Here is a 57671-nt window from a genome sequence, read left to right as displayed (position 1 = left end):
GGATATATGAATGGAGGACTGATATTATCTATCGGTTATTCCGTCTTTATAATCTCTTTGTTCTTAATGTTTCTTGCATCAACGCTGTATCACGCAATGGCTTATGATACAAAACACAAATATGTATTTAGGATCTTAGACCATATTGGAATCTACCTTGCAATTGCTGGTACGTATACTCCAGTGTGCCTCTATACGATAGGTGGAACCTTGGGTTATACGATTCTATTCCTTCAATGGCTCATGGTCCTTGTAGGAATATTATATAAATCAATAGCACAGAAATCAATTCCTAAAGTTTCTGTAACAATTTACTTAGTAATGGGTTGGACCGCTGTAGTCTTACTACCACAGATGATCCGTACTGGAAATTGGGTATTTATGACCTTAATTGCCTTAGGTGGGATCCTCTATAGCATCGGTACCTACTTCTATATGCAAAAGGATAAGCCTTATTTCCATATGATTTGGCATATATTTATTAATCTTGCTGCCATCTCTCATTTCATCGCAATTATATTCTTTATTCAGTAATCACTCGGTACACCACCGTATGATTTGTGAATACATCATAAATAAAGCGAAATTTTCCGCTATAAAACACACATCCACTGTGTGTTTTTTTCTGCACTATTTTGTGTCCTTTAAGATAGTTTTTTTCAAAATAATCTAACATCATGCGTCCTAAGTTAGGTTCTATATTTTTTAAGTCTTCAAGGACTTCGTCTGAATATTCAAATGTCATTTTTGTAACCCCAACGCTTCTCTAAGTTCAATTGAGTTGTAACTTTTGTGTTCTGTTTGATAGCGTTCTTTTGCTTCTGCATATTCTAGCTCAGTGATTTCATTGAACACTTGTTTCAACGCTGCATCACGTAAGAACTCTGAAACACTAATTCCCTTAAGATCTGCAAAGTTACGAATCAATTCACTGTCTTTCTTACTGAGTCTAAGCGAAACTGATACTCCTGTCTTCATAATTCACCCCTTATGTAACTCAAACTATATCACATATTTGTATGACATTTCAATACAATTGTATTACATTGTAGTTCAGAAGCACTTCTATTTTTTCTTTCGTGGGAAAGTTATTTGTAATATTAGTATCAAAAATGATTATGTTTTATAAGATTCATTCTGTGAAATATTATGTGTTTTTGTATATTTATCGCAGTGTAGTCACCAAATTTATCGTTTCAACATGAATAAGTAGTGAAGCGAGAAAGTCTGTCCTTTTATGTCGTTTTGATAAAAACAATAATATTCCTAAGAAAATGGCCATTTCATTTTTGATCGATACCTAAAGAAAAGTCAGAAGGATTCTCTCATCTTCTGACTTTTTAAATTTAGATATTCCATGAGAGCCCAGTGATGAACCATCTCATGACAATCCTATCAATAAATCATTAAATATGTTTACTAACTTTAGAGTAAGTAAAAGACAGCCGAAGCTGTCTTTGTTAGTCATCTGCAGGTTTTACTGGGCAGTCACAGATATATTCACTGCCATCATGAACTACCATACGGAGGCCTCCGTCTGCAACGTAGTCATGGTCATGCATCCATTCTGCTAAAGCAATATGAATGTCTTCAAAATTGTTTGTTGTGACGCGAAGTATTGCTTCTTGTTTTGGAAGTTCGATAAATTTAACCGATTCGGTATCATCACCTTTATCCTTCACACGCGTGAATATTTCAACATCCACAACTTCAAGTCGTTCATCAGAATCGTATTGAACTAAGAAGCTATATTCTTCTTCTGAAACATCTATACCTTTGCGGTTTAGTTCTTTCTTTAGTGCATATAATGCACGATTCGCTACGTCTTTTGAATAATCCGGAATCGACACTCTAGTCGACGCCGCGACTAAGGGATCGATTTCAAGTTTTTCAATCTTGTAATTCATCTCCTCAACTCCTTTGCTTAATTATAACATATTTTTTGTTTTATGTTTAATTAGGCAACCATTACAAGCGCTTGATGTCCATGAAGACAAAAAACACCATAATTGCAAGCATAATTGCAAACCCTGCAATCATCACTGCATTTTCAACCTTTTTAGGGAGTGGTTTACGCACAATCATTTCCACTGTAATAATTAATGCACGTCCACCATCTAATACTGGTATTGGAATCAAATTCATAATTGCTAATGAGACAGACAGCGAAGCAATCAATTCCCAGAAGAACAGCATTCCATATTGTTGTACTTTTGCGGTTTGCTGGTAGATTGCAATTGGACCCCCTACATTGTTTAATCCAATTCCTTGAACTAACCATCCTAACACCTTAACAAGCGTTCCAATCATGGAACCTATAAATGCAAAAGTGTATTGGATTGTTTCAAAAAAGGATACATGAATGAGTTGACCCGATTCAAAATAAACACCCATCTTGTATGTTTCAGATTCTGCATCAAATTGTGGTGTCATTGTGAGTTGCACTTCTTGTCCATCACGTAATACTGTTATATTAACAGTTTCACCTTGGAATGAAGTAATTCCTAATACGACATCATTTGCAGTTGAAGGTCTTACAACATTTCCATTACGGAATTCAAGGCGAATAATTTCATCATTGGCCATCATTCCAGCTTCACTTGCTGCACTTTCAGCAACAACTTCTTGAATGATTGGACGGGGTGTGTCTACGATCCCATAAATTGAGAAGATTCCTAAATACACAACAAATGCAAGTACAAGGTTCATAAAGATCCCTGCAAGCATTACGATAAGACGTTTCCAACGGGCAATACCATTGATTGTTCGTTCTAAGGGAACATCTTCCATCCCTGATTCACCAGGCTCACCAGCCATTGCAACATATCCGCCAATAGGTAATGCGCGAATACTATACTTTGTTTCTGAGCGTTTGCTTTGCTTCGAGTATATGAGCGGACCCATACCGATTGCAAATTCTCGGCAATATACGCCAAATTTCTTTGCAGCAATCAAATGTCCGAGTTCATGGATTGTTACAATAATGCTGAGTACGGCGGCAAAAACAAGAATGTTAATTAAATTTTCAAATATTACATTCATAAAAACCTCCTATAAGATGATTGATAATACCACTGTAAATACAATGAAGCTAAATGCAATACTATCAATACGATCTAAGATACCACCATGACCTGGTAGTATATTTCCATAATCTTTAATATTGTAGAAACGTTTGACTAAGCTAAATGCTAAATCACCGATTTGTCCTACAAACGGAACGAGTAATGAGATTGTTAGAATTACTTCAAATGGCAAAATACCGCGGTTTACAACATAAACCATTCCAAAGAGTAATGAAACTGTGATTGAACCAATTACACCAATAATTGCACCTTCAACAGTTTTTTTAGGAGATACCCTTTCAATAAGTTTTGTTTTACCAAAGAATGTTCCCCCAAAGTATGCAAATATATCTGTTGAATATGTTGCAAGTACAACATAAAGCAATACAAATAAATCATACGAGAATACGAGTACTAATGACGAGAGCGTCAACGCTAATATTGTACCCATCATAAATACAAATGCCATATCTTGCACACTAAACCATTCATTAAATACTGAGATAGCAAGCAAGAGGATAAGAGCAATTGATAAAACAGCAATGAAATAGTCTGTTGGTAAAAATGCACCCGAAAGTATATACGCCCATAAAATCAGTAAGATTGACGGTTTCCATTCTGTTTTTTTAATTTTATAGATCTCATATCCGGCAATCACACCGACGATTGCGACAAAGACCATAAATCCGGTCTGTCCAGATATCAATACAAGTGCTAAAACTCCCACTAGAATTATCGATGTAATTATTCTTTCTTTCATTGATTCAATCCTCCAAAACGCCTTTCTCTACTTCCAAAATTGCTCAGGCATTCTAAAAAGCGATCTGCCGTAAATTGCGGCCAAGCGTCGTCAACGAACATTAATTCTGCATAAGCAAGTTGCCATAATAAATAGTTCGATAAACGGGTGTCTCCACCAGTTCGAATGAGCAAGTCTACCTCAGGTAAACCAAATGTGTCTAAAGCATCATTCAGTGATTCTTCAGTGACCGGTTCATCATTATTCACTAACTTGTTTACAGCACGTACAATCTCATCACGAGAACCATAATTCAATGCAAAGTTAAGAATAAGTTTATTGTTATTTTTTGTTTTTTCTACTGCGTCAAGCATGACGTTTCGTGTTTTCTCAGGAATTTTTGATAAATCCCCGATTACGTGAATCGAAATGCCCTTTTCCATCAGTTCATCTAAAAACTTGTTGAAGAATATTGCTGGCAATTTCATGAGATATTCAATTTCTTTTTGTGGCCGCTTCCAGTTCTCTGTACTAAAAGCATAAAGTGTTAGAGCCTCTACCCCAACACTTAAAGCAGCCAATGCAATTTCACGCACATTCTCACTCCCATAATAGTGTCCAAATGTACGATCTTTATTTTGCTTTGTCGCCCATCGTCCATTTCCATCCATGATGATAGCGACATGCTTAGGACCATTCATGATCAATTAAACCGTCATGATTTCCTTGGTTTTAGCTTTACTGATTTCTTCAATCTTATTTACGAATTCATCAGTTAATTTTTGAACATCTTCCAGCATTTTCTTTTCTTGATCTTCAGTTAAAGTATCATCGTCTTTTGCAAGATCGTTCAAATCACGACGGATATTACGTACAGCAATTTTTGATTCTTCAGCAAATTTGCTTACGTCTTTTGCTACTTCACGACGTGTTTCTTCAGTTAACTTTGGAACATTGATACGAAGGAGTGTTCCATCATTTTGTACTGGTAAATTTGGATGTGCTTCACTGATTGCGCGTTCAGCATCCTTAAGTGATGAAGGATCGAATAATTTCACAACAAGTTGTGTCCCTTCACTTACTGATATTTGCCCGATTTGGTCAAGTGGTGTTGGGCTACCATAGTAGTTTACCATTACACCATGCAATAGGCTTGCATTTGCACGTCCTGAACGTAAGGTACCTAAACGTTGTTCAAAGTTCGCAATGGCACCTTCCATTGATTTACGGCCTTCATTTAATAGTGCATTACTCATATTATTATCCTCCTAAAGAGACGATGGTTCCAATCGTTTCGCCTCGTGTTACTTTTATTATATTATCTTTTTCGTTCATATTAAAGACAATTAAATCAATATCGTTCTCCATACACATTGATGTTGCGGTAGAATCCATCACTTTCAATTGTTCTTGTAATACTTGCATATAGGATAAACTATCATACTTTACTGCAGAAAAGTCTATATTTGGGTCAGCGTTATACACACCATCAACCCCATTTTTAGCCATCAAGATAACATCTGCTTTAATTTCTGATGCACGAAGCGCAGCAGTAGTATCGGTTGAGAAGAATGCAGAACCAATTCCAGCACCAAATACAACAACACGACCTTTTTCTAAATGACGAATTGCGCGACGTGGAATATAGGGTTCGGCCACCTTTACCATGTCAATCGCAGTTTGAACTCGTGTTTCAACACCTACTTTTTCAAGTGCTCCTTGAATCGCCAATGAATTGATGACTGTTCCTAACATCCCCATGTTATCAACTTGCATCCGATCAATCCCAAGTTCTTCAGCCATTTTCCCACGTATAAAATTGCCTCCACCGACAACAATTGCTACCTCGACGCCGTCATCGACAATCGTTTTTACCTGTCTTGCTAAATCATCAAGAACTTCATGGTCAAAGATCCCATCAGTGCTTGCTAGGGCTTCCCCGCTTAGTTTTAGTAATACGCGTTTATACATAACGATCTTCCTTTCAAAAAAAGGACACAAAAATGTGTCCTATAAGTGTTTTAGATTTGTGCAGCTTTTGCTACTTCTTCCGCGAAGTTTTCTTCACGTTTTTCAATACCTTCACCAACAGCGAAACGTACGAAAGTTACGACACTAGCATTTGCAGCCTTAAGGATTTGTGACACTTTTGAGCTTCCATCCTTAAAGAAGATTTGATCAAGAAGTGATATATCTTGAAGTGATTTACTAATACGTCCTTCGATGATTCCTGCAATAACCTTTTCAGGTTTTGAAGCCAATGAAGGATCATTATTTACGATTTCGATTTGAATTCCACGTTCATGGTCAATTACATCTTGAGGAACATCTTCACGAGATGTATATTGAGGATTCATTGAAGCAACTTGCATTGCCATATCCTTCGCTAATTCAGCATCGCCGCCTTTAACAACAACTAATGCAGAAATCTTACCACCCATGTGAACGTATGAACCAAATTGTTCATCGTCTTGTTTTTCAACTACTGTGAAACGACGTAATGTAATCTTTTCACCGATTGTTGCAGTAGCATCAACAACTGAGTCACCCAATGTTTTTCCATTAACTTCAAGTGCTAAAGCAGCATCTAAGTCCGCAGGATTTTGTTCAACGATTGAATTACCCACTGTTTTAACGAGTTCAAGGAACATTTCGTTTTTTGCAACGAAGTCTGTTTCTGAATTCAATTCAACAACAACTGCACGGTTTCCATCAACAACAACACTTGATAAACCTTCAGCAGCAATACGACCTTGTTTCTTTTGTGCAGAAGCGATTCCTTTTTCACGTAACCAATCTTGAGCAGCTTTTACATCGCCATCTGTTGCTTCTAAAGCTTTCTTGCAATCAAGCATTCCAGCTCCAGTAAGTTCACGTAGTTCTTTTACTAAGCTTGCAGTTACAGCCATGAATTATTCTCCACCTTTCGTTTCTGTTGTACTTTTAGTTTCTTTTACTTCTTTGTTTTCTGATGCTTCACGTGCTGGACGTCTGTTATCATCACGGTCATCACGACGTGGTCCACGTTGTTGACGACGACGATCATCACGACGACGACGTTCTTCTTGACGTTGACGACGACGACGTTCGCTTTCAGCAGCTTGTTGTTCAACGTTGATGATTACATCTTCCATTGAGATATCTTCACCATCTTGATCTTGATAAGCAACAGCTAATACGCCACCCTTAGGTTCAACCATAGCATCCGCCATTAATTGAATGATCACGCGAATTGAACGTACTGCATCATCATTTGCAGGGATTGCATAGTCAACTACATCTGGATCACAGTTTGTATCTACGATACCAAATACAGGGATACCAAGTTTTTGAGCTTCTAATACTGCGTTACGGTCTTCAATTGGATCCACAACAAATACAGCATCTGGAAGTTTCTTCATTTCTTTGATACCACCAAGGAAGTTTTCCAAGCGGTTCTTTTCTTTTAGTAATAGTGCAATTTCTTTCTTTGTATAAACATTGATTGCGCCACTGTTTTCCATCTCTTCGATTTCAATCAAACGACGGATACTCTTTTGGATTGTACGGAAGTTTGTTAATGTACCACCTAACCAACGTTGGTTAACGAAGAATGAACCACTGCGTAGTGCTTCTTCAACAACGATTGTTTGAGCTTGTTTCTTTGTACCAACAATTAACAATTTACCATTGTTTTCCGCAATCTTGCGTAGTGCTGTGTAAGCAACCTCTAAAGCATCAACTGTTTTGTTTAAGTCGATGATGTAAACACGATTTTTAGCCGCATAAATATATGGCTTCATCTTAGGGTTCCAACGGCGTGTTTGGTGTCCGTAATGTACCCCGCTTTCAAGTAACTTCTTCATTGTTACTAATGACATAAAAATTCCTACCTTTCCGTTTCGCCTCCACTACTTCTAACATCGATAACTCTTGTGAGCACGGATCGATGAATCCATAGTGTGTGAACTAGCATTTTAGTGCCGTAGGTATAATATCATACTTAGCACTAATAAACAACCCTAAAACACAATGGACAATAAACTTTGAACCCCTTAGAAGTATCTCTAAATATTACTGCAATCCATTTATTTGATCATGAATAAATGAACTGGTTGTACGAAATAAACGATCCATAAATCAAATCTTTGAGCATATGAGTTGATAGCCCTTTCAAGATTGTTTATGATTAGAGTACAGAAAGGTCGATAAGTGGACACGAAGTTAAGTAATTGCTTTGAGGAGATCTTATGGTAGTGAAGGATACGTGATTTATCGCCTTTCTAAAACTCATGTAACACATAAAGGTGTTGCATCTGAGTCAATCTGCTTTACATTAACAATAAAGCAGATTATAGCAATGGACTCCGTGTGCAATTGTGAAGAAGCATGCGGAGTCTTTTTATATCCATGCATACCTTCTATAGTCGTATCGTTGAACCCCCTTTCAGAGTGTGCTATCATATTTATACAGAGGATAATGACATCGCACAGTATCAATACGTTTGCAAGCGATGTTCCTTCATCAAATGAATTCTAATTCATTTTAGGACTCGATATGCTGATGTAAGTATCGTTATCATCCAGGATAGCGTTGTGCACGTTCATATTCTCAACCTCACATCGGTCTGATAAAAAGGACACGATGAGGGAATCAACCGATATCACTTTTTGATTAAAGTGATAGGATGTTGAACTCCGTATACAATAACCAAGTATACGGAGTTTTTTATGAGAGCTCTTGAGTGCAAAGAATCATATTTTCTAGGGTTCTTTGGTATAATGATAAAAATAAAGGAGAAGCATCCATATGAAGAATATTAAATGGGGCATTATCGGACTTGGCCACATCGCAACAAAATTTGCACATGCAATCAAATGTGTTGATAATGGAGAATTAGTCGCAGTAGCATCGCGCAGTAAAGAAAAATCAGAATTATTTGGATCACAATTTGGGTTGCAACCCGATGCGTGTTATGGAAACTATGAAGACATACTCAATCACCCTGACCTCGATGCACTTTATATCGCATTACCCAACCATCTTCATAAAGAATGGTCAATTAAAGCTTTGAATGCGAAAAAAGCAGTGTTGTGTGAAAAACCAAGCACCTTGAATACCCATGAATTAAAAGAAGTGTTAAATGCCGCTAAGAATAATCGGGCTTTCTACATGGAAGCAATGAAAACACGGTTCTTACCTGCAACAAGGCATGTTAAGCAATTGCTTGCAGATCACGCCATCGGTGACCCTCGTTTAGTTTATGGTGACTTTGGGTTTAAACCACCCTTTGATCCCACAAATCGACTCTTCGATCAATCATTGGGAGGTGGGGCACTATTGGATGTGGGCGTCTATCCCCTTGCCTATACCTTCGATCTCTTTGGAAAAGAGTCTAAAGTGTTTGAAAGCATTCAAACCTTTGGTGAAACAGGCGTCGATCTTGATACTTCTGTCTTAATCAAATCGGTTGATGATGTTCACATTCATCTATTTGCATCGATTGATTGTGATTCTCCAAGAGATTACATTATCGTAGGTCCAAAAGGAACAATTCGTGTTCCACGATTTTCAAATGCAACATCCATCACCTTAACTCAAGGTGATATTGTAACTGAATACCATTATGATCATCTTGTAAATGGTCTTGAATATCAAATCTATGAAGTCAATGAATGCCTCAATAACAACCTCTTGGAATCACCCATTATGTCTTGGGATGATTCGTATCATCTGATGAGTGTTGTCGATGACATTGTGAATACAAAAGAATAACCATTCATTCTTACACCCTATGCTCAATTGAATGTAAGCGTCTAATAGGACACATCTAGAAACACCTCGTTATATCTGGAATAACTAAACCAGAAAATGAGGTGTTTATTAATGATACAATTTGAGAAGATACCAATGGTGTATCTCGTCCATGGTGCTACAGATCTAAGAAAAGGGATCGACGGATATGCATCAATAGCTCAAGACTCTGGTAAATTGAATCCATTCGTGTCCATCATTCAACAGCTCTAATACTCTTGGTATTGCCTTTTCACAACTTCTGTTTGGACGAAACCTATAACTGTACTTTTGAATAGTGCTCTTCGCATATTGTGTCAATATTTGGGCGATTGCTTGTTGGATAACTTTTGTCTACCAATGTTGGTATTCCCAGTTTCCTTACGCTTCCGTTGCCTTTTGGAATTTCAACTCTCAATACTGGTTGTGGTTTGTATTTGCGGTCTCTGATGTTTTTGTTTGATGGACTCACCGTTTTCCTTGAGATACTCAAGGAGTGTGTCCATATCCATACCATCAACACCTCCCACCCCCTTGTTTGCTTTTACCTTTAGGTACGCTTGGTTGAGATTGTTGTTATCCAAGACTCTTTCGAGTAATTCTGACATGCATTGTTCCTTCCTTTTCTATTTTGCTCTCCATTGGTTCATTTTATATTTTATTTTAGTTTTCGTGGAAATACGTTCCCACTATTTCCGATATCAAATATCCACTAGAGACAGCATCTTTATTGTTGCACGATTTACTGTTTAGTCCTTTTTTTATCAAGGCGATACCTACTTTGACTTCGGCTGACTTCTCAGATAAACCGTTTTAAAACCAACCTTAACGATTGCTGATTATAAAGTGCTCGTACTTATTCGTTCGTGAGACCTCATGGGATAAGTCATATATCTTTGTCTTGTTTACTAGCTAGGTTTGCACCTTGAACTTACGTCTATCTTTTGGGCTTTGTTACCTTTGGCTAACTTACCCGTTCAAAAAGCCTTGTACCTAGTTTCTGTCCGTCAAGCCACGATTTCGCGATTGCTTCCTCTCTCCCACACCTCACGATGTAAAACTTGCAAGTCGCTATCGGATTCGCGATAGATACGTTCCTTGGGACTATCACCCAAGATATATGACATGCCCGTCATACTAAAAAAAACAAGAGTACTCAACAGAGAATTCTTGTTTTTGGGGATATAAAACTTTACCTGTGGTTTTGACCCGCAACACAACTACTCGGTGTATATGTAACGAAATCCCTAATTGAATCTTCAAAGAAAAATGGGGTTAGTTCTACACTTGCGATATTATCAAAAAATGTAAAATTTACCACCTAAAATCATAAGGAATAAAGATTATCTGTATTAAAATTAGAATCACAAACAAAACAAATGGTATAGAACTTTTATCCAGAATCCATCTAATTTCATGCCCCTCCTTTTTCTCTTTTAGTTTACCAGATATTAAATTATATAATAGCCAAGCAAAAATAAAAAGATTAAAGAGAATTGGCTTTTGCTGTAGAATTATTGTGTTTATATATCCTAAAAGGAGAATAAAATACGACCATATTGTTCTCATCATGATGACTAATCCAAAATCGTGTATGATCTATTGAAAGTAAACCGATATAGATGAATTGTTCTACTTGAATTTCTATTGATATCAAAAACCATTTGAACTTTTGTAACCCCATTAACTCTTGATTGTGTTCTTTTAACGTTATACCAAAGATTATCCCCGGAAGTATGTTGTTGAAATATTACATTTGCAATAGATGTCGCTCCAGCAAGTGGCACAAACCCTATAGTGGCTACTTCTACAGCTAATGATGATTCAGTATCTGAATTAAAAGAGCCATAACTAACGGAAGTAAAAGGTGAATAATCCCACTTGTCTCCGTATGCTCTTGCAACTGAATATAAGTTAGATGCTGAAGATTCAGAGTTTTTTGAAAATCCGTCTTTAAGAATCAAATTAATTTGATCCATTTCTTCTTGAGTCACAAATAAATTTTCAGTGAAAACAGTTTCAACTACTGTTGAATCATTCTGTTTTTCTTCTTCATAATCTGCTAATGCGTTTGTAATGCTTGTAGTTCCTATCATCAGTGATAAGATTGAAAATGTCACAAGCTTACTTATTTTTTTCATTTTTCCCCCTTCACTCATTAATTGAGATTATGAGAATTATATCAAAAATTTTTATGAAAATGTGACGATCGATGTTTTTTCGATGTTTTTTACCCTTTCTAAGCTTTTTATTTTTATAATCTGCATTTGCACAGTGCGCTTACAAACACTTAAAATATGGACTGTTTATTGGACTTACATATGGTTTGCGCACGATTTTCATCCGAAATTGGTTTAGTTAGGGTGGAAAGAAAGACTAAACAGTCATATTAACCCTCAACTATCGGCATATTGGAATTGTCGGCATAACGAGCAGAACGTGCAATTAAACCATTTGTAATCGGACGGAAGAACTTTTTATTCTCAAAGACGAAAAATGGAGCACAAATGAGTTCAATCTACTATAGCATCGTAGAAACTGCAAAGCTGAACAATCTTGATATTCAATCATACTTTGAATATATTCTTGACGAAATGATACTTATGCCTAAATCAACACGGCATGAATCACTCCAGCGCTTGTTGCCTTACTCAAAGGAACTGCCAAAACAAGTTTATGCAAAGAACAAGTAAATCATAGAAACAACAAACACCTCATACTAATTGGGTTAATTATCCCATACAGCACGAGGTGTTTTCCATATGTATTGTATTAGACGCTTACAATTGAATCAAATTGGACACCCGTTTACTGTAGTAAGCGTGTGTCCCATTTTTTATAAGTGTCATTTGATAAGAAAACACTATGGGGGTTTGATTCACCCATGGCATACCTTTTTTATACAACTTAGTCTTCAATCTCAATATGTAATTCTTTGAGTTGTTTTTCTGTTGCAGGGGCAGGTGCATTGGTTAATGGACACCGAGCCGATGCATTTTTTGGAAAGGCAATAACATCGCGAATTGAATCAGACTCTGTTAATGCCATCGCATAGCGATCTAGCCCAAAGGCAATACCACCATGTGGTGGTGTACCATATTTAAAGGCATCCACAAAGAATCCAAAGCGACTTTCAATATCTTCATTACTAAATCCGATAATATTGAACATTTTCGCTTGAAGGGTTTGATCATAAATACGCATCGAACCGCCTGCAACTTCAAATCCATTGAGTGATAAGTCATAGGCTTGTGCTGTAACTTTAAGTGGATCTGAATCCAAGAGCTCAATGTCTTCACGTTTTGGTGAGGTAAATGGATGGTGACGGGCAATGATTTCCCCTTCTTCACCCAGTTCAAACATTGGGAAGTCTACAATCCATGCATACTTAAATGTATTTTCTGGAATTAAGTCAAAATCTTTTGCCAATTGAAGTCGAAGTGCACCCATTGCAGTACAGGTTTGCTCCCATTCACCGCTTCCAATAAAGAGCACGTCGTTTTCTTGTAAGTTAAGGGTTTGGTAAAGTGCTTTTATTTCAGTTTCTGATAAGAACTTCGCTGCACTTCCAGATAGTGTGTCTTGTTGGGCTTTTAAGACAACCAATCCTTTCATGCCATTTTTCTTGACAAGATCGGTATACTTATCACTCACTTTACGGGTAATTGTATCTGCATGGTTTCCAGAAAGCACAAGTGCACGCAATGCACCGCCCTGTGTTAATGTGTCTTGGAAGACTTTAAATTCACTGTCTTTGAATACACCATTAACATCACTGAGGTGTAATTCAAAACGAAGATCCGGTTTATCACTGCCATAAACATTTAAAGCATCATAGAATGAAATGCGTGGAAACTCTGGTTTTTCATGACCAAGGACATGAACCATAACATCGGATGCAACCTGTTCAATAATTGCCATAAACTCATCTTGACTTAAAAATGATGCTTCGATATCCACTTGGGTAAAGTCGAGTTGACGGTCTGCTCTTAAGTCCTCATCACGGAAGCATCGTGCAATTTGATAATACCGTTCTAAGCCACCAATCATCAGTAATTGTTTGAAGATTTGTGGAGATTGTGCTAAAGCATAGAATTCACCTTTATGAACGCGTGATGGCACTAAGTATTCGCGTGCTCCTTCAGGTGTTGATTTCGTAAGCATGGGTGTTTCGATTTCTAAGAATCCTAAATCCTCTAAGGTACGACGCATTTGTCCGGTAATCTTTGACCGTTTGATCAAACGATCTTGCATAATTGGACGACGAAGGTCAAGATAGCGATATTTAAGTCGTGTATCTTCAAGTGCATCCGTTTCGTCCGCAATAATCATCGGAGTTTGTTGTGCTTCGTTGATGATTTCAAGTCCATCAACTACAATCTCAACATCACCTGTAGGAAGTTTTGGATTCTTATCTTTACGTTCATTCACGATTCCAGAAATACTTAATACATATTCACTGCGAATCTTGTCGACACGTGGAAATTCTTCTTGATTGATAACCAATTGGACTAAACCACTGCGATCGCGCAAATCAATAAAGACAATTGATCCAAAGTTTCTGCGTTTTGATACCCACCCTACAAGTTCGACACGTTGTCCAACATGTTCCATTCTAAGGGTTCCATTATGATGTGTTCGTTTCATGTTAAGCTCCTTTTAACCATTCTTTAATTGTTTCAATGCCTTCTTCTAAAGACAGTTGAAGTTGTTGTTGTGTTTCAATATTCTTAAGTGTGAGTTGATTGTTTGCACGTTCATTTTCTCCGCAAATAATCACAACTTTTGCATGTGTACGGTCGACTGTTTTGAATTGAGCCTTCATCGATCTCACATCATGATCAAAGTCACAGATAAAGCCTTCGTGTCTTAATGCTTGGATGGCTTTAAAGATTGACAGCACTGATTCTTTATCGCGTGGCATCCCATAAACATCAATGTGATCTTCCGTATCAAAGTGTGTTCCAGACATTTCTGCGTATATCAATGCACGTTCAAGCCCAATCGCAAATCCTATTGCATCTGTTTTAGGGCCACCAAAGTATTCAACCATTTCGCTATAGCGACCACCTGCGAAAATTGTAGATTGGGCACCTGCATTTGGATCTGTTGATACAACTTCAAACACAGTGTGATTATAGTAATCAAGCCCACGCACCATGGAATCATCCACGCGGTAATTGATATGCATTGAATCCAATAAGGAACATACTGTTTCAAAGTATACGCGAGATGTTTCATTCAATGAATCTCTACTCTTAGGTGCATTCACAACTTCTGGTTTATCCCCATCTACTTTACAATCCAATATTCTCAGTGGATTTTGTGTATACCGACGCTTACAGTCTGCACATAAGGTGTCAACATAGGGCTTGAAGTATTCAGTAAGTCGATCACGATATGCTTTTTGACTCTCTTTATCCCCTAATGTATTGATAACAACTTGGAAATCTTTAATCCCAAGTTTCTGAATGTAATCAAGTCCAATCATAATCGTCTCAACATCAACAACCGGATTGGCTTCACTGAAAACTTCAATATTAAATTGGTTAAAGATACGCATCCGTCCTTTTTGTGGCCGTTCATATCTAAAGTTAGGTCCGATACTGAAATAACGTTGAACGCCTTTACCATTTGCATAAAGCTTGTGTTCAACAAATGCACGAGATATCCCTGCTGTGGCTTCAGGACGCAGTGTTAATGAACGATCCCCTTTGTCAATAAAGGTATACATTTCCTTATTTACCATGTCACTTGCATCGTTTTCACGTTTAAATACTTCAGTATGTTCAAAGATTGGTGTTCTGATTTCCTCAATGTGATATTTCGCTGCGATGGCGCGTGCATCGCGTTCTAAGCTCTGCCATTTCTTGGACTGTTCCCCATAAATATCTTGAGTACCACGGGGTGCTACAAATTTGTTTGACATTGTTGTTATCTCCTTTCAAGAAATATAAAAGGTGCTACCAAGGACGTAATGAAACGTGGTACCACCTTATTTTTTTACTCAAATCGTTAACGCCGATATACGAAATTTCCTACTTGATTTCAGAAATTCATCTCCTGTGTGTCACATCAATTTCCAAAGCATGTCTTTCACCATTTCAACATGTCTCTAAGCAATCTCCATTGATTCATTCACGATCTTCGATTTTCATGGATTAAGCATACCATAGAATCAATACAAAATACAAGATAATCTGTAACTCTAACTGCACTAATCTTTAAGATTCTTATATGCTTGTATTTTCCGATGAATCATTTCCCATGCTTTTGGGTTTTCTAGGTTAAACGCATTTGATTTCCAGTTCAAAGGCTTGTCCCCTAAGTAGGGTTCAAATCCAAAATGCTCATAGATATTAATTGCCTTATAACTCCAGGTTTGCGATGTAAGGTAGATGGGCGTGGTGAGTGCGAGTTCTTGGTTTAAATCGAGAAGTCGCGTCATCAACGCTTTAACAAGACCTTTTTGTTGGTGGTCTTTGGCGGTTGATACCCAATGAATGCGGGTCATGACACAACCAAAATGATTGCCTTCCCATAAGGAAGCGGTTGATACAATGTGTTGGTGGTCATCGAGAATAAATAAGCAACGGTTTTTGAGTAAGTCTGGTCTTGTTAAAAACTCTTTTTGGAAGATGTTTTCTGCTTCATTGAGTGAATTGGTATTCTCCAATGCATAAATCAGTAACGCCCAATCTTTCTCAAACCCTGGTTTATAAAACGAGTATGAATATCCATTTGGTAATGAATAGCGTGGATAATCTTGAGTTTTGTTTTTTATCATGATGACACCAATGTAAGGCAATGTTTTATCTAGCATCGATGATCTCCTTAATTGATTAGAATAAAGGGTCCAATAAGGGACCCCATCATCTTTAGAGTGTTTTTCGATCAACACGAATTACAGACTCGACTTTTCGCAAGTTCGCAATCAGCGTTCTGAGTTGTTGCGCATCTTTAACGACAACGCGCATTGTGGTGATGGCATGAATCCGGTCATCATCAACTTCAGAATTCACAGCGTTTAGTTTTACGCGTAATTGTGATGCAGTTGTTACTAAGTCAGTGAGCAAGAAGTTGCGATCGGTAGACAGAATGGACAATACTGTTTCGTATTCTGCACTATCAACACCATCTTCCCAACTTACATTAATTAAACGTTGTGTCTCATTCACGATATTTGGACAATCTTTTCGGTGAACTTTTACACCTTGTCCTTTTGAAACATATCCAATAATGTCATCACCTGGAACTGGTGTACAACATTTTGCAAGTGAGATCATCATTGAATCGATGCCATCCACGCGAATTCCTAAATCACCTTCGACACGTTTACTTGCTTGTTTATGAATCAGGCGTTCAAACTTCTCTTGTTCGCTCACAGGTTCTTTGTGAATGGATAGTTTCTCAAAGAGTGCTTGTGTGGAGAGTGATTTTGTAGCCAATGCAAAGTACATATCGTCCAGTGAATTCAATGAAAATCCATTGAGGATTGCATCCAAGCGTTTTGCAGTCTTGACTTCTTTTTCGTCGACGTTTCGTCGTTTACACTCATCTTTAAAGATATGTTCACCTTTAACGATAAGCTCTTCGCGTTCTTCTTGTTGTTTCTTTTGAACAAACGCTTTAATTTTATTGCGTGCATGCGATGTTTTAACAACCTTCAACCAATCTTCCGATGGTTTGGCTTGTTTTGCTGTCTTAATCGCCACGACGTCTCCGGTTTTTAATTCCTTATTTAAAGGAACCAACATGCCATTTACCGTTGCACCCACTGTTGTGTTTCCGACTTCTGTATGAATTCGATAGGCAAAATCGATAGGTGTTGCGCCATTAGGCAGTCCAATAACACGTCCCTTTGGTGTCATGACATAGATGTTCGCATCAAAAATATCTCTTTGAAGGAGTTCCATGTATTCAAGCGCATTTTGATCGTCATCGGTCATTTGGTTGAAATCACTAAACCAAGCCAACCGTTCTTCAATTTCACGTTGTTCTTTTTCTTGAGGAATCTTACTGCCTTCTTTATAGCGCCAGTGTGCTGCAACCCCACGTTCTGCGACTTCATCCATTGTGTAGGTACGAATTTGAATTTCGAAAATATTACCATCATCACCAACGATTGTTGTATGGAGGGATTGGTACATATTCATTTTTGGCATTGCGATATAATCTTTTAAACGCCCTGGTATTGGACGATATTCTGCATGAATATAGCCTAAGATTTCATAACAGTTTAATTCACTTTCGGTAATGATACGAATTGCTAATAAATCGAGAATCTCATCAAAACGTTTATGCTTGGTTGTCATCTTTTTATAGATACTATAAAGATGTTTTGAACGGCCAAATATATTGAACTTGATGCCATTTTCAGTTAATAATTCTGATATGCGTGTAATCATCCGGGTAACTTGTGCATCCCGTTCTGCTTTACGCATTTCCACAAGGCGTGCGATTTCATAATATTTGTCACGGTGTAAATATTGGAAACTTAAGTCTTCCAATTCATTTTTTATGGTAGAAATCCCGAGTCTATGCGCAATTGGAGCATATACATCCAGGGTTTCTTGTGCTATTTTTTTCTGCTTTTCTTCTGATTGAAATTGAAGTGTCCGCATATTATGAAGACGGTCTACAAGTTTAATAAAGATAACGCGAATATCATTGGCCATTGCGATAAAAATCTTACGATGATTAGCGGCTAGATATTCTTTTTCATCTTTAAATTCAAGATTCCCAATCTTAGTAACACTTTCTACAAGTGTTGCGATTTCTGGAGTAAATTCTTTCGCAAGTTCTTCTTTTGTAATGCCACAATCTTCAATGACATCGTGAAGTAATCCTGCTGCAATGGTTTCTGGAGACATTGTTAAAGACGCAAGAATATATCCAACTTGAATCACATGGATTACATACGGTTCACCGCTTTTGCGATATTGTCCATCATGTTTTTCTTTTGCATAATCATAAGCATGTTGAATGAGTTGAATATTTTCGTCTTTTTGAATATAGCGTTTCGCCTCTTTTAAGATACTATCGATTGAAATGTTTGTGCTTCCTGGCATATTCTCACCTCCTTATATTTTAAAGAAAACGAAGTACGATGACTTCGTTAATATTGCATAATTGTGAATACATCGATCCCTTTGAGTTTTTCGCGGCCGTTTAGATCTGCGAGCTCAATTAAGAATGCGCACCCTACAACTTCACCACCCAATTGTCTTACAAGATTAACTGATGCTTCTATTGTACCACCAGTTGCAAGTAAATCATCAATAATTAGCACCTTTTGACCGGGTTTAATGCCATCTTTATGAACATGTAATTCATTTGAACCGTATTCAAGATCATATTCAAAGGATACTGTTTCTCGAGGTAGTTTCCCGGGTTTACGTACTGGGATAAATCCAATTCCTAATTCAGTAGCGACTGGACATCCAAAGATGAATCCACGTGACTCAGGGCCAACAATCACTTCTGCGTCGACTTCTTTAGCAAAAGCGACAAAGCGTTCTGTTGCTTCTCTAAATGCTTTTCCATCTGCCATCAAAGGTGTAATATCTCTGAATAAAATCCCTTCTTGCGGGAAATCAGGAATTGTTGCGATATACTGTTTTAAATCCATTTTATTATGCCTCCAAAGTTACTGTTGTATTATATCACAGTTTCCAACCGTTATGTTTAAATCGTTGGTAAAATTGATAACCAACAACGCTGAACACAGCGAATAATATCAATGCTAAGAGTATAATTATGGATTTTGCCGTATTCACACCGATCTTCGTAAATGTAATAACATAAAGATTATCTGAAACCATGAAATGGACGACATTCAGTTCGCTATCAAGTTTTGATTCTTGTTGCGTATCCACTAATTCATTGTTCTCCACAAGATAGAGCAAGTGGATTTTATTGCTTGAATTTCCTAAAAGCGTTGGGCTGATGCTAAAGCGCGTACCTGCTGGATACCCTTCTGAATTATAGAAACGTAATGTATAACCTGGTGACGTTAATTGACTGTAGAATTGGCTGGATTCTGCGATAGAGGTCAAGGTGAAATTGAGGTTGATGTCTTTATCATAAGATTGCGAGAAACGAAACGCAACTTGTTCAACATTATTTGTTGTGATAAATTGAAACTCGATATCTTCATCAACTAATCCCATAATCGACTTATCAACAATCATCCCATTAAAGAACTTCCAATTATCACGAATCAAATAATCATCGCAGATTATTTTAATGTAAGTAGTGCCTTCGCTTGTCATATATTGTTTAACAGCTTCAGATGGCAAGATGAATTGGAATCGATTGCCTTGATAGATTGAAAGATCACTGACTGTTAACACAAGCGCTCCTGTTTCAGATCTTAGGATGGAAAGAGGAATTTGTTGTGACTCTGCAGTCTCTGTTTGCGGTGTGACATGGACTTCTAATACTGCTTCGATATTATTTACACGCGCATATACAAATGTTTTTCCCACTGTTAAGGCACGTAAAACACCATTTTCAATTACAATAATTTCTTGATCTTCTACTTCATAAGTCGCTTTACGAGAATCTGTTGTATCGTAAGGCACAAAAATAAGATTTGGAATATTTGAAGTTTGTCCAACTTCAAGAGTCAGTGTGGGTGGATTGAATTCAATTTGAGATAAAGGCACAACCACACTTACGCGCATGGATGCAGAAATGGATCCAATGGTTGCGGTAATGGTAGTGGTACCAACTTCAACCCCCGTTACACGACCATTAACTACCGTTGCGACACTTGGATTTGATGAACTCCACGTAATATTGCGTTTTGACAATGCGTCTGAAGACAAGGTATAACTGATGTCAAAAGAGCTTCCTCGACTTACAGTACGGGCTTCATTTTCAAAAATAATGGTTCCTGTAATGGAATAGACTGTGACCGGTATTGTTCGGGTATAGGATGTCTTAGAGTCATTCACAATGACTAACACTGAAATCGTTGTTTCACCAGGTGTTAATGCATTGATATCCCCACTGGTACTCACAGTCGCAACCGCTGGGTTACTGCTTGTAATCGTCAGTGAGTAGGTATTTGGTTCAAGGTTAATTGTCGCCTCAAGTTTATCGCTGGAAAACTCTTCAATTCGAAAAGACTCTTTATTGAGACTGATGATACGTTTTGCTTCTTCACTATTTTCGGTCTGATTCGTTGTTTCATTTTCACCTGTTAGTTCATTTTGTTGTTGTGTTTGTGTCTCTGCATTAATGTGAGTTGGAAATCCCATGATGAAAACAAAACATGTTATCCCCAAGATACTTAATAATTTACGAAATCGCATATCACACCTCCATACTTATTATAAAACACTTTCGACTGTAAATGACAGTCCATACTGTGAATGAATGGAAAATCTTCCGATGAGCATTTTTGGCATGTTATCACCATCAAATTTTGCGGATGGATTAAAGTACACAGCACTTTTTAACCAAAAGTTTTTAAAACTAAATCTGAATCCACTGGTTCCTATTGGATATACGGAGACTGCATCGGGACACTCAATTGCGAAAAGTGGCAATTGAAACCCTGGACCATACGGTTCAAATTTACTGATGCTTTCAAGCATCGATTTTGTTAAGGGTTCGTCCATCAAGACAATCGCATCGTCTTGTTTTACAGATTCAAGTGTTTTCGCAACTGATTGAACCTCGTGTGAAAACGCCTCAAATTGATGGTCATGGATGGTCATTCCATAAGCAAAGTCATGCCCTCCCATTGCGATAAAGTAGGCATCATTAACCTTACTGAACAATTCCGACAAAGAAATGGTTTTTGAGCGTGCACTGCCCTTATACCCTTCACTTACTTTTTGAAAGACCATGGTTGGTTTTCCAGTAAGTGTTGTTAATTGATTCGCAACAATTCCTAATAACCCTTCATGAAACCGTTCATCTGAAATGATGTTTACAGGCATGGATTCATCAATCATATCCAACGCAATCGTTTTTAAATCTTGGCCTAAGTTCTTTCGAACTGTATTCACACTGTTAACCTGAGCACAGAAGTTTAAGATGAGGTTTTCATCATCTGCCATCAAATACGGTATCATTGTATTCACATTAACCATATCTGCCATTCTTCCCACTGCATTTATTTTCGGAACAATTTGAAAGGATACCATCATGGCATCAATGGGTGCATTTTTTGTATTCAATAATGAAACAAGCGGTAAGAACTGATGTTTGTTGAGTGCTTTTAGACCTTCCATCACAATCTCACGATTTTTATGCCACAAAGGCATGACATCACCTAAGGTTCCAATACATCCAAGTGCTAATAGATAATCATCTGCATACCCATTTGTTTCGCAAATGGTATACATTAGTCCTGCTGCACACATGGTATCGCAATAGGGTGATAAGACATCTGGATGCACAAATACATCCACAGGTGGGGCTTCATCATAGGTATGGTGATCAACAATGCATACTTTCATACCAACTTCATGGGCATAGTGAATGGCTTCAAGGGCTTTAACACCATTATCGATCATCATCACGGCATCATACCCTTTTTCAAAAGCAAGTTTAAGTGTGTTTTTATTCGCTCCATATCCTTCATCAATTCGATTAGGGATATAATATCCAGCTTCAACACCCAATTTCTTGGCAAGAATCATCGCAATGGTCGTACTTGTGATACCATCACAATCATAATCCCCACAAATCATGAGTTTCTTGGATTGTTTCATAAATGAAACAACATCAAAGAGCACTGCGTCATGAACCACGTGTTGGGATGGTTTCAGCAGTTCTTCAACCTTATCATCCGATAAGTTGAGCAAAGAGAATATCTTTTGACAAAAGATACTTTCACTTGAAAATCGAGGATCACAATCAAGGTTTTGATAATATTTCATGTTTACTTCCTTTCATTATTAATGGATAAAAGATAAATGAACAGACTGTTGATAATGACCAGATAATCAGTGAACTAATCATCACTAGAATGTTATCGCTTGGGCTTGGAATAATTAACAGGACCGGAATCCCAATTATCATCATAATGGTTCCTAATCGTACCGTAGCATATACGATGCATTTCGACCATGAGTAATCTTTTAATTCTTTGGGTGTTGTGATGATAAAAAATGCATTGAGGATTGGAATACTTAAAAACAACAGTACTGTAATACGAGAGTGTCCAAGTGAAAACAGCGAAAACCAACCTGAACATATGGCTAGTGATAGAATGTTTAACACAATCGAAACAATCCCATAGCGATATTTTGGATGGGTATTCGCAATCATAAACCCCAAGATCACAAAAATCAATTCTGTAAAATAGAATAAGGGGGATCCCATTGGATTTTCTGTACTCGAAAATTCAAAAATATTACCAGTAACATTAATCTTTTGTTCGATTGAATCCCGTGCAATTTCTAGATTTTCAATATTGACATTTTCATTGTAGAAAAACCACATTGAGCGCTCGTCACTGATAAAAAAGGTGATTTGGTCATTAAGAACATCGTGTGTCGCAAATGACGCATGCATTTCAATAAAACTTTGTGCATCTTCTGCTTCGATTAAAAACAGAGTTTTGGATTCATATTCATTATACAACTCCCGTGAACGAACGTTGAAGTTATTAAATAGGATTCCCCCAACTAAAACTGCAATCAATCCCATGACTACAACACTTCCCCATACCCGTAGTGATTTATCCGAAGAATAACCACGGAAATTATTTAAGGACAGAAAATATTGGTTGTGTTTCTCATGGATCATAAAATCACGAACGGATTTTAAGCTAAATGGTAAAACAAAGGATAGCACGATCATAAATACCGCAATGAGTGCAAAATAACGTGCGGAAGACGTTAATCCAAAATTTGTAGCATAGAGCACCAATGAAAAAAATGCAAGGACGATTGCATGCGTGCGAACATTTCGTGAAATCGTTTGGTCCATCTCGTTTGAATTTGTGAATGTGTCACTGGAAATATAACTAATAAGCATTTTTTGTTGGAACAACAAGAAGCAAAATGATAAAAGCATCGAGAACCAGATCACATGCGTAAATGGATTGGAAAGATGTTTAAGAATTGTCAGTGACCCTAAAATGATAACAAAGATTGTGAGTACTGAAAACAACCCCAGTGTTTTATAACGAATGAGCCAATAAACCGCAAATGTTAATACAAAAACAGTAACATAAAACTCAAGTGTAAACATAAATTGGCCCAAATTTGACAATGAACCAAAGGTTCCTAATTCCATGATGGTAGTCCGCCACAATTGGCTTGATACTTGACTTAAAAAGGTTTGAAGATCGCTGACACCCGAGATAGAAATCATCTTAATGGTATCACTGATAGAGTCTACTTGAATTTCGCGTCCCATTGATCTTTGAGACATCAGAAAATCGATGAGTTGATTTGGGGATTCTTTTACATCAATAATTAAGCGTAGGTCGCGTCCAAATCCTAACCCAGGATTTAGGTTGCTGATGGTACCCAGTAGCAACAATACGACAAAGGATAACCCGACTAATGCAAAAAGGAGTGATACTCGACGTTTGGACATCATAGATCTCCTTCGGTCAATACATCACCCAATGATTGCTGTTTACTCCTGATTGTTGCATCAAGTGCCAAGTAACGAATGATCGTATCTGTTGAGATATTCAAAATTCGATCTGTTATTTGATTTAAGGTTGCACCCATCTGATTTTTTAAGATATATTTCGTAAATATCCGTTGAAAATCATCATAGGTTACTCCGTCAAATCCTTCGCGATGCATCTTCATCAAGCGCATTGTTAATAATAATTGAACGTGCTGTTCATTGTAAATCGGCATAACGTCACCCCTACCAACGTATTATATCAAAACGAGACCTATCTTTAAACAAAAATGGATTGATTCATCACGTAAAAAATGTGAATCAGCTCCCAATCCAAACAAAAAGTTCTCGTCGTGTTTTCTCACAAAAAGAAACCAACCCACTATAATCGGCTGTTTATGCGCAATGTTGGGTTGGTATCGACTTTATGATCTTTGAATTATATGTTTTAGTACTATTTGAACTTTTTTATAATTCATGAACCATCTTTTTAAATTGACGGCCCCGATCTTCATAATCTTTAAACTGATCAAAGGATGCACAAGCTGGAGATAATAAGACAACATCACCTTCTGTTGCAATCTTATGGGCTTGTTGTAATGCTTCAAACATTGTTTCAACAACAATTGCCTCTTCAAATACTGATTTTATTGACAGCGCACTGTCGCCAAAGACATAAATTGCTTTGAGTTTTGATGTGTAGTTTGCAAGAATATCAAAAGGAATTTTCTTGTCATATCCACCCGCTAATAAAATAACTTGGTGATCATCAAATGCACTTAATGCTTTTTCAGTTGATTCTGGATTAGTTGCTTTTGAATCATTAAAGTACCGAACACCATGAAGCGTTTGCACAAGTTCTAAGCGATGTTCAACACCTTTGAATGTAGATAGTGCCTGCGTGATTTGATCCGATGTTACGCCGCCTAAATACGCCATTACGGCTGCAAACATGGCATTCATCAGATTATGTTTCCCTGCGAGTTGAAGTGCATCGCATGGAAACAAGCGATCCTCACCATAGAAGCACCACCCTTTTTCAAGATACACGTGTTGTTTAGATTCTAAAGAGACATTAATAAAAGGGACTTCTAGTGATTGGGTGTATTTCATGACTTCTGCATCATCTGCATTTCGCACAACAACCTTTGCCTGTGATCCAAAGCGTGATTTAACACTGAAATAAGCTTCTACCGATTCATAACGATCCAAATGATCAGGTGTAAGATTCATTAGAGCATACGCTTCCAGTTTTAATCCTGGTAAATTTTCCATCTGAAATGAGCTCAGTTCAAGGGCAACATTTCGCGAAACATCCCCTTCTTGATACACAATTTCACTGTAAGGAATCCCAATATTTCCCACAACGATGGCATGGGAATCATGGATTTTAAACATGTCATAAAGGAGTGACACGGTTGTTGTTTTACCATTTGTTCCTGAAATTCCATATAACTTCCCAGAAGGATTATACATCGATGCCAATTCAATTTCATTAATAACATGTGAAAAACGTGATACAAGTGGATGTGAATTTGGTATACCTGGATTTTTTATCACAAGATCAACCTGATCAAATTGATCGGTTTCTGAGTCATCTAAAATAACTTGAACACCCATGGTTTCAAGGTCATCACGCTCATTGAAATCTTGATTTGACACCAACGTAACATGATATCCTTGTTGAGTGAGTAAATGTGCCGCTCCAACACCTGATCGTGCAGCACCGATTACAAGGGCTCTCATGCGAAAAATACTCCAATTAGAATACTTAATATTGCAAATACAGCACCTATACCCCAAAATAGATGGACTACATCAACTTCTTTCCAACCCGACAAGGTAAAGCTGTAGTGGATTGGTGTATATTTAAACAGACGTTTCCCTGTCTTTTTATAGTAGGTTTGTTGGATAATAACACTAAGCATTTCTAAAACAAACACGCCGCCAATTAACGCAAGTAAAAGTTCTTGGTGTAATACAATGGCAGTGGTTGCGAATAAGGCTCCTAATGGTAAAGATCCGACATCTCCCATAAAGATATTTGCAGGGTGTGCATTATATAGAAGAAATCCTAAAACACTTCCAAATACACAAAATAGCAGAAACATAATATCATAGTTGGCGTGTTTAAAAGCAATGATCATGAATGGAAGCATCGCAATCAGGGAAGTACCTGCTGCCAATCCATCCATACCATCAGTAAAGTTCACTGCATTAGCAGTTCCAACAATGAGGAACACGACAAGTATTGGATATACAAAACCAATATTAAGTTGAATGTTTACAAATGGAATGCCGACAACATTTGCACCACCTAAAGCCACATATCCTGCATAAAAAGCAAGGGCTACTGCAACTTGAAAAATGAGCTTTTGTTTCTCGGAAAGACCATCATTTTTTCCTTCTTTAACGATTTTATAATCGTCAACAAATCCTAAGATTCCATTGAGTAAATAGGTTCCGGACATCAAGAGAATCCATACATTTTTGAAAACAATTGCATAAATCAGTGATAAAATCGTTGGAATAAGCACAAATAGCGCTCCTCCAAACGTTACAGTTTTCTTTTTTTCTTTAAATGCATCCACAGCAAACTCACTGACGGTTTGTTGGATTGTTCGACTTTCTAAGTATTTTATATACTTTGGATATGCATATACACTGATGATTAATGCACTAATACCCCCAAGTATTGCTGGTATCATATCTAAACCCCTATTCTAACGTTATTTCAAGGACACCACCGGTCTCAACAACAGTGCCTTGAGGTATTGATTGCGACTTCACATAACCACTTCCTGATGCTTTAAGCGTTAAGGAAACTGTATCACTAAAGGCACGGACTTCTTTCATTGTCCACCCTGTCATATCAGGCATAATAATATTGCTGGTCGATGTGAACAGTAATACTTTATCACTTCCCATGTAACTTTGTCCATCCTTAGGATATTGATTAATGACTGTTGATCCATCGCCAAAAATAATCGGTGTAATCTTGTTTTCTGCAAGTCTATCTTTAGCAAGCGTTACAGGAAGGTTAATGAGATTTGTCATTGTAAAGGACTCACCTTCAGGAACATAATCCGTTTCTCCTGAAGAAATTGGATAGGTTGAAACTACTTTACGCACCACATTTTTCATGATGTTTGCAGAGTTACGTGTTGCATGATTTCCGGTTTGATATGCAAAATACATCATATATTCAGGGTCTTCATAAGGGAATCCTAATGCAGCTGAGAATATATATTGTGAACGACTATAAGCACCATCAATTACAAGTTGTGCTGTCCCTGATTTTGCCATAACACTCACTTCATCCATTTTAAAACGGGTTAAATCTACTGATTCAACATTTTCATACATCAAGTCACGAACTGTTTGTACCGTTGACTCTTTATAAACTTTATTCAGTGTTTGCTTTTGAGCTTCATATTCGATTGTATTATTTGCGGTATCAATTATTTGCTTCACAAAATATGGTTTAACTACAGTTCCATCGCCAAAAATTGCCGAATAACCTTGAAGAATTTGGAGCATGGTAACAGTTGATCCTTGGCCAAATCCATTGTTGATTTTTTCACGTGGTCCATCCCATACCAAATACCCTGTTTCATCCGGAATTCGATCTGATGTGACATTGTCAAAGAATCCCAGTTCAAGTAAATCGTTTTTCAATTCTTCTGGATTTAAATGATTGACAAGAATATCAGCAATCCCAACATTGGATGATTTTTGATACCCGAGGTAATGTGTAATTGTCCCATATTGTTCATAATCCGCATTATTAACAACACCAATGTTTTTTTGTCCACTCGTGACACGGATTGCTTTTCCATTGGCATCAAGCCCGATATAGAATGGACTTGAATCGAAGGTTGATGTTGGTGTAACTGCACCATTATCTATCGCAGAAGCGATTGTAAAGGTCTTCATCGTTGATCCAGGCTCATATTGATATTGAGTCCCACGATTAAGATAAGTTGTTTCTGGATCGGTTGCATCAAAAGCTGGACGATCTGCAAATGCAAGAATTTCACCCGTCTTGATATTCATAACCGCTCCCCATGCTTCTGAAGCATGGACAAGATCCGAAGTAAGCAGGGTTTGAAGCGCAATCTCAAGTTCTTCTTGAATCCCACGATCGATTGTTAAGACGACATCCATTCCATTGATGGCATCTCTCGATAAATTCTCAAACGTTTCAAATCGATAATTATCACTGTCTTGACGAAATACAACAGAGCCATTAACACCTGTTAGGATGTCATTGTAATAGCTTTCGATACCCATAATACCATTTTGTTCGCCACTTTCCTCATCGAAAATTGAGCGTCCAATTAGGGTTGTAGCAAGCGTATCGGAAAGATAGCTTCTTTGAACAATCTCATAGAACCCTAGACCAGAAATGTCTGAAGCCTCGAGTTTTTGCTTTTGTGATAATGATAAGTATTTACCTTTTGTTCCAAATTGAACTTCTTTTGATCCTTCGGAATTTAAAATTGCCAGCACATCATTGTATTCAGAATCAATGACTGAAGCAATGATTGTTGCAGCTGCTTCTTTATCAACGACATGGGCAGCATCACCATTTGCACTGAATCGATCCGGATCAATGTTTGCATACAACGTATAGGCTGTCACATCTTGAGCGAGGATATTCCCATTACGATCAATAATGTTCCCCCGTTTCGCAATGATGTCCTCCTCAACAACATACATGCCTTCTACTTTATCACGAATGCTTGTGGAAGAGTTAATATGCCATCCAAGGATTGAGACAACAAAAACGTTTGCACTAACGAGTGCAAACACAATTGTTACAACTAAAAATGATAATAAAATTCGAATATTAGCACGTCTTTTCATCACTAATTACCCTTAACATAGAGTCGATTGTTGTGATTGAATTCAAGCCCTCCTTCTTGAGCCATTTGAACTACCCTAGCATAACTTGACAATTCATTTACTTGTCGTGCAACGTCTTGATTTTGTGCTGTTACTTCAGCGATTTTATTATTGATACTGTCGATTTCTCTTAGCATTCTTTGATTTTCAGACCGAACAAAAATGACGGTAATAAATGAAAATGCTAACGCAAGAAATAAAGTAAGTGCCGCAACACTTCCTAATCTTAAGGTTCTCTTTTTTCTTACTTTTACTATTTTAGCCATCGTATTCAGTCCTTTCTATGACTCTCAGTATTGCACTGTGTGAGCGATTATTTTCATCAAGCTCTTTCAAACTTGGCTTTATTTGTTTACTAATCCACTTAAACTTAGGTTGACTCACCTCAATTTGTGGAATTCTTGGATTTACTTTTGGTGGTGTTGCCACTTCATTGAATCTTTGTTTTACGAGTCGATCTTCAATGCTATGGAATGTGATTACCGCAATTCTTCCACCCACCTTGGTGTACTTAATTGCATCCTGGAGTGCATTTTCGATATCTTTCAACTCATTATTGACTTCCATACGGATTGCTTGAAATGTTTTCTTCGCTGGATGTCCTTTTTTTAGTTGGGATGAAGGGTAGGCTTCCTTAACACAACTGACTAATTCAAAGGTAGTTTCTATCGGTCTATGTTTTAGAATTGCTTTCACAATCCCTTTCGCATAACGTTCATCTGCATATGTTTTTAAAATATCTACAAGTTTATCTTCGTTATATTCATTGACTACTTCATATGCACTCAATGTTTGTGTTTGATCCATTCGCATATCAAGCTTTGCATCAAAACGATAACTAAAGCCTCGATCGGCATCATCAAACTGTGGGGATGATACACCTAAATCAAAGAGAAATCCATCGACTTTATCAATGCCTAATTCATCAAGGTGTTCACCAATTGTAGCGAAACTGTCATGAATGAGGATGGGCTTTACACCCAGTAATTTTTTTGATTCTTCAAGTGCATCTGTATCTTTATCAAAAGCAATAAGTGTTCCGGTTGTAAGTTTCTCTAGAATTTTTGTACTGTGTCCTGCTCTGCCTAATGTACCATCGACATAAATGCCCTCTGGTTTAATATCCAAAGCTTCGATTGATTCATTAAGGAGCACTGAGTAATGCTTCATTAGAAGAAATCCGTGAGCGTTTCCGCTATCTCTTCAAAATCTTCACTTGCGTTAGCATAATATTCATCCCAACGCGTTTGATCCCATATTTCAACATGGTCACTTACACCAACGACAACACAGGCTTTTTCTAGACTTGCTTCTTTCACGAGTGGTGCTGGTATACAAATACGTCCTTGTGCATCAACTTCACATTCTGCAGCTTTTGCCATAATCATGTGAACGAATCGTCGTGCTTCACGTTTTGTGGATGGTAGTTGTGATATCTTTTCATATACTGATTTCCATTGGTCTTGGGTATAGATTGCAAGGCACCCATCGAGCCAACGTGTAACGATCATAATATCTCCAAGTTGTTCACGGAATTTCGCAGGAACAATAATTCGATTTTTCTTATCCAAATTATGTTGGTATTCACCCATGAACATCTGAATTCACCACTTTCTTCCACTTTATACCACTTCGTACCACCATTATAGCATAAAAATAGACAATGTTCATAAAAAAGCACCAGAACCTGGTGCTTAATTCAATAAATTATTTTCTGCTTTTAATAAAAAAAATAGAGCAAATAAAAAGACTCCTCAGATGAGGAGCCTTTAATTAACGCATGTAGTAAGGAACTACGTGACGTGGTAATCCACGTTCGTCATAAAGCACAACTGGTTCGCCCACTAATAATGGTGCAATGTAGTCGATTGCTTCTTGAGAAATCCCTGCAAAATCAGGAAGTGCCCATTCAGTTGGGAAGTTTTTAACATGGTTTGCGACATTTGATGCATCAGTTGCAAAGAACTCAACATCATACTTGTCACCTTCAACACGTTTAACACCAACCATTTTACCTGAGAATGATTTATCAGCAGAACGCATATGTGCTGACATACCAAGTTTGAATGATTCTTCAACATCAACAAGTGATTGTCCAACAGCGTGTGAACGTTGAGCATTTGCTAAGTCTTGTACTTTTGCACGCTCAGAAATTCCAGCTTCTAAAATCATTTCACGAAGTGCAGAACCTGCGCCACCTAAAACAGCGTGACCAAAGAGGTCATTTTTGCTTTCGCCAGCAGCTAAGTAAGTACCATCAGCATAACGAACACCTTCTGATACTACAATGTAGCACTTGTTCTTTTCATCGATGTGTTTTTTAACAGTTGCTAAGAATGCTTCTTTATCAAATGCGATTTCAGGCAATACAAGAACATCAACATTTCCAGAAACACAAGCACTAGCAGCAAGCCATCCAGCATCGCGACCCATTGTTTCAAGAATAAATACATCTTGACGTGTGTACACTGTGCTATCTAACCATGTTTGTGCAGCAGTTGTTGCGATGAATTTCGCAGCACTTGCGAAACCTGGACAGTGATCAGTAACCATTAAGTCATTGTCGACAGTCTTAGGACAACCAACAAAACGACGGTTTGTGATTCCATTCTTTTGAGCATATTCGCTTAAAGCGTATACTGTATCCATTGAGTCATTTCCACCTGTGTAGAATAATGTTTCAATGTCGTATTTTTCCATAACTTCAAAGAGTCTTTCGAAGTCTTTCACGTTTTCACGTTTTAATTTATAACGGCATGATCCTAATGCACTTGATGGTGTTTGACGAAGTACTTTATTTTCGTCCTCACTCATGTGTGTTAGATCTACAAACATTTCTTGTAGAATACCTTCAATACCGTGTAAACCACCGTAAACTGTATCATAAATAGGGTTCAATTGGTTTGCCTTAACAACACCTGCAACCGTTGCATTGATTACAGAAGTAGGTCCACCAGATTGAGCAACTAAACAATTTGCCATATGTAAATTCTCTCCTTCGTTTTCCACTTAATATTATACACGAAAATGTAAAATAACCAAGCCTTATCAGCGATATAACACTATTTATCACATTTCATTCATATTCCCACCTAATGACAAAAAGCCTTTGGATTTTAACCCAAAGACTTGTGATTGTATGTAATAATCGTCACCCTAAAAGTAAAGTGAGAATGTTACTCTGTTGGAGTTGTAAATTCGCTTCCATTAAATGTAACATCATTGTAGGTTACACTTGTAATTTCGCCATTGGTAACAGTAACCGATGCTGTTACGTCAGCAGGAACTGTAATATAAGCCTTAGCCTTTCCATACACATTAGCACCAGCATCTGTTGCATTAAGGTCAACGTTTTCTGTTTCAGCAACTAAAATTGCAGCAGTATAGAGGTTACGAGCATTTGCTTCATCACGTGCATGTTCTGCACGTGCGATGTATCCTGAGATGGTTGGGATTAAGATGAGTGCTAAGATTGCAATAATCGCGATAACTACGATTAATTCTATTAATGTAAATCCTTTTTTGTTTTTGTTGTTTTTAACTAATTTCATAATATTTCTCCTCTTTCTTAGTTAATATAAATTACGGCTATCCCTTAATCGATACTGAACAAGATTCGCCGTGCTTCTTGTACAGTCGTTTTGCCTTCTCTTACTAAACGAAGAATATCATCTTGTAAGAATTGGCTGTCTTGCGTTTTAGCGTACTCTCTTATTTCCTGAGCTTTTGCGCCAGATGCTATCATGTCTTGAATTACTTCATCGACAAATACAATCTCAAACACAGCAGACCGTCCAAGGTATCCTGTGTGGTCGCATCGCTCGCAACCACCTCCTTTCATAGTATGTGTTAGATTTGGATCTCCGAGTAATCGTCGGTCTTCAGGGGATGTTTCTTCTTTAGTAGCACAATGTGGACATACTTTACGTACCAAACGTTGTGCGAGAACTGCTTTTACTGAAGATGCAACCATAAACGGCTCAACGCCCATATCAACAAGTCTTGCGATTGATGCAATTGCGTCATTTGTGTGCAATGTCGACAATACAAAGTGCCCTGTGATTGCGGCACGAATGGCAATTGTTGCGGTTTCTGTATCTCTAATTTCTCCGACCATGATGACATCCGGGTCTTGCCTCATAATAGAGCGTAGTCCTGTAGCAAAGGTTAGCCCAGCACGTGGGTTAACTTGTACTTGAGTGATGCCATCAAATTGTTTTTCAACAGGATCTTCGATTGTCACTACACTGCGTTCTCGTGTTGCGATTTCATGAAGGAGCGAGTACAAGGTTGTTGTTTTACCACTTCCTGTAGGTCCTGTTAGTAATAAGATTCCATTTGGAACTTGAGATATTTTTCGTAGTTTATCCTTAATTGTGTCGGATATGTCAATTTTGGATAATTCATATTGAACGTTACGATCGGAACCAAGAAGTCGAAGCACAATCTTTTCACCTTTGGGGGTAGGAATTGAACTTGCACGAATATCGATTCTAAGAAAATCGGTTTGAATCCTGAACGCACCATCTTGTGGTGATCGTTTTTCTGCAATATTCATGCCTGATATGATCTTGATACGCGTAGTAATTAAGTCATGCAATTCTTTTTTCAATGTCATTTGGTCACTGAGAATGCCATCGATGCGGTATCGAATTTTCGTTACATCTTCTTCCGGTTCAATGTGTATATCTGATGCATTGAGTGATTGAGCATTCGAGATGATTTGGTTCACCAGTTTAACAACCGGTGCTGAATCAACGCGCTGCATCAGTTGTTCTTCTTGAATGCTTAGTTTATCTGCTTCAGAAATATTCTCATCGGTAAACGAATAGACAACCCCAATGCCTTGTTCAATCTTGCTAAGGGGTGAAACAATTGGACGGGTGTCAAGTCCAGTTATCATGCTTAAGTCTTCAAATGTTGCGAAATCAAGGGGATCATTGGTCGCAGCGTAGAGCGTTCCATTTTTGATATATAATGGCAAAATTTTATTGGCTCTAACAAATTCACTGGAAACGACATCTTGTATACCATTCTCTACAAGTGAGAGTGGTTGCTCTGAATAATGAAATCCGAGTTTGTCAGCAAGTACTGTTAGCAACTCATTTTCACTTATCAATTGCATTTCTATAAATATTTGACCTAATTTCTTATGGACTTCACGTTGAATTTCCAAGGCATCATCAAGTTGTTCTTGTGTGATGAGATGGTCATTTACTAATAATTCTCCAAGTTTTAAATTTTTCATCCGAACCCACCTTTCTTTTGGTATAATGTCTCTGGTGATACTATGAATGAAATTTATATGGTTTTTATTGGAATTCTTGGTCTCGTGCTTGGTTCCTTTTATGGCGTTGTGATTGATCGACTTCCAGCAAAGCGAAATATAGCGACTGGAAGGTCAGAATGTGACAACTGTCATCATGAACTGGGAGCACTTGACTTAGTTCCAATTTTTAGTTTTTTGATTCAGAAAGGGCGCTGTCGATACTGCAAGACAAAGTTATCTTGGCGCTATCCGTTGCTTGAGGTTCTTACCTCACTCACCTTTCTATTAAGCTTTATGCGATTTGGATTAACTCTACAGACTGCACTTGCATGTGCCCTTGCGTCAATCCTCATCATCATCACATTCATAGATATCGATACAATGATTATCAATGATCGTTTTCATGTGCTGATTTTCCTTTTGGGACTTATTCAATTGTTCTTTTTAGAAGGTAACTTGATATCCTCACTGGTTGGAACCGTGATCGTCAGTGTTCCACTTCTTATCATTGCCCTAATAACAAAGGGAATGGGTGGTGGTGACATCAAGCTTATGGCCTCCAGTGGTTTTTTGCTTGGTGCAACAAACATTGTGGTTGCCTTCTTCATTGGTGTGATAATCGGTGGATTATATGGTATTTTTGCTTTAGCTTTAAAGTCTAAAGGGTTGAAATCTGAAATACCCTTTGGTCCTTATTTATGCTTTGGAATCTTTTGCGCATATTTGATTGGTACTGAACTTGTGAGCATGTACCTGTCGCTTTTTATTCGTTAGCAATTAATCAATAAAATAAATATCTAAATTTAAGGTGATTGTGCTTGTTGCATCACCTTTTGTATAGGCAATTGAAGAAATAAAATAGGTGTTTCCCATTTCATTGACCGTGTCAATGAGTTGTGGAAGGTTGGCTTCACTTCCATTCATTGTAATCGTGATGGTTTGTTTTAAAAGTTCATCAGCAATCGTTTCAGATGTTCCCCCTTCTGATTTCACATTCTTATATTGATCAAAGAGGGTTTTCAACGAATACTCAACGGTTGATTCATCGGCTGAAATGACTTGAGGAACCGTTGGTGCAATCTCACCATAACTGATGGATTGAATGGTGAAGCCTGCAGTGGATAAGGTGTCATTGAGAAACTGATCAAATTCACTCGGTTTTACACGAACTGATATCTTTGAGAGAAGGTCATCGGTTTCTTTGATTGACTCAAGTTTTCGTTCACTCAACGCGTCTTCTTGATTGATTAAGGATTCAATGCGCATCTTTTCTTGATCCAGTGTCGATTTTTCAAGGGAAAGTGTATTAATTTCCTCTTGAAGTGGAACGATCCATAGTGGAACACCCACACCAATAATCAATACGAACCCCAACATAAACAACAATAATACTTCGCGTTTTGATAATTTACTCATCTTAATAATCCCCCTTTAGTACCACTAAGAAGTTACTTGAGAAGACATTTCCTGATGATGTGTAGCCTTTGTAATCAACTGTCTCAACAAAATCAAGTTTCAAAATCTTATCAACAAATTCGGATGGACCATTGTTGGTTGTTGAAGCAATGGTCAATGAAATTGCAGCACCATGAAAGCCGATGGATTTTAGTGTGACACCATTTGGTAAAGCTTGTGTGATTTGCTTGATCATAGCGCCACTGATGGATTGTTTCTCATCAAATACGGAAACAATATTATCCAAAGCATCACTGAGCTGTGTCATGGTACTGATATCGGTTTGGATTGCTTCAGCCTTTTTCACAACGTCTTGATTTGAAGTGTTTGTGACATAGGATGAGAGTTTCTGAATTTCGTTTTGAAGGGATGTTCTATCCAATGTAAGCTTTGTACCATAACCACCAATAATTAGTCCTAGAGCCAACAATACCACCACATATTTTAAGTTTTTAGAACGTGACCGCCGGCCTTTTTGACCTTCTAAATAGGCATCATATAAGTTAATGTGCTTTTTCATAGAAGCCCTCCTAACCCATTTCCATAACCCATGAAGTTTTTAGTGGATGTTTTAACATAGTCTGTGATATTTGTGCATTTTACGTTCATATTCGGATCATCATTATAACGTGCTGTGACGATAGGATATCGGTTTCGATTTCCAAGCAAGACAATTTCAGAGATTGCTTGTTTCGCTTCACCTTCATGCTGTTGTTTAATGTTATCGATGATTTGGTAGATGCGATTTGTAACAAGTTCGATATTTGCATCTTCTTGGATAAAGAAAGTTCTAAAGAGTAATAACTCTCCATTCATAAAGAGATAATTACGCACATAAGAATCGTTAATGTCGATGACCAGTGACGATAGATTCTTGTTTACAAGTTCGAAGGTTTGGATAAAGTGAATCATTGTTGAGACGGAGGCATCGATTGAGTCGATTTTAATTTTTAACATTTTAAAGAATTGTTCAATTGAATCGATTGTTTCACCACTCAATGCACAGGCAAGGACACGTTGTTTTCCATCCTTTGTTCTGACATCTGACAAATCACGATAGTCCACAACATAATCACTGTTAAGATTAAGCAGTGTAATCATTTCATTTTTTATCAGTGTTGATTTTTGTTTCGCTTCAACTTTTGGAATCGTTAGGTCACGCGTAAGGATTGATTTGTTATTCATTATCACGCGTACTTTTGTGATCACAAGATGATGTGCTTTAATTGCTTCTTTAATTTGTTTAATGATGTCATAATGATTTAATAGTTTCCCATCTTCTATGATCGGTGTATCAAAATCAATTCGAAAGTCGGTTGCAAGGTTTATTTTTTTCTTAGCATGTTTTCCTGCTAAAACCAGAATAGACTGATCTCTTATTTCAATTACATATTTCATAATTTTCTCCACTTACTGAACATATTGATACATGGTAAAGATTGGTTGCATGATTGCGATTACGATAATTGCGACCATAATGCCTAAAATGATAATCATCATTGGTTCTACCAGTCCTACAAGACGTGTCATTGCGGCTTCAGACTCTTCATCAAAGTAGTTCGCTATCTTAGACAAAATGCCTTCAAGGTCTCCGGTTTCTTCACCGACACGAATCATCGTAGGTAACATTGAATCAAACTCTTGAATTGCTTCGATTGAATTTGAAATCAGCTCACCACGACTAACTTCTACATAAACTTGTTCAAATTGCTTTTCTAAATAGGTATTTCCAATGACACGACTTGTTAAATCAATCATTTTGAGTGCAGGAATACCATGCTTATATAAAGATGCAAATGAGCGTGCAACCCGTGCTGAGTAAATCGTTTTCATAAGCTCACCTGCAATTGGGATTCTCAAGATTGATTGATCTATTTTTAAGCGTGTTTCTTTATTTCGAATCATTAGATAAGTCCCACCACCCAGTGCTAAAACAATCATCAATACAACATACCAACGGTTAATCATGAAGTGTGATATCCCTAATAATACGCGTGTTAATGCTGGCATCGCAGATTCTGGGAAAGATGATGTGATGCCTGGCAAGACAAATACTACAAGTATTACCACAACTGCTATTGACACAACTAAGAGAACCACCGGATAAATACTCGCACTTCTTAGTTTGCTTTTTACTCGTTTATCGCGATCATATTGACGCGACATGGTTTCTAAGATTTCGCCTAGGGAGCCACTTTGTTCGCCTGATTGAATCATACTAATGAGTAAGGGATCAAAGACCCCTTCTTGTCTTAGCATCGCAACAGACAGCGCGTTTCCTTTTTGAACTTCTTCATAGAGATTACTGTAGATATTACGTTCTTTAGGCTTTCTAGTTTTTGATTGAATCATTTTTAAAGCTTCAATTAGCGGAACACCTGCATTTAGCATGGCACTCATTTGATAACAGAATACAACTAAAGCGCTGAGTTTTAGTCTGAAATGATTTTTCGAGAAAGATTCTACCAGTTCATAGTCTGCACAATAATTCCCGCGTTGCTTTACAAGACTTAATAATTGATTGACGTTGTCTACTGGTAAAACATCCGTTATCGTTTCACCATTTGGTGTAATCATCGTGACTTTATAACTTGGCATCTTTAGTCACCTCCTAATTCTTTTGAAGAACCCCATGTTAGAATTTTTTGATTTGTTCCTGGATTGGTTGTTCCCGATCCATTCCCACCGCTACCATTTGTTGAACCTGCAATAACTGGCCCTAAAATGTCTTCAAGTGTATTTTTGTCGAACTGTTGATTGAAGGATAAGTCACCCCAATCGCCAAACTTGAAGTTTTTCACAACAATAAATCCAGTGGTAAGTCCACGATTTTCGAAGATGGCTTTTGGTGCAAAGATTAAGGGACTGTTTATATCATTCCCTGAGCCACTCTTGTTTATACTTGTACCATCAATTGATACAAATGCTCCTTTGAATGGTGAGTCAAAGGTGACATTTAAGTTTTGTGAATAAACAGAAGCATACAAATCAAACCTTTGATTATTACCTAAAGACAAGTTATAAAGCGAACCATCTGTGTTATAAACACTTTTGACGAAAACTTTGAACTTAGTGGGGTCATTTTGATTTTCGCCACCTTCGGTGTTATATAAGCCGAGTTGAAATATTGATAGTGTTAAATCTGTTGGTTTAGTCACACCATTGTTACCTGTCACATATACCGATAGTGAACCGGTTCCAACAACTTTGAGTGATGCATTTACAATATTGAACGATTTGACGACTAAAGATACATCTTTATCACCTACGTTAATCGTTAATGTTTTGTCATTGACTCCCTCTGTAGGAACTTCCACTTTAAATGATTCAAATGAGTAGACCTTTTGAGAACCTTGTGATAAATCGAGTGTTCGATAATTTGTTTGATACGCGATTTCGCTATAATAGCGAAACTCGTTATTTGCACTGACTATTTCAAACCGTGTTCCCTCATTCCCTGGAGGTGAAACTGTAATCGCCTTTCCAGTTTGATTGTATGCATTAGCGCTTGTTGTTTCTGGAAACTGTGGCATCACAACAGTAGGAACGTAATCATCCACGATATCTGGTTTATCCATATTGTCTAAAACAAAATCAGACTGGAAATAGATACCATAGTCTAAAGCATTATTACTTGATGTTGGTTTTTCTCCAAAAATACTGACTGGATTAATGTTTGATTTGGGATAAATACTGCTGTCCGAATAGAAACTCATATCCCAAGGGTTAAAGTTGAGTTGTTTATAAAAAATGACCTTGCTTTTAATCTTTTCATATGCTGCAGCATTAAATGCGTTGTTAGTATCTGAGTCCGTTTTGTAAGTGATTACCGATGAAAGTGAATTTTTATATTCTTCTGGCACTAATACATAATCGATGGTATTAAGCGCATTTACGTAACCTAAATTAACATAAATGGATCCACCTTTTTTTAATACAACTGTGTGTAATGAAGCATTTCCACTTTTAGTATTTATCTCAATTTTCCCCGATGTAATAAGTACACCACGTAAAGTAATCCCATTTGGTATGGTGATATTGTTGTTGGTGACAACAGCTGAATTAATAATGATTTCACTCGTGAAATCGATGGGCTTATTTGTAATTACAGGACCAGTAAGGGTTGTTCCATTTGCCGGAACTCCCATAGCTGTATTTGAAGTAGCTGTCAAATCGATTGTGATGAGTCCATTTGAATTAAAGCCATCGTATTCATATTCTCCAGATGAAGATTGAGTGAAAACAAATGATTTTGAAACAGTTCGTTCACTATTGTTTAAAGTACCCTGAGACGTCAGTGTAAACGTTGCACTTGTATCTGCCACTTGATCCAAAACTAAATGAATCTTAGCAATAGCAGGTTTGTCCATCACTTGACCATAATCACTTGTAATCACGCCATCAGGACTTGCACTGTTTGACACAAGGAAATCTGTAACGAGTTGGGCGAAATTTCCACTATAATCTTTGGTTGACGTGTTGATGAAGTCTGTGATTTTATCGGTGTATTCGCTCAATCCTGTTTCCGCAACATAGTAAGCAGATTCATACTGATTCGTTGTCACAGCACGTTTTATATTGCTTTGAGCTGCAATTGCACTTGTACTCACGATTATCATGAAGAATAAGAACAATATCACAACTGTAATCAAGGTTGATCCTTTCTTACTATGAAGCAGTTCTGAGATAGATTTTCTGGTCATATTCAATAGCTCTCCCTTCATATACTCCTTTAATATAAATATCAATTGCATCTGATAATCTTTGCGTAATAGTAAATGTTTCAATATTGTTCGTAACAAAATCACCGTTTCTTGTTAGTGTGTTTTGTGATAAACAGTAGATTATAGGCACATCAAAATCATTTTCACTAATCGTTGTGCAATTTGATTCTGTACTTACCTTGATTGATTGTGACGATGTGCGAATGTCTTTTTCTATTTTTAGTCCAGCAACTCGAACTGCATCTTGTGCAATTAGAAAGTTCTCTTGATTCCTTTGAATGTTCAGAACATAAATTACAAAGGTTGTCAGAATCGTGAGGACAATTCCAGAAATAAGCATTGCAATGATTAATTCAATTAAAGTAAATCCTTTACGATCCTGCATATTCTAACCACTCCATTGTCTCGAATGATTCCCCATTCGAAAGCGTTACGGATAACTTAACGAGTTTATTACCGCGTGAGAAATTTAAAACAATTGAATAATCAACCAGGTTAAATTCATAGATGTCACTGGATAAAACGGATATTAAACTTTACTTGGGGTTTTCACTCGCAACACTATTTCTTGGGGTGAGGTAATCTTGCTCTAGCCTCTGTCTTTAAAGAAGTTTGGGGATTTCTGTTGTAAACTGATTATCTTAGACCAGCAGAATAAAAAATCACTTTACTTTATGCACAATTAAGTGCTGTATTAAAGTGATTTTTTTTGTATTATTAGTTTAACGAGGTTAATAAAATGGTAGAAACCCCAAGTTTCCAGACCTAAGTTTCTACCAATCCAATACCTCCTATAAAGGAGTAAGAATATGATAACAGTTTTCTCAAACACATTCAATAATAAACAGTTTTCTCAAAAGGAATATTACAAATTTCTCAATTCAATTAATCCAAAAACAATACCTTGTCCGTGCTGTTCAAAAACAGATACACTGATTCGTTATGGATACTATCCGAAAACCATAATTACTGGGCGATTAACCATTGTCGTAGAAATCGCACGTTTCTTTTGTAATCAATGTAAGAGAACTCATGCAATAATACCAAGTAACTTACTTCCCTATTTTCAACTGTCTGTACCCACAATTGAAATAATATTAACCCATGAACTTGATAGCACGCTTTTAACTGATATTGATGAATCAACATATATTCGGATAAAAATACGTTTTAACGATTATGAATCGGTGAGACATTTAAGTTATTTGGAACGATTGAATTACTTCATATTATCCACAAAACGGAATATCTATCATTCCGCCATTACTTCACCAACATGAGAAAAATAGTTTTAACTCCTCAGATTGAATATAATGAAGATGGTTATTTAAATAACAGACAATCATTTTTATATTTAGGAGCAAGATACATAATGAAACCTTATCAAAATAGTCAAAGAGAGGCAGGGTTTCTATGAACGCTAATGCCACTCTTTTAAGTAACGAAAAAATTCTTGAATTATTTAACTTAGAACACCATCAAGTCCAGAAGATTGATATCAAAGGTCAAAGTGACGCATTGAATGTGTACATTACGCTTCAGGTAGAGGAACAAACATGCCCAATTTGTGAAAGCAAAACATCCACAATCAAAGATTATTCTGAAAAGAAGCTTCTCCACTCACTGGTAACACATATACCCTGTTACATTCGTTACCGTGCACGACGTTATAAATGCACAACGTGTAATAAATGCTTTTTTGAACACAATCCATTTGCGTATCGAAATATGAAGATTACTCAGCTGACCGTATATAATGTCCTGAATGATCTTAAATCGCCACATGAAACGTTTACCACAGTTGCCAATAGATATCGGTTATCTCCCACTACAGTATCATCTATTTTCGATTCCCACGTTTCTGTCTCCAGACAAAAACTACCCGCTTATCTGCTTATTGATGAATGTTATGCGTACCACAGTGATCGCAGTGATTATGTATGCGTTCTTATTGATGCAATGACAAAGAATATCGTAGATATATTACCGTCCCGTAAGAAACAAGACTTAGTCGCGTATTTTAGCCAAATCCCCCTTGAAGAACGCAAAGGAGTCTTAGGTATTGGAATCGACATGTGGTATAGCTATAGAGTCGTCGCAAAACAATTCCTTCCAAACGCGTTTATCAGTGTTGATCGTTTTCATGTTTATAGTGATTTAATGAAACGTATCGACTCTATTAGGGTAGACACTATGAAGAAACTAAAACCTCCTAAGAACTGGAAGCAAACAGAAGATAAAGTCAAAAGACAAGAATATTATAAGCGTGACCAGCAATACTATCTGCTTAAAAAGTTCAACTGGTTACTCTATAAAAACCCCAAAGCAACAACCACAGTTAAAGATAAGAAATACAATATATTTGATCCAAATGTACCGAAACAACGCAATAAGAAATTGGGAAAGTTTCTAAACCTTTACGACATAATAGACCTAATTCTTCAAACGAGCAATGGCCTTGAAGATGCATATAACATGAAGTTCTTACTCGATCAATTCTTCAATGAATCAAAAGCTGAGAATGCACACGAGAATCTGAACACACTCATCAGAGTGATGGCTCAGAGTAGAGTTGCATCAATCGTTGATTTTAGCCGAACTTTAGGAAAGTGGAAAAATGAAATTGTCGCAACTTTCAATAAAGTAGAAAAATGCACAAAGGTCACAAATAAGAAAACAGGAGAAACCCATTATGAAGTTTCCATAACACACATAAACAGTGCGTTGATTGAGAATCGAAATCGCATAATCAAGCAAATAAAAAACAATGCAAGTGGCTATCGTAATTGGGAGCGGTTTAGGAATCGTGTGTTGTATGTGCTTAATGAAGACGCAACATATCGAATTAACCCAATAATTAAAACAACCTATGACAAAGGACTCTCTTAAGAAATGACTCATTATTGATATACTATAACAAAAAGAGGGAAGCTATAGTCATGTGCGACTACGCTTCCCTTTGGTCTTTAACAAACTTGTTTGGGGTAACTTACTCCCCAAGTTATTTTATATCATTTTCTGAATTATCCCCAAGTTATTTCAGACCGCCGATAAAACATTGTAAGTTCCAAACAAATCAGTTTCTGATAAACTTACTAACAAACTGTCTTTATCAGTGCTTTCATTGATTGCTAAATATCTCAGCTCTTCTGTTGCGTTCACCGCAACCTGTTGGGCTGTTATTTTTTGATTAGCTGCAGCGTTAACTCTACCAGTTAAAGCAAATGCTGTACTCACGACCGCAACTACAATAATCAATAGAGCTAAAGCAACTACAACTTCGATTAAAGTGAACCCTTTTTTCATCAGTTTTTCTCGCTTTCGTTCATTTCTATGAAGATTGTAACCAAATTATAGGGAGTTTTCACGTTTCTTTCAATTAATATAACCGGATTATGTACATATTTTATTATTTTTAACAAAGTTCGTTCTTTAGATGGCTTATTTTGTGAAAAATCACCGTTTATTATCATATTTGATGATATTTTTTTCTTCTACAAGAAAGAAATTTTACTTGTGTTACTTAGCTAGAAATTATTCTAACAGATTTAGGGTTTGGTTCATATTAAGATACATTTTATTTATATTCTTAAAAAGTAATTGATATTTATACCAAGAGCGTAAAAAAAACCGGTGTATAAAAACTAGAAGAACTTAAAGGACGTATTAGTCAAACTCAGGCATTTTATTACAACCCTTCAGCAGAAGTGAAAGAAGGCGTCAAAGATTCACAGAACTGCAGAAAACTATGAAGTTCCCAGTTATGTAAACGACCTTAACGCTCTTTACTAAGATTTACAGATTTAAATAAATACCATCAATAAGTAATTTGACCAAAAATTTAATTTTTTGTTTACCCAAAACACAGAGAATTATAAACTTCTAGCTTATCGATAAAAAGGTACTACCACTTATTCGTGATAGTACCTCTTTAAGCATAGAAAATATTTTCGTTTTTGGCTAATTTATGTTCTTTGGTTTAGAGCCAGTTTGGAAAGCATCTCATTTTGATGTTTTATATTGGGATAATGCATAAGATAATTTAGGAACAATTTGATTTTTACGTGACACAACATCAGAGAAGAACGAATATCGTTCACCCTCACGATTTGGAAATGCATCATGAACTGCTTTTTTCATTTCACCTGCAGCCAGGATAATTGATCCATTATCAACAATACTTGTGAATACAATGGTAAGCAGGTCAATTTTGTTTACCTTTACATATTGATCCATTGCATCGGTGAATTCATCCAAGATATTGTTGACTTCATCAAACTCATAAACTACGACTTGTCCTATCACGACATTGTGTCCTGATAGGTTGAAACTTTTAATATCTTGATTAATGATTTCTTCGTATGATTTATTACCAATAGAGGATGTTATTTCAAACATCTCACGGGCAAAATCATCGCGATTGATTTCAGATATTTGACAAAGTTTCTCCGCGATTTTGAGATCCTGCGGTGTTGTTGTTGGCGATTTGAGATTCAATGTATCAGAAATCATTGCTGCAAGGAGTAAACCAGCGATATCTTTTGGAATTTGCTCCCCTGCTTCTTCATACATTTTCGCAACGATTGAAGCTGTTGAGCCTATAATTTCATTTCTGAAATAGATTGGTTTTGCGGTGCTGACATCACCAATTCGATGGTGATCAATCACTTCAAGTACTTCAGCTTCTTCGATTCCTACTACACTTTGAGAATACTCATTGTGGTCAACTAGAATCACGCGCTTATTCTTACTGTTGAGTACGTGAAACCGAGATACAAAACCATAAATTCGATTTTGATCATCTACAACTGGATAGGAACGGTATCGTGTTTTCAACATACGATCGGCTGCATCATCGATAAATTCGCTTTTGTTAAAGTAAATTGGGTCACTTGACATAACCTTATCGACACTTGGTGCAAAGAAGATGTATCGTGATGTGTTCAAAGAACCATGCTCTGACATGATAATGGCACAATTATGTTCTTTTGCCATTTCAATTACTTCCGGTGCAATTTCTTTTGTCCATACCGTTACGATACAAGCTGCCCCTCGATTGATTGCTTCTATTTGTGAATCCGTGTCATTTCCGATGACAACGAGTCTACCACTTAATTCATAATTTTGGAGCTTAGTTGATGCGATCGCAACAATACTTACTTTACCATTAAATTTAAAATCTAAAGGCGCGTAAACAATTTTTCCTTCAATAGACTTCGCGATATTTTCAACTGGAGTTTGTTGTAGCATTTTGATTGTATGTGCAGTATCTCCAATCGCTACATAAGCAAGATTGGAGTTTGTTACAACGCCCAACAGTTGATTTTTTTCATTTACAACCGCAAGTGTTCGTGTTCCAGTTTCAGACATCAATTCCATGGCTTCTTTAATTGTAGTATGAATGCGTACTGAAACGACGTCATCCATTTCTATTTCCTCTAAGGTTGCACGTGCATCTTTCAATAAGATTGGCTTGCGTATTCCAAAACGTTCAAGAACAAATGCTGTCTCTGCATTAATTGGCCCTAGTCGGCATGCAACTGCATTAATCCCTTTTCTTTGCTTTAAGTGAGCATAAGCAATTGCTGATACAACTGAATCTGTATCCGGAAATTGATGCCCGCATATATATATGAGTCGTTTATCATCCATAAAAAAATACCCCTTACCCTCCAAGTTTAACATATTTGGCTCAATTTAGGTAGCCACCATGTATGTGTTTTCAGTGAATTATTTCGAAGATTTCTGATGGTTTCTCAACGACATAGGTAGCACCTGCGTCAATGAGTTCTGTTTTTGTGCGAAATCCCCATAATACACCACATGATTCTACACCTGCATTCTGTGCTGTCTCAATGTCAACATTTGAATCCCCCACAAAGAGTACTTCAGATGGTCTTACACCCATCGTTTCCATCACAGCAAGTGTGTGATATGGATCCGGTTTGCGTTTGCCATCATTTAAATCTCCCATCACTGCTTCAAAAGTGAAATCACTTAACAGATCCTCTATGATTTTATCTGTAAGCTCATGTTTCTTATTTGTTATGATTGCCATTTGAATCGATGCATCCTTTAGTTGTTGTAACAATGCTTCGATTCCAGTGTATGTCTGTGTCTTCATTAAACAGTTATCAGCATAAATTGTCAAGAGTTCGTCTAAATAGAATTCTATATCATGTTCAAAAGTGTTGGGTAATGCGCGTTCCACGAGTTTACGCATTCCGTTGCCAACAAAGTGTCGATACCGATCCATTGCATGGATTGGATAGTTATGACGTAAAAGAACCTTATTCATGCTTGACCCCAAATCAAACAAAGAATCTACAAGGGTCCCATCTAAGTCGAATATAATTGCTTTAAATTTCAAAGTTGAAGTACTTATTGTCATGTCGTGGAATTTCAAAATGCACAGAAGGCACTGTTTGTGTCCATTCTATAAATGGCGTGAGCCGTTCAATTTGCCCCCTATAATGCATCGGAATGAAGATTTTAGGTTCAAGTTTTTCAATGATATAACGCGCGCCTTGATCAAAATCTCTTCCAAGTCTTGGATCGACTGGAAACATCATCAAATCCATGCCTTTATATTGAACTAGACGATCTACAATTTCTCTGAAACTGCGTGTTGCTTCTTTTGCTTCGTTTACACCTGAATCTGTTTTCCAATGCCAATCATTTAAATCACCACTGTGCATAAATGTTAGGTTATCTTCTTGAATCACATAACTGACACCATCATCTGTGCTTGGGTAAACAAAGATTTTCGCAAATCCTAAGTTGATATTATCCCCTGGTCTTACCTTAAAGACATCACGATAGGGTACTACATCGATATCAAATGAGAGAATTGTCGTCATTTGATACGCAAAAACCGATGTTGAATAGTGGTCTTCGTGATGATGCGACACTAAAAATAACACCGGTTTTGATTCATTCTTTAAATAATGTGATGGAAGGTTCCCGTAAACGAAGTCAAAAACATAGACTGCTTTGTCCGTTTCAACAACAAATCCACTGTGGCCTAAAAATTCCACTCTAAGCATGAAATAATCACTCCCTTTTTGCATATTATAGCATTAATTTACGCTATCATGAAGAAAGGTACTAAATTATTCATAACATTTATTCGAGCTCACTTTGCCCTGTATAGAGGGATGCATAGCGACCACCCAATTTAAGCAGAGAATCATGATCACCACGCTCAAGGATTTCCCCTTGTTCCAATACGAGAATTGCGTCTGAATTCCTAACTGTTGAAAGTCTGTGGGCAATAATGAATGTTGTTCTTCCAGCCATCAAACGGTCCATTCCTTTCTCAATAAGGCGTTCGGTTCGTGTATCGATACTTGAAGTTGCTTCATCAAGTATTAAGATTTTTGGATTAGCAACCGCAGCCCGAGCAATATTTAAAAGTTGTCGTTGGCCTTGGGAAAGTTCATCCCCTGATCCACTGATTACAGTTTGATATCCGTATTCAAGTCGTTTAATGAAGTGATGGGCATTTGCTAGCTTAGCAGCTTCAATACACGCTTCATCACTTGCATCTAAATTACCATATCGAATATTGTCCATAATCGTTCCTGTGAAAAGATGGGTGTCTTGAAGCACCATCGCAATCTGATTACGAAGACTGTATCGGTTTATATCCTTCAACTCGATGCCATCTAATGTAGCACTCCCACTGTCAATATCATAAAATCGTGTAATCAGGTTAATCATGGTTGTTTTACCCGAACCTGTAGATCCGACAAAGGCAATTTTTTGTCCTTTTTTCGCCCAAAATGAAACTCCTTTAAGAACGTCAACGCCTTTCTTGTATCCAAATCGAACATCACTGAACACAACATCCCCTTCAACTTGGTCGAGCATAATGTCTTTTGAGTCAACAGGTTCAAGTGGCCAATCAATCAGTTCAAAGATACGTTCTGCTGCTGCAACTGATGATTGTAGGATTGTATATTGGTTTGCGATTTCATTAATTGGGAATCCCAAACGACGGGTCATGTTAACATATGCCCCTAAGTTACCGACTGACAAACCATGATTGATTGTAAGGTAACCACCCAATACCCCGATGATTGCATAATTAATCGTATTTAGATTTTGCATTAAAGGAATCATCATCAAGGATGTAATTTGTGCATACTTATTATTTTTACGATATATTTCACTCAAGCGACGCATCTCTTGATTGGATTGTTCTTGGTGGTTAAACAGCTGGGTTACAATTTGACCTTCCATGGCTTCTTCCACAAATCCATTCAATTTCCCAAGAGATTGTTGTTGCAGTTTTGCATACTTACGGCTAAATTTCACAACCGTACGCGACATTAAGGAAAGTAAAGGCAAGATAATCACAGTGGCAATGGTTAGAATTGGGCTTAAAATAAACATTGCAATGAGTGTTCCCACAAGGGATAATGCATTGGACACAAGTGACGCTGCTGCTGAGTTTAACCCTTCGGTCACTAAATCAATATCATTAATAAATCGACTCATAAGCTCACCATGTGTATTTATATCATGATAACGAATATCAATGCGAAGAATGCGCGAGAACATATCTTTTCGAATATCTTTTACTGCTTGTTGTGATATCTTAACCATGAATCTAGATGATAGATAACTCGCTACAATTTCAAAAGCATAAATGATAAATAGGATAGACAGCTGTCGAATTAATTGTGTGGTTACATCCACACGTGAGATGGTTCCATTCAGACCATTTTCAATAATTGTAATTAAGGGCGAAATTGCATATGAACCATAGACAGCACCAAGTGTAGAAATCGCAGATAGGATAAATACGGTAAATAATAGAAATTTATTTCTTCCAAGATATCCTAAGAGGCGTCTTAGTGTTCCACCTTTTTGTTTGGGTTTTCCCCCTACTTTTAGTGTCTTCTCACTCATATGATGCTTCCTTTCTCATTTGTGACTCATAGATTTCTTGGTATACGGTACAGTGTTCCAATAAATCATCATGTGTTCCAAGGCCTACTATTTGCCCTTCATTTAATACAACAATGCGGTCCATCATACGTACTGAGCTTATTTTTTGCGCAATATTAATTAAGGTGAGGGTCGGGTAGTTATCGTCAATTGCTTTCATAACAGCACTTTCAGTTGCAGCATCTAAAGCAGAGGTACTATCATCAAGCACCAATATATTTGGATTGATTGCTAAAGCTCGGGCAATACATAACCGTTGGCGTTGCCCACCTGAAAAGTTTGTACCGCCTTGTACAACTGTCGACTCGAATTGATCTTTTGAATTGTTAATAAAGTCATAGATTGATGCAGTTTGTGTTGCTTTAATCATTGCATCTTCATCAACTAATTGTGATCCAAATTTCAAATTATCCGCAATAGTTCCCGAAAACAGGACATTCTTTTGAGGTACAAATCCAAAATGAGATCTAAGCTCAAAAACATCCATATGTCGAATATCTGTTCCATTCAACAATATTTCTCCCTGAGATACATCAACCAACCGCACTAATAAATTGACTAAGGTTGACTTTCCTGCTCCTGTACTTCCAATAATTCCAATGTGTTCACCTTTTTGAATGTGAAGGTTGATATCGCTGAGAACATCATCTGCTTCATGACCAAAGTAATTGAAACTTACATTTTTGAATTCAATGGTGCCACTTTCCTTGGATACACGTGTTGGTTCGATGGGATTTGTGATATCAATGGGTTCCACAATTACTTCTTTAATCCGAATAAGTGATGCTTTAGAACGGGTAACCATCGTAAATACGAAACTCAACATCATCATAGAAAACATGGTAAATCTTAAATAATTGACAAAGACCAGTAAGTCACCGATTTGTAAGATTTGGCTATCAATAATTAAGAAAGAACTCATATAAACAATGATAATTGTTGCGAAGTTAATTGCTGCCATAAGTGCAGGGTTACTGATTAACATCAATAAATTCGCACGCATTGCTGCATTATAAAAAGCTTCGTTTTCTTTTTCAAACCCTTCGTCTTCAAAATCTTCACGTACGAAGGATTTAATCACACGAATATTTACCAATGATTCTTGTATTTTTCGATTCAACTGGTCTACTTTTTCTTGCAAGAAGACAAAACGCGAGAAACCAAGTTGAATCACTGTTACTAAAATAGTCGATAATATTACAATTGCAACAAGCATTACATAGGATAACTCTTTATTCGTGATATAGGTCATATACACAGCACTGACCATAAGGATTGGTGCTCTTACAAGAAGTCTTAAAATGGTCATAAGGGTTCTCGAAACAACATCAATATCATTAGTTAATCGCGTAACTAAGGACGCACTTGAAAATTTGTTAACATTTTTAACTGAGAAGTTTTGAATCTTATCAAATAAATATAATCTGAGATTAAACCCAAAAAGCGTTGACACATGTGCAGGAATGATAAGTCCCAACACCGCAATCACCGCGCCAATTAAGGCCAGACCTACCATTAATGAGCCGACCCGTACAATAACACTCATATCTTGATTTGCAATTCCTACATCAATAATTTGTGCCATTAATTGAATTTGATAGAGTTCAATCAATGCCACACTTCCAACCATTACAACGCCAACAAGGGCAAGTGGAATACTGGGTTTAAAAATACTAAATAACTTCTTCATCAATCTCTCTTCTTTCTAACCCCCGTATCATTTTATTGAAGTATGATTCGAGCTGAATCATTTCTTCATGTGATAGTTCCCCAAACATCGATTCGTTCACTGACTTAAACCCCTTCTTACACACCTGAGCCTTTTCTAATCCAAGATTGGTTAAAGACCACAGTGTCTTTCTTTTATCATGATCATCTTTCTCACAATACACAAGATCAGCATTGTGAAGCCGTTTAAGACTTAAGGATAACGATTCTTTAGTTACATTCAAGTTATCACAGATTTCAACTTGAGACAGTCCTGGTTGATCTTTGAGTAAGAAAAGAATCCGATGTTGTCCCAAATAGAGACCGTGCTTTGCTAATTCGGTACGTAAAGCATTTCGTTGCTTATGTGCCATCGCACGAAAAGTTTCTGTTAATAAGTCAAACATATGATCACTCCTTCATAATAGTTAATCGGTTAACTAATTATATCACACTATATGGAAGTTCGATGAAAAATATGTCAATTTTACAATTTAATTTGTTATGTCTAGATGAAAATTTTATTCATATCAACACACCTTTTTAAAGTACTATAAAAAAAAGAACCCTCAAAGTGAAGGTCCTTGATTAACTGGCAATGAGCTATCTTAACTATGGCAGGCATAGCTATTGTCGCCGCTAAAGTGCTTAACTACTGTGTTCGGGATGGGAACAGGTGTGACCACTTCGCTAGAATCACCAGATCAAATTGAGAGAATCTCTCAAAACTAAATAATAGAAAGTCGATTGATAAGTTGACGTTGTATCCTTTCGGATGTGTTGTTGTTTATAAGACGTTTGTGATTAAAACCTCGATCTATTAGTATCAGTCAGCTCCATGTATCGCTACACTTCCACCTCTGACCTATCAACCTGATAGTCTTTCAGGGATCTTACTTCTTACGAATGGGAAATCTCATCTTGGAGTTGGTTTCATGCTTAGATGCTTTCAGCGCTTATCCATTCCATACTTAGCTACCCAGCGGTGCTCTTGGCAGAACAACTGGTACACCAGCGGTATGTCCATCCCGGTCCTCTCGTACTAGGGACAGCGCTCCTCAAATTTCCTACGCCCACAACAGATAGGGACCGAACTGTCTCACGACGTTCTGAACCCAGCTCGCGTACCGCTTTAATGGGCGGACAGCCCAACCCTTGGAACCGGCTTCAGTTCCAGGATGCGATGAGCCGACATCGAGGTGCCAAACCTCGCCGTCGATATGAACTCTTGGGCGAGATTAGCCTGTTATCCCCAGGGTAGCTTTTATCCGTTAAGCGACGGCCCTTCCACGCGGAACCGCCGGATCACTAAGCCCGACTTTCGTCCCTGCTCGACTTGTAAGTCTCGCAGTCAAGCACACTTCTGCCTTTGCGCTCGTCGATTGATTTCTGACCAATCTGAGTGTACCTTTGGGCGCCTCCGTTACTCTTTAGGAGGCGACCGCCCCAGTCAAACTGCCTACCTGACACGTTCCCGGATCCGGATTACGGACCGCGGTTAGAACTTCAAACATACAAGAGTGGTATCCCAGTTGTGACTCCACGTATACTAGCGTACACGCTTCACAGTCTCCCACCTATCCTGTACATGTAGGCTCAAAGTTCAATATCAAGCTACAGTAAAGCTCCATGGGGTCTTTCCTTCTAGTTGCGGGTAACCGGCATTATCACCGGTACTAAGATTTCACCGAGTCTGCTGCCGAGACAGCGCCCAAATCGTTACGCCTTTCGTGCGGGTCGGAACTTACCCGACAAGGAATTTCGCTACCTTAGGACCGTTATAGTTACGGCCGCCGTTCACTGGGGCTTCAGTTCAATGCTTCGGATTTCTCCTAACACATCCCCTTAACCTTCCAGCACCGGGCAGGCGTCACCCCCTATACTTCGCCTTGCGGCTTTGCAGAGAGCTATGTTTTAGTTAAACAGTCGCTTGGGCCTCTTCACTGCGGCTCTACTCTTCATAGAGCACCCCTTCTCCCTAAGTTACGGGGTCATTTTGCCGAGTTCCTTGGCAACAGTTCTCTCGCTCACCTCAGGATTCTCTCCTTGCCCACCTGTGTCGGTTTTGGTACGGGCCACCATACAATTATCGCTAGAAACTTTTCTTGAAAGCTGGCATCAACACCTTCGCTACTTCCTCACGGGTTCACTCCCCATCACGCCTTTGCATTGATGTGCGGATTTGCCTACACATCTGCTCCTTCGCTTGGACGCACTCTTCCAGTCGTGCGCTGTATCTAGCCTTCTCTGTCATTCCTTCACTTGTATTGTGGGTACGGGAATATCAACCCGTTGTCCATCGACTACGCTTTTCAGCCTCATCTTAGGTCCCGACTTACCCAGGGAGGACGAGCCTTCCCCTGGAAACCTTAGGCAATCGGTGTGTCAGATTCTCACTGACATTTCGCTACTCACACCGGCATTCTCACTTCTATACGCTCCAGCGCTCCTTACGGTACACCTTCAACGCTGTATAGAACGCTCCCCTACCATTCATATTACTATAAATTCGCAGCTTCGGTAACATGCTTAGCCCCGGTACATTTTCGGCGCAGGGTCACTCGACTAGTGAGCTGTTACGCACTCTTTCAAGGGTGGCTGCTTCTAAGCCAACCTCCTAGTTGTCTGTGCATCCCCACATCCTTTTCCACTTAGCATGTATTTTGGGACCTTAGCTGGCGATCTGGGCTGTTTCCCTCTCGTCTATGGACATTATCACCCACAGACTGACTGCCAAGCATTAACCATTGGCATTCGGAGTTTGATAATGATCAGTACCCCTAGATGGGGCCATCACACTTTCAGTGCTCTACCTCCAATGGCATTCACTTGACGCTAGCCCTAAAGCTATTTCGGGGAGAACCAGCTATCTCGAAGTTCGATTGGCTTTTCACCCCTAGCCACAACTCATCCGCCAGCTTTTCAACGATGGTCGGTTCGGTCCTCCATTTGGTTTCACCCAAACTTCAACCTGGTCATGGCTAGATCACTTCGTTTCGGGTCTACGACATTGTACTATTTCGCCCTATTCAGACTCGCTTTCGCTTCGGCTCCGCCTCTTCAGCTTAACCTCGCACACTATCGTAACTCGCCGGTTCATTATGCAATAGGCACGCCATCACCCTTTAACGGGCTCTGACTTCTTGTAAGCATACGGTTTCAGGTTCTATTTCACTCCGCGCCAGCGGTTCTTTTCACCTTTCCCTCACGGTACTGGTTCACTATCGGTCACTAAGGAGTATTTAGCCTTACCGGGTGGTCCCGGCAGATTCCGACAAGGTTTCACGTGCCTCGCCGTACTCAGGATCCCACTAGAGTGATTCTCAATTTCAAATACAGGGCTTGCACCTTCTTCGGCTGGCCTTTCAATGCCATTCTTCTATCTCAAATCAATCCCATATCGTGGTCCTACAACCCCGACCCTAAAGTCGGTTTGGGCTCTTCCCGTTTCGCTCGCCACTACTCAGGGAATCATTCTTTATTTTCTTTTCCTCTTGCTACTAAGATGTTTCAATTCGCAAGGTTGCCTCATATCAAACTATGTGTTCATTTGACTGTAATACTGCTCTACCAGTATTGGGTTCCCCCATTCGGATACCTCCGGATCATTGTGTACGTACCACTCCCCGAAGCATTTCGCTGTTAGTCGCGTCCTTCATCAGCTCTTAGTGCCTAGGCATCCACCGTACGCCCTTCCATATTTAATCACGTCATTACAACCTCAGCCTGCATAAGACTGGATTGCGCTTTGTTTTTTTTATGTGTTCGCTTTGTTTGTTTGCTTAAGTTACTGTTAAATTGCTTTTTAACTTTGACTTTGTGTTCTTAGTTTTTCAACTATCCAAAAAGATCCATTTTTTTACCTATCTGAATCTCTTCTATTATTCAGTTTTCAAAGATCCTGAGATGATCGCTTCGATCTCTCAAAACTAAACAAGAAACGTGTGTACCAATTTCGACGTCTTTCTAATACTCCTTAGAAAGGAGGTGATCCATCCCCACCTTCCGGTAGGGATACCTTGTTACGACTTAACCCCAGTCATCGATCCTACCTTCGACAGCTCCCTCCCTTGCGGGTTAGGCCACTGGCTTCGGGTATTACCAACTCCCATGGTTTGACGGGCGGTGTGTACAAGGCCCGAGAACGTATTCACCGCGGCATGCTGATCCGCGATTACTAGCGATTCCGACTTCATGGAGTCGAGTTGCAGACTCCAATCCGAACTGAGACGTACTTTATGAGATTCGCTCCACATCACTGCTTCGCTTCCCTTTGTATACGCCATTGTAGTACGTGTGTAGCCCAGATCATAAGGGGCATGATGATTTGACGTCATCCCCACCTTCCTCCGGTTTATCACCGGCAGTCTCTCTAGAGTCCCCATCTTTACATGCTGGTAACTAGAGACAAGGGTTGCGCTCGTTGCGGGACTTAACCCAACATCTCACGACACGAGCTGACGACAACCATGCACCACCTGTATCCGCCATAACTATTACACATCTCTGTGCTTTTGCGCGGTATGTCAAGACCTGGTAAGGTTCTTCGCGTTGCGTCGAATTAAACCACATACTCCACCGCTTGTGCGGGCCCCCGTCAATTCCTTTGAGTTTTACGCTTGCGCGCATACTCCCCAGGCGGGATACTTATTGCGTTAACTGCAGCACTGAGATTCTTCCCAACACTTAGTATCCATCGTTTACGGCGTGGACTACTAGGGTATCTAATCCTATTTGCTCCCCACGCTTTCGAGCCTCAGCGTCAGTATCAGGCCAGTGAGCCGCCTTCGCCACTGGTGTTCCTCCATATATCTACGCATTTTACCGCTACACATGGAATTCCACTCACCTCTCCTGTACTCAAGTCTACCAGTTTCTAAGGCGTCACGGGGTTGAGCCCCGAACTTTCACCTTAAACTTAATAAACCGCCTACGCTCCCTTTACGCCCAATAATTCCGGATAACGCTCGCCACCTACGTATTACCGCGGCTGCTGGCACGTAGTTAGCCGTGGCTTTCTGGTAAGGTACCGTCAAGCACAGATCATTCCCTATCCGTACATTTCTTCCCTTACAACAGAGCTTTACAACCCGAAGGCCTTCTTCACTCACGCGGCGTCGCTCGGTCAGGGTTTCCCCCATTGCCGAAAATTCCCTACTGCTGCCTCCCGTAGGAGTCTGGGCCGTGTCTCAGTCCCAGTGTGGCCGGTCACCCTCTCAGGCCGGCTACGCATCATCGTCTTGGTGAGCCGTTACCTCACCAACTAACTAATGCGCCATAAATCCATCCCATTGTGATGTATCCCATCTTTACTTTAAATATGATGCCATATCTAAACCTATCCGGTATTAGCAGTCGTTTCCAACTGTTATCCCAGGCATTGGGGCAGGTTGTTTATGTATTACTCACCCGTTCGCCACTAACTTCTCTAAAAAACAAGTTTTCTAGGTCCGTTCGTTCGACTTGCATGTATTAGGCACGCCGCCAGCGTTCATCCTGAGCCAGGATCAAACTCTCCATTTGATTCTTTCTCTTTTTTTGTTTATCTTTTATAAACACAAACTCTGACAGTTTGTTTTTGTTTTAATTTCTAATTTCGAAATTGACGTTTCTTGTTCAGTTTTCAAAGACCAATTCGTTGCCGTTCTTACCGAACCGGCTTGATAATAATACCATTACACCTACCACAAGTCAACACTATTCTTCATCTTTTTTACTTAATTTTTATAGATTTGCTTAAAGGCCTATAAACAGGCTTTATTCCTTTTGGTAATTCTTAGAATAGTGATGAAAAACCAGGGGATATCCTATAAAAAAAATCAAAAGATGTCGATTCATTTACATCAACATCTTTTCGATTATTTTTTATCGATTCAAGGCGTGAAAGATTGTCATCATTCGATCTTTCATTAACATGACAACGACAAACCCAACAACTACAGTCGGAATCACATAGGTTGCATTGTAAGCAAGGACTCCCCAAAATAGATTTCCTTCATAATATTGTGCATAATAAACCCATCCTGAGATATTATGAAACATAAACTGCATAAAGCCTGCAATGAGTACGGATAACGGAATTGTAGGCAACTTTTTCACCTTTATCTCGGGTAACACCGATACAATGGCATAGCAACCTGGCGCAAGTACATAGTCCAGTAAAAATTGCATTGGATGTACAACGGACATTGGAACCAACATAAATCGGACAATAAATGCTAAAGCAGTAACGGCGACTGCTTTTTTTATCCCAAAGAAGTAACTTGCAAAGATAATAGCAAGAATACTAAACGATAAGCTTCCGCCTTGTGGCATCTTAAAGATACTAAATGCTGAATCAAGATACTCTAGTGCGACATATAATGCAACAAATAGAGACATATTTACCAGATCTTTTGTTTTCATAAAAAAACACCTCCATAATATGAGGCGCAGGAACTTAAAAAGTTTGAACTCCCTACGCTAGCTC

At 38.1% G+C, this 57671-nt stretch carries 50 protein-coding genes, 3 rRNA genes and 1 pseudogene (1 of these 54 only partly in view); 7 read left to right on the top strand and 47 right to left on the bottom strand.

The annotated features are described in order from the left end of the window. On the top strand, nt 1–534 hold the 3' portion of the coding sequence (gene trhA / locus AOC36_RS04205; protein ID WP_099091535.1) for a PAQR family membrane homeostasis protein TrhA. The gene continues 126 nt to the left of window position 1, outside the view; the window shows 534 of its 660 coding nt (coding positions 127–660); its start codon lies off the left edge, out of view; its stop codon occupies nt 532–534. Here trhA and AOC36_RS04200 read toward each other — a convergent pair. From AOC36_RS04200 to rpsB, 10 genes are all read right to left on the bottom strand, one after another. Then, nucleotides 524–745, bottom strand: coding sequence for a hypothetical protein (locus AOC36_RS04200; RefSeq protein ID WP_067631737.1), 222 nt, complete (start codon nt 743–745; stop codon nt 524–526). The two genes, trhA and AOC36_RS04200, sit on opposite strands and share 11 nt — an antisense overlap. After that, a complete protein-coding gene (relB, locus tag AOC36_RS04195; protein ID WP_067631735.1) occupies nt 742–978 on the bottom strand; it encodes a type II toxin-antitoxin system RelB family antitoxin in 237 nt (78 codons plus the stop codon). The genes AOC36_RS04200 and relB overlap by 4 nt, the downstream gene beginning before the upstream one ends. Before the next feature lie 482 nt (nt 979–1460). Then, nucleotides 1461–1907, bottom strand: a complete 447-nt coding sequence (locus AOC36_RS04190) for a GyrI-like domain-containing protein (protein WP_067631733.1) — start codon at nt 1905–1907, stop codon at nt 1461–1463. Between the two features lie 61 nt (nt 1908–1968). Then, nucleotides 1969–3042 (bottom strand): M50 family metallopeptidase, encoded by a 1074-nt coding sequence (locus AOC36_RS04185; protein ID WP_067631730.1) that lies wholly within the window; start codon nt 3040–3042, stop codon nt 1969–1971. Between the two features lie 9 nt (nt 3043–3051). Continuing rightward, nucleotides 3052–3825, bottom strand: coding sequence for a phosphatidate cytidylyltransferase (locus AOC36_RS04180; protein WP_067631728.1), 774 nt, complete (start codon nt 3823–3825; stop codon nt 3052–3054). After that, the gene (gene uppS, locus AOC36_RS04175) at nt 3822–4505 is read right to left on the bottom strand and encodes a polyprenyl diphosphate synthase (RefSeq protein ID WP_198401207.1); all 684 of its coding nucleotides are present in this window, start codon (nt 4503–4505) and stop codon (nt 3822–3824) included. Before uppS ends, AOC36_RS04180 begins: the two co-directional genes overlap by 4 nt. Before the next feature lie 6 nt (nt 4506–4511). After that, a complete protein-coding gene (gene frr / locus AOC36_RS04170) occupies nt 4512–5060 on the bottom strand; it encodes a ribosome recycling factor (protein ID WP_067631726.1) in 549 nt (182 codons plus the stop codon). A 4-nt stretch (nt 5061–5064) separates the two neighbouring features. Then, nucleotides 5065–5775 (bottom strand): UMP kinase, encoded by a 711-nt coding sequence (pyrH, locus tag AOC36_RS04165; RefSeq protein WP_067631724.1) that lies wholly within the window; start codon nt 5773–5775, stop codon nt 5065–5067. A 50-nt stretch (nt 5776–5825) separates the two neighbouring features. Next, nucleotides 5826–6713, bottom strand: coding sequence for a translation elongation factor Ts (gene tsf / locus AOC36_RS04160; protein WP_067631722.1), 888 nt, complete (start codon nt 6711–6713; stop codon nt 5826–5828). Nucleotides 6714–6716: 3 nt separating this feature from the next. Then, nucleotides 6717–7664, bottom strand: a complete 948-nt coding sequence (rpsB, locus tag AOC36_RS04155) for a 30S ribosomal protein S2 (RefSeq protein ID WP_067631719.1) — start codon at nt 7662–7664, stop codon at nt 6717–6719. Nucleotides 7665–8593: 929 nt separating this feature from the next. Here rpsB and AOC36_RS04150 point away from each other — a divergent pair. Beyond that, nucleotides 8594–9559, top strand: coding sequence for a Gfo/Idh/MocA family protein (locus AOC36_RS04150; protein ID WP_067631718.1), 966 nt, complete (start codon nt 8594–8596; stop codon nt 9557–9559). Between the two features lie 111 nt (nt 9560–9670). Beyond that, nucleotides 9671–9811 (top strand): hypothetical protein, encoded by a 141-nt coding sequence (locus tag AOC36_RS12340; protein WP_198401206.1) that lies wholly within the window; start codon nt 9671–9673, stop codon nt 9809–9811. A 173-nt stretch (nt 9812–9984) separates the two neighbouring features. On the opposite strand, the gene AOC36_RS12335 is transcribed toward AOC36_RS12340, so the two are convergent. Then, the gene (locus tag AOC36_RS12335; protein WP_067631716.1) at nt 9985–10185 is read right to left on the bottom strand and encodes a hypothetical protein; all 201 of its coding nucleotides are present in this window, start codon (nt 10183–10185) and stop codon (nt 9985–9987) included. Nucleotides 10186–11154: 969 nt separating this feature from the next. Beyond that, on the bottom strand, nt 11155–11718 hold the full coding sequence (locus AOC36_RS04135; RefSeq protein ID WP_067631712.1) for a hypothetical protein: 564 nt from the start codon (nt 11716–11718) through the stop codon (nt 11155–11157). Nucleotides 11719–12006: 288 nt separating this feature from the next. Here AOC36_RS04135 and AOC36_RS12455 point away from each other — a divergent pair. Beyond that, nucleotides 12007–12270: pseudogene (locus AOC36_RS12455) on the top strand (IS66 family transposase); the annotation flags it as partial. A gap of 214 nt (nt 12271–12484) precedes the next feature. Here the strand turns inward: AOC36_RS12455 and aspS are convergent. From aspS to AOC36_RS04040, 18 genes are all read right to left on the bottom strand, one after another. Beyond that, nucleotides 12485–14224: an aspartate--tRNA ligase gene (aspS, locus tag AOC36_RS04125; protein WP_067631708.1), complete on the bottom strand. Its 1740-nt coding sequence runs from the start codon at nt 14222–14224 to the stop codon at nt 12485–12487. A 1-nt stretch (nt 14225) separates the two neighbouring features. Beyond that, complete coding sequence (hisS, locus tag AOC36_RS04120) at nt 14226–15506, bottom strand: histidine--tRNA ligase (protein ID WP_067631705.1); 1281 nt, start codon at nt 15504–15506, stop codon at nt 14226–14228. Between the two features lie 288 nt (nt 15507–15794). Beyond that, nucleotides 15795–16400: a GNAT family N-acetyltransferase gene (locus tag AOC36_RS04115; protein WP_067631703.1), complete on the bottom strand. Its 606-nt coding sequence runs from the start codon at nt 16398–16400 to the stop codon at nt 15795–15797. Between the two features lie 55 nt (nt 16401–16455). Beyond that, nucleotides 16456–18648 (bottom strand): RelA/SpoT family protein, encoded by a 2193-nt coding sequence (locus tag AOC36_RS04110; protein ID WP_067631702.1) that lies wholly within the window; start codon nt 18646–18648, stop codon nt 16456–16458. A 47-nt stretch (nt 18649–18695) separates the two neighbouring features. Continuing rightward, a complete protein-coding gene (locus AOC36_RS04105; protein ID WP_067631700.1) occupies nt 18696–19208 on the bottom strand; it encodes an adenine phosphoribosyltransferase in 513 nt (170 codons plus the stop codon). Nucleotides 19209–19242: 34 nt separating this feature from the next. Further along, the gene (locus AOC36_RS04100; protein ID WP_067631698.1) at nt 19243–20898 is read right to left on the bottom strand and encodes an Ig-like domain-containing protein; all 1656 of its coding nucleotides are present in this window, start codon (nt 20896–20898) and stop codon (nt 19243–19245) included. A gap of 18 nt (nt 20899–20916) precedes the next feature. Then, nucleotides 20917–22476 (bottom strand): single-stranded-DNA-specific exonuclease RecJ, encoded by a 1560-nt coding sequence (locus AOC36_RS04095; RefSeq protein WP_067631696.1) that lies wholly within the window; start codon nt 22474–22476, stop codon nt 20917–20919. Then, entirely contained in the window at nt 22454–24145 is a 1692-nt protein-coding gene (locus tag AOC36_RS04090; protein WP_067631694.1) for a hypothetical protein, read from the bottom strand. Before AOC36_RS04090 ends, AOC36_RS04095 begins: the two co-directional genes overlap by 23 nt. Beyond that, nucleotides 24145–24420 carry a post-transcriptional regulator gene (locus AOC36_RS04085; RefSeq protein WP_067631692.1) on the bottom strand — a complete coding sequence of 92 codons (276 nt, stop codon included), beginning with the start codon at nt 24418–24420 and terminating at the stop codon, nt 24145–24147. Before AOC36_RS04085 ends, AOC36_RS04090 begins: the two co-directional genes overlap by 1 nt. A gap of 232 nt (nt 24421–24652) precedes the next feature. Then, a complete protein-coding gene (murD, locus tag AOC36_RS04080; protein WP_067631690.1) occupies nt 24653–25930 on the bottom strand; it encodes a UDP-N-acetylmuramoyl-L-alanine--D-glutamate ligase in 1278 nt (425 codons plus the stop codon). Beyond that, nucleotides 25927–26892 carry a phospho-N-acetylmuramoyl-pentapeptide-transferase gene (gene mraY / locus AOC36_RS04075; protein ID WP_067631687.1) on the bottom strand — a complete coding sequence of 322 codons (966 nt, stop codon included), beginning with the start codon at nt 26890–26892 and terminating at the stop codon, nt 25927–25929. Before mraY ends, murD begins: the two co-directional genes overlap by 4 nt. Before the next feature lie 10 nt (nt 26893–26902). Further along, complete coding sequence (locus AOC36_RS04070) at nt 26903–29053, bottom strand: penicillin-binding protein (protein ID WP_067631685.1); 2151 nt, start codon at nt 29051–29053, stop codon at nt 26903–26905. A 2-nt stretch (nt 29054–29055) separates the two neighbouring features. Continuing rightward, nucleotides 29056–29358 carry a cell division protein FtsL gene (gene ftsL, locus AOC36_RS04065; protein ID WP_067631684.1) on the bottom strand — a complete coding sequence of 101 codons (303 nt, stop codon included), beginning with the start codon at nt 29356–29358 and terminating at the stop codon, nt 29056–29058. Next, entirely contained in the window at nt 29351–30262 is a 912-nt protein-coding gene (gene rsmH / locus AOC36_RS04060; RefSeq protein ID WP_067631682.1) for a 16S rRNA (cytosine(1402)-N(4))-methyltransferase RsmH, read from the bottom strand. The genes ftsL and rsmH overlap by 8 nt, the downstream gene beginning before the upstream one ends. Beyond that, nucleotides 30262–30684 (bottom strand): division/cell wall cluster transcriptional repressor MraZ, encoded by a 423-nt coding sequence (gene mraZ, locus AOC36_RS04055; protein ID WP_335338933.1) that lies wholly within the window; start codon nt 30682–30684, stop codon nt 30262–30264. Before mraZ ends, rsmH begins: the two co-directional genes overlap by 1 nt. A gap of 181 nt (nt 30685–30865) precedes the next feature. Then, on the bottom strand, nt 30866–32074 hold the full coding sequence (locus AOC36_RS04050) for a 6-phosphofructokinase (RefSeq protein WP_067631678.1): 1209 nt from the start codon (nt 32072–32074) through the stop codon (nt 30866–30868). A 194-nt stretch (nt 32075–32268) separates the two neighbouring features. Beyond that, nucleotides 32269–32643, bottom strand: a complete 375-nt coding sequence (locus tag AOC36_RS12610; RefSeq protein WP_067631676.1) for a prepilin-type N-terminal cleavage/methylation domain-containing protein — start codon at nt 32641–32643, stop codon at nt 32269–32271. Nucleotides 32644–32687: 44 nt separating this feature from the next. Next, nucleotides 32688–34340 carry a GspE/PulE family protein gene (locus AOC36_RS04040; RefSeq protein ID WP_067631674.1) on the bottom strand — a complete coding sequence of 551 codons (1653 nt, stop codon included), beginning with the start codon at nt 34338–34340 and terminating at the stop codon, nt 32688–32690. A gap of 42 nt (nt 34341–34382) precedes the next feature. On the opposite strand from AOC36_RS04040, the gene AOC36_RS04035 reads away from it, so the two are divergent. Then, entirely contained in the window at nt 34383–35135 is a 753-nt protein-coding gene (locus tag AOC36_RS04035; RefSeq protein ID WP_067631672.1) for a prepilin peptidase, read from the top strand. Nucleotides 35136–35138: 3 nt separating this feature from the next. Here the strand turns inward: AOC36_RS04035 and AOC36_RS04030 are convergent, their stop codons facing one another. Genes AOC36_RS04030 through AOC36_RS04005 form a run of 6 tightly spaced genes read right to left on the bottom strand, consistent with a single transcriptional unit; the run spans nt 35139 to nt 40925 of the window. Beyond that, nucleotides 35139–35777: a hypothetical protein gene (locus AOC36_RS04030; protein ID WP_067631670.1), complete on the bottom strand. Its 639-nt coding sequence runs from the start codon at nt 35775–35777 to the stop codon at nt 35139–35141. A 1-nt stretch (nt 35778) separates the two neighbouring features. Continuing rightward, complete coding sequence (locus AOC36_RS04025) at nt 35779–36336, bottom strand: hypothetical protein (protein ID WP_067631668.1); 558 nt, start codon at nt 36334–36336, stop codon at nt 35779–35781. After that, complete coding sequence (locus tag AOC36_RS04020; RefSeq protein WP_067631666.1) at nt 36333–37214, bottom strand: type IV pilus biogenesis protein PilM; 882 nt, start codon at nt 37212–37214, stop codon at nt 36333–36335. Before AOC36_RS04020 ends, AOC36_RS04025 begins: the two co-directional genes overlap by 4 nt. Before the next feature lie 12 nt (nt 37215–37226). Further along, nucleotides 37227–38414: a type II secretion system F family protein gene (locus AOC36_RS04015; RefSeq protein WP_067631664.1), complete on the bottom strand. Its 1188-nt coding sequence runs from the start codon at nt 38412–38414 to the stop codon at nt 37227–37229. 2 nt (nt 38415–38416) lie between these two features. After that, nucleotides 38417–40519 carry a hypothetical protein gene (locus tag AOC36_RS04010; protein ID WP_067631662.1) on the bottom strand — a complete coding sequence of 701 codons (2103 nt, stop codon included), beginning with the start codon at nt 40517–40519 and terminating at the stop codon, nt 38417–38419. Continuing rightward, entirely contained in the window at nt 40485–40925 is a 441-nt protein-coding gene (locus AOC36_RS04005) for a PulJ/GspJ family protein (RefSeq protein ID WP_067631660.1), read from the bottom strand. Before AOC36_RS04005 ends, AOC36_RS04010 begins: the two co-directional genes overlap by 35 nt. 424 nt (nt 40926–41349) lie before the next feature. On the opposite strand from AOC36_RS04005, the gene AOC36_RS04000 reads away from it, so the two are divergent. Together AOC36_RS04000 and AOC36_RS03995 are read left to right on the top strand one after the other, a co-directional pair. Further along, on the top strand, nt 41350–41820 hold the full coding sequence (locus AOC36_RS04000) for a DUF6431 domain-containing protein (RefSeq protein WP_067629969.1): 471 nt from the start codon (nt 41350–41352) through the stop codon (nt 41818–41820). A gap of 133 nt (nt 41821–41953) precedes the next feature. Next, nucleotides 41954–43429 (top strand): ISL3 family transposase, encoded by a 1476-nt coding sequence (locus tag AOC36_RS03995; RefSeq protein ID WP_067629964.1) that lies wholly within the window; start codon nt 41954–41956, stop codon nt 43427–43429. Nucleotides 43430–43579: 150 nt separating this feature from the next. Here AOC36_RS03995 and AOC36_RS03990 read toward each other — a convergent pair whose 3' ends face one another. From AOC36_RS03990 to AOC36_RS03940, 11 genes are all read right to left on the bottom strand, one after another. Beyond that, a complete protein-coding gene (locus AOC36_RS03990) occupies nt 43580–43846 on the bottom strand; it encodes a type IV pilus modification PilV family protein (protein ID WP_067631658.1) in 267 nt (88 codons plus the stop codon). A gap of 696 nt (nt 43847–44542) precedes the next feature. Next, entirely contained in the window at nt 44543–46192 is a 1650-nt protein-coding gene (locus tag AOC36_RS03985; protein WP_067631656.1) for a putative manganese-dependent inorganic diphosphatase, read from the bottom strand. 70 nt (nt 46193–46262) lie between these two features. Then, nucleotides 46263–46931 (bottom strand): HAD family hydrolase, encoded by a 669-nt coding sequence (locus AOC36_RS03980; protein ID WP_067631654.1) that lies wholly within the window; start codon nt 46929–46931, stop codon nt 46263–46265. Beyond that, nucleotides 46900–47586 (bottom strand): MBL fold metallo-hydrolase, encoded by a 687-nt coding sequence (locus AOC36_RS03975; protein WP_067631653.1) that lies wholly within the window; start codon nt 47584–47586, stop codon nt 46900–46902. The genes AOC36_RS03980 and AOC36_RS03975 overlap by 32 nt, the downstream gene beginning before the upstream one ends. Nucleotides 47587–47665: 79 nt before the next feature. Then, complete coding sequence (locus tag AOC36_RS03970) at nt 47666–49456, bottom strand: ABC transporter ATP-binding protein (protein WP_067631651.1); 1791 nt, start codon at nt 49454–49456, stop codon at nt 47666–47668. Continuing rightward, complete coding sequence (locus AOC36_RS03965) at nt 49449–51185, bottom strand: ABC transporter ATP-binding protein (protein ID WP_067631649.1); 1737 nt, start codon at nt 51183–51185, stop codon at nt 49449–49451. The genes AOC36_RS03970 and AOC36_RS03965 overlap by 8 nt, the downstream gene beginning before the upstream one ends. Continuing rightward, nucleotides 51169–51609: a MarR family winged helix-turn-helix transcriptional regulator gene (locus AOC36_RS03960; RefSeq protein ID WP_067631647.1), complete on the bottom strand. Its 441-nt coding sequence runs from the start codon at nt 51607–51609 to the stop codon at nt 51169–51171. The genes AOC36_RS03965 and AOC36_RS03960 overlap by 17 nt, the downstream gene beginning before the upstream one ends. A 183-nt stretch (nt 51610–51792) precedes the next feature. Next, nucleotides 51793–51906 (bottom strand): 5S ribosomal RNA (gene rrf, locus AOC36_RS03955). A gap of 96 nt (nt 51907–52002) precedes the next feature. Beyond that, nucleotides 52003–54909, bottom strand: a 23S ribosomal RNA gene (locus tag AOC36_RS03950). Nucleotides 54910–55182: 273 nt separating this feature from the next. Continuing rightward, nucleotides 55183–56725: ribosomal RNA gene (locus AOC36_RS03945) — 16S ribosomal RNA — on the bottom strand. The 16S, 23S and 5S rRNA genes sit together here, the layout of an rRNA operon. A gap of 342 nt (nt 56726–57067) precedes the next feature. Further along, on the bottom strand, nt 57068–57607 hold the full coding sequence (locus AOC36_RS03940; protein WP_067631645.1) for an energy-coupled thiamine transporter ThiT: 540 nt from the start codon (nt 57605–57607) through the stop codon (nt 57068–57070). Nucleotides 57608–57671 lie beyond the last annotated feature (64 nt).

It is taken from the genome of Erysipelothrix larvae (assembly GCF_001545095.1).
Classification (GTDB): domain Bacteria; phylum Bacillota_I; class Bacilli_A; order Erysipelotrichales; family Erysipelotrichaceae; genus Erysipelothrix; species Erysipelothrix larvae.
The sequence above is the reverse complement of the archived record's forward strand: the minus strand, read 5'-3'. Positions and strand labels throughout refer to the sequence as shown.

Bases quoted from the DNA above. Each gene is read 5' to 3' on its own strand.
- AOC36_RS04200 (WP_067631737.1), bottom strand. From the start codon at position 745: ATGACATTTGAATATTCAGACGAAGTCCTTGAAGACTTAAAAAATATA.
- relB (WP_067631735.1), bottom strand. From the start codon at position 978: ATGAAGACAGGAGTATCAGTTTCGCTTAGACTCAGTAAGAAAGACAGT.
- AOC36_RS04190 (WP_067631733.1), bottom strand. From the start codon at position 1,907: ATGAATTACAAGATTGAAAAACTTGAAATCGATCCCTTAGTCGCGGCG.
- AOC36_RS04185 (WP_067631730.1), bottom strand. From the start codon at position 3,042: ATGAATGTAATATTTGAAAATTTAATTAACATTCTTGTTTTTGCCGCC.
- AOC36_RS04180 (WP_067631728.1), bottom strand. From the start codon at position 3,825: ATGAAAGAAAGAATAATTACATCGATAATTCTAGTGGGAGTTTTAGCA.
- uppS (WP_198401207.1), bottom strand. From the start codon at position 4,505: ATGAATGGTCCTAAGCATGTCGCTATCATCATGGATGGAAATGGACGA.
- frr (WP_067631726.1), bottom strand. From the start codon at position 5,060: ATGAGTAATGCACTATTAAATGAAGGCCGTAAATCAATGGAAGGTGCC.
- pyrH (WP_067631724.1), bottom strand. From the start codon at position 5,775: ATGTATAAACGCGTATTACTAAAACTAAGCGGGGAAGCCCTAGCAAGC.
- tsf (WP_067631722.1), bottom strand. From the start codon at position 6,713: ATGGCTGTAACTGCAAGCTTAGTAAAAGAACTACGTGAACTTACTGGA.
- rpsB (WP_067631719.1), bottom strand. From the start codon at position 7,664: ATGTCATTAGTAACAATGAAGAAGTTACTTGAAAGCGGGGTACATTAC.
- AOC36_RS04150 (WP_067631718.1), top strand. From the start codon at position 8,594: ATGAAGAATATTAAATGGGGCATTATCGGACTTGGCCACATCGCAACA.
- AOC36_RS12340 (WP_198401206.1), top strand. From the start codon at position 9,671: ATGATACAATTTGAGAAGATACCAATGGTGTATCTCGTCCATGGTGCT.
- AOC36_RS12335 (WP_067631716.1), bottom strand. From the start codon at position 10,185: ATGTCAGAATTACTCGAAAGAGTCTTGGATAACAACAATCTCAACCAA.
- AOC36_RS04135 (WP_067631712.1), bottom strand. From the start codon at position 11,718: ATGAAAAAAATAAGTAAGCTTGTGACATTTTCAATCTTATCACTGATG.
- aspS (WP_067631708.1), bottom strand. From the start codon at position 14,224: ATGAAACGAACACATCATAATGGAACCCTTAGAATGGAACATGTTGGA.
- hisS (WP_067631705.1), bottom strand. From the start codon at position 15,506: ATGTCAAACAAATTTGTAGCACCCCGTGGTACTCAAGATATTTATGGG.
- AOC36_RS04115 (WP_067631703.1), bottom strand. From the start codon at position 16,400: ATGCTAGATAAAACATTGCCTTACATTGGTGTCATCATGATAAAAAAC.
- AOC36_RS04110 (WP_067631702.1), bottom strand. From the start codon at position 18,648: ATGCCAGGAAGCACAAACATTTCAATCGATAGTATCTTAAAAGAGGCG.
- AOC36_RS04105 (WP_067631700.1), bottom strand. From the start codon at position 19,208: ATGGATTTAAAACAGTATATCGCAACAATTCCTGATTTCCCGCAAGAA.
- AOC36_RS04100 (WP_067631698.1), bottom strand. From the start codon at position 20,898: ATGCGATTTCGTAAATTATTAAGTATCTTGGGGATAACATGTTTTGTT.
- AOC36_RS04095 (WP_067631696.1), bottom strand. From the start codon at position 22,476: ATGAAATATTATCAAAACCTTGATTGTGATCCTCGATTTTCAAGTGAA.
- AOC36_RS04090 (WP_067631694.1), bottom strand. From the start codon at position 24,145: ATGTCCAAACGTCGAGTATCACTCCTTTTTGCATTAGTCGGGTTATCC.
- AOC36_RS04085 (WP_067631692.1), bottom strand. From the start codon at position 24,420: ATGCCGATTTACAATGAACAGCACGTTCAATTATTATTAACAATGCGC.
- murD (WP_067631690.1), bottom strand. From the start codon at position 25,930: ATGAGAGCCCTTGTAATCGGTGCTGCACGATCAGGTGTTGGAGCGGCA.
- mraY (WP_067631687.1), bottom strand. From the start codon at position 26,892: ATGATACCAGCAATACTTGGGGGTATTAGTGCATTAATCATCAGTGTA.
- AOC36_RS04070 (WP_067631685.1), bottom strand. From the start codon at position 29,053: ATGAAAAGACGTGCTAATATTCGAATTTTATTATCATTTTTAGTTGTA.
- ftsL (WP_067631684.1), bottom strand. From the start codon at position 29,358: ATGGCTAAAATAGTAAAAGTAAGAAAAAAGAGAACCTTAAGATTAGGA.
- rsmH (WP_067631682.1), bottom strand. From the start codon at position 30,262: ATGAAGCATTACTCAGTGCTCCTTAATGAATCAATCGAAGCTTTGGAT.
- mraZ (WP_335338933.1), bottom strand. From the start codon at position 30,684: ATGGGTGAATACCAACATAATTTGGATAAGAAAAATCGAATTATTGTT.
- AOC36_RS04050 (WP_067631678.1), bottom strand. From the start codon at position 32,074: ATGGCAAATTGTTTAGTTGCTCAATCTGGTGGACCTACTTCTGTAATC.
- AOC36_RS12610 (WP_067631676.1), bottom strand. From the start codon at position 32,643: ATGAAATTAGTTAAAAACAACAAAAACAAAAAAGGATTTACATTAATA.
- AOC36_RS04040 (WP_067631674.1), bottom strand. From the start codon at position 34,340: ATGAAAAATTTAAAACTTGGAGAATTATTAGTAAATGACCATCTCATC.
- AOC36_RS04035 (WP_067631672.1), top strand. From the start codon at position 34,383: ATGAATGAAATTTATATGGTTTTTATTGGAATTCTTGGTCTCGTGCTT.
- AOC36_RS04030 (WP_067631670.1), bottom strand. From the start codon at position 35,777: ATGAGTAAATTATCAAAACGCGAAGTATTATTGTTGTTTATGTTGGGG.
- AOC36_RS04025 (WP_067631668.1), bottom strand. From the start codon at position 36,336: ATGAAAAAGCACATTAACTTATATGATGCCTATTTAGAAGGTCAAAAA.
- AOC36_RS04020 (WP_067631666.1), bottom strand. From the start codon at position 37,214: ATGAAATATGTAATTGAAATAAGAGATCAGTCTATTCTGGTTTTAGCA.
- AOC36_RS04015 (WP_067631664.1), bottom strand. From the start codon at position 38,414: ATGCCAAGTTATAAAGTCACGATGATTACACCAAATGGTGAAACGATA.
- AOC36_RS04010 (WP_067631662.1), bottom strand. From the start codon at position 40,519: ATGACCAGAAAATCTATCTCAGAACTGCTTCATAGTAAGAAAGGATCA.
- AOC36_RS04005 (WP_067631660.1), bottom strand. From the start codon at position 40,925: ATGCAGGATCGTAAAGGATTTACTTTAATTGAATTAATCATTGCAATG.
- AOC36_RS04000 (WP_067629969.1), top strand. From the start codon at position 41,350: ATGATAACAGTTTTCTCAAACACATTCAATAATAAACAGTTTTCTCAA.
- AOC36_RS03995 (WP_067629964.1), top strand. From the start codon at position 41,954: ATGAACGCTAATGCCACTCTTTTAAGTAACGAAAAAATTCTTGAATTA.
- AOC36_RS03990 (WP_067631658.1), bottom strand. From the start codon at position 43,846: ATGAAAAAAGGGTTCACTTTAATCGAAGTTGTAGTTGCTTTAGCTCTA.
- AOC36_RS03985 (WP_067631656.1), bottom strand. From the start codon at position 46,192: ATGGATGATAAACGACTCATATATATATGCGGGCATCAATTTCCGGAT.
- AOC36_RS03980 (WP_067631654.1), bottom strand. From the start codon at position 46,931: ATGACAATAAGTACTTCAACTTTGAAATTTAAAGCAATTATATTCGAC.
- AOC36_RS03975 (WP_067631653.1), bottom strand. From the start codon at position 47,586: ATGCTTAGAGTGGAATTTTTAGGCCACAGTGGATTTGTTGTTGAAACG.
- AOC36_RS03970 (WP_067631651.1), bottom strand. From the start codon at position 49,456: ATGAGTGAGAAGACACTAAAAGTAGGGGGAAAACCCAAACAAAAAGGT.
- AOC36_RS03965 (WP_067631649.1), bottom strand. From the start codon at position 51,185: ATGAAGAAGTTATTTAGTATTTTTAAACCCAGTATTCCACTTGCCCTT.
- AOC36_RS03960 (WP_067631647.1), bottom strand. From the start codon at position 51,609: ATGTTTGACTTATTAACAGAAACTTTTCGTGCGATGGCACATAAGCAA.
- AOC36_RS03940 (WP_067631645.1), bottom strand. From the start codon at position 57,607: ATGAAAACAAAAGATCTGGTAAATATGTCTCTATTTGTTGCATTATAT.